Origin of the sequence: Cellulosilyticum sp. ST5 (assembly GCF_046529625.1) — a bacterium.
In the GTDB taxonomy this organism is placed as follows: Bacteria; Bacillota; Clostridia; order Lachnospirales; family Cellulosilyticaceae; genus Cellulosilyticum; species Cellulosilyticum lentocellum.
In genome coordinates, this window is record NZ_CP132338.1 from 1499460 (window position 1) to 1557130 (window position 57671).

Here is a 57671-nt window from a genome sequence, read left to right on the forward strand (position 1 = left end):
TGTCATATGGTCATATCCTAAAAGATGAAACATACTATGAGCTACCAAAAAACAGACTTCTCTCGTCAAAGAGTGCCCATAATTTTTTGCCTGTTCTTTAGCTTTATCCGCACATAAAATAATATCTCCTAGGATCACTTCTTCTGTGTCATAATTGACACAACTAGCAGTATCAAGGGTATCCCAATTAATATGCCCAATATATTCTGGATCTATTTGTGGAAAGGAAAGTACATCCGTTGGACGATCTATCTCCCTATGTTCTTTATTAATTTCATGAATGGCATCTAAGTCAACTACCGTCAAACTTACTTCTACCTCATAAGGAACATCTTCCTCATCCAAGCATTGATTAATAACAGCTTTTACTTGTTCTAATAATTCATGTTGTTCTTTAAAAAAATCAACTTCATCTTCTAAATAGAGTGTCACTTTACTTTTCATTCCTTTCTGGATAAGCAATACGTTGATGATACATACCTGTTAGCATTTTTGTAAAGGAATCTATAATTTTATCGATATCAGATATGTATAATTCACATTCATCTAACTGTCCCTCATCTAATTTTTGCTTCACCATTTTTCTAACCACCGATTCAATGGTTAATTCTTTACCTAATTTATCCTGCATTGATCTTATAGTTGCTTCTACTACATCAGCTAACATAACAAGGGCAGCTTCTTTCGTTTTGGGTTTTGGACCATGATACTGAAAAGCCTTTTCTGACACTTCACCATCACTTTCTTGTTGGGCTTTGATATAAAAATACTGCATAGTGCTTGTCCCATGATGCTGACAAATCATATCTTTAATATACTGAGGTAAATGGTATTCCTCTGCTAACTTTAGACCTTCAGTGACATGAGAAAGAATAATGTTGTAACTCTCCTCTGGCGTCATGTAGTCATGAGGATTATTCGCGCCTTGATTTTCTTTAAAATACTTACTACAAGTAAGTTTACCAATATCGTGATAATAGCCTCCTACTCTTGCCATAAGTGGATTAGCATTAATGGTTGCTGCCGCACTCTCAGCTAGGTTAGCAACCAATAAGCTATGATAATAAGTTCCTGTAGCTTCTAATAAGAGACGCTTTAAAATGGGTTGATTAGGATTTGTCATTTCTAAAAGCTGCATCGGTGTTGTAAATCCAAATAAAGATTCAAAAGCAGGAAGAGCACCTACTACTGTCACTACAGAAATCATTCCCATAATAAAAGCAACCAATCCTTGTGAGATAACTGATATATTTAACTCTGAACCAACGAAAAGCTTAAGGCCTAAAAAAGTAAAGCATTGGATAATTCCTACATATAAGCCACTCATGACAGTCTTAGTCCGCTCTTCCATACGCGTTACAATTAAAATGCTAGCAATTCCGGAAATGATAAAATATAAAACAAATAAAATATCACCTTTGAAGATAGTGGTTGAAAAAATAATAATCAGTATTTGCACAAAAGCAGCAGCAATAGGTCCCACAGCAAACGCAATAATCATACAAGGTACACTTAAAGGAAGATAGACAAAGGATAGACCCACCATCCCACGTGTTACTAAAATGGCTAAAGTATATAAAATGAGTACTAGGCTTAACTGTCTTTGGTCTTTCACTTTAAGGTTATATCCCGTTTTCATAAATTTAAAACTTAAATAACTCATCAAAAGCATTAAAATCAAAATGCCGCTATATTGCTTATATTTAGTTGTTTTATCTGTATCTAAATAACCTACTTTTTCTAATAGCTGATAGATTTCTTCTGTTACCTTTGAGCCTTTCTCAACAATCTTTTCTTGAGCTAATACATAAACAGGATCTACCTTATCACTTTTTATCTTTTTCTGCTCATTAGTAGCCACTTCATCTTCTACAACATTAGGAGCTAAAACATCATTAATAATGTCCTGTGCAATTTTTTTCATAGTCACACTTAAATCTGTGTTATCTATGGCACTTCGTACCTCGACTGTTTTATTGCTCTCTTCGCTAGAAATGCCTGTTGCAAAAATATCACTTGCAATACTAATACAGGCATCTTTCACATAAGTTAGTTCATCTGTAGACGCACTGAGTAGGGTTTCATATTGTTCATTATATAGACCAATAGGTGAACGTCCACTTAGGACTTCTACCTCTGTTTTTCCTAAAGTAGTTGCCACATCCGAAGTTTGAATAGCTGTTACAGCCTCAAATAATTTTTCAATATTACCAATGGCTTTTTCTTGTACAGTACTATCTTTTTTATAAACAGGTTCCACTCCTGCAGCTGCTAGGGTACGCAGACGATTAGTGGCCACTTCATTTTCCACTTGAAAAGGTGCATAGACTGTTTCCTTTGCAATCTCCCCAATCTGTAAGGATACTTTCTTCGTAAAGAAATTACCTGAAATAACTGAAAAGAATGTAATGATTAAAGCTAGTGCTAAAAAAATTGCCCATCCATATCTCCTTTTTTTCATCTTTTGTCCCCCTTTGACTCTTACACTTCTCTTTAGCTATTCTTTTTCTACTTTATTTTCAAAGGCATCATAAGCTTCCACTATGCGTTGTACAATCGGATGTCTTACCACATCATTTTTGCTAAGATAAGAAAAACCTATCCCTTCTACGCCCTCTAAAATCTTTATTGCTACCTTTAATCCACTCATTTTTTCGCTAGGTAAATCTACTTGAGTTAAATCACCCGTGACAACTACTTTCGAATTAAATCCTATACGGGTTAAAAACATCTTCATTTGAGGCGAGGTCGTATTTTGTGCTTCATCTAATACAATAAAGGCATTATTAAGTGTACGCCCTCTCATATACGCTAAAGGTGCTACCTCTATTAATCCCTTTTCCATATTTTTTTCGAAATTCTCGGGTCCCATAATTTCAAATAAAGCATCATATAAAGGACGAAGGTAAGGGTCTACCTTGCTTTGCAAATCACCAGGTAAAAATCCCAGCTTTTCACCGGCTTCAATAGCTGGCCTTGTTAAAATAATCTTGCTCACTTCATTTTTACGGAAAGCATTAACTGCCATAGCCATTGCTAAGTAAGTTTTACCGGTTCCTGCCGGTCCAATACCAAATACAACTGTATTCTTTTTAATCTTTTTAATATACTCACTTTGACCTACTGTTTTACATTTAATAGGTTTTCCTAAATGCGTTAAAATAACAGCTTCTTGACTCAGTTCATTTAATTGCTCCTCTTGATACTTATCTAACGAATCTAATATATATTTAACGCGTTGGGCATCAATTTCTTCATTCTTCTTTGCTACTTGAAAAAGTTGATTAAGTACCGTTATAGCTGTATCTACCTGCTTAGGCGTTCCTCCTACTTTAATCTTGTCATTTCTCAAGATAATACTAACACGTAAAGTTTTTTCAATAAGTATAAGGTTTTCATCAAATTGACCAAATACAGCACCTATATCATAAGCTGGTACTTCAAGTTCTTTTTCAATTTTGCTCATAATCTGTTTTCTCCTTTATTTGCTGACTTGCTCCTTGGTCTAAATCCAAGCGATAACCGATATCTTCTTCTGCTATCACATGAAGCGTTCCAGTAATAGCATCTCCAGTTTTCTTAAAAAATGCTTCTCTTTTAAGAATTTGTGCTTCAACTCCTAAACTACCTTCTATTTGCTCCCATAGTTCACAAAGTAACCGGTCTTTAGCATCTTCTTCACTTAAAGTATATATCATAGGCTTATAAGCCACTCTATTTTCGACCTCTATAGCAAAGGGTAGTGGAAACATTTTTGTTATTCTTAATTGGTGCAGGGTGATTTGTTTATCAAAATTACCTTGAGGTGGTTTTGAAGCATAGAGCTGAAAGGCTTTGTTAAAAAGTTTAAGTGTCCACTTTTTACTACTTTCATTAAGATATTGTTTCTTTTCTTGTTGGAACTGAATTGTACCGCTAGCTGTATACGTGGTTTTTCCTTTAATATGTGCTTTAGCAGCTGTATAGTAAAGCGAATCATCTTCTTCTCCTCTAGGCATCTCTCCTGTAACCAAGAGTTCTCCTTTTTTTACTATGTCTCCAGCTTTTATAAGAGGCTTTCCTTTTTCTACTGCTATATATGTAACAAGTGCATCTCTTTTTGCAATAAGCATCTTAGGTTTTTCATTCATCTCACTCATTTCTGGCTTAGGAACACTTTCAGCCACACGTACCATCATCCTAGTACCTTCATAAGTGATGCCTGTCCAAACAATATCAGGGTATTGTTGTAATAAATAGGTTTCTGCCTCTCGTAAATTCATTTTACTTTTCAGCTTGCCTGTTTCATACCCTTTCTTTTCTAAAGATTTAATAATATCTAGACTATTAATACGTTCTGTTCCCTCTACTTCTACTAACCAAACAAAAGAAGACAGTAACCATAACATGGCTATAAAAACAACAATACCTGCCACAAAAAAACGGCGCTTTTTATAACGATGTGCTATAAAAGGAAAACCCTTCTTACCCACTATTTTAGCTCTGCAGTGGGCCTTTTTAAGATCAGGCTTCATGCATTTAAAAGCTTCAATAGGGGTCTTAAAGCAAACCTTATTTTCCTTTTGCACCACATCCCACATAGGAATATGATGATGAAGTGCAAGATTAAGAAATTTTTCTATCATATAGCCACTTACTTCTACTATAACATACCCTTTTAAATAATGCCATAATGATACAAACAAAGTCTTTCACCTCCTTTATATTGCAAAAGCTACTTGTAAAATAGTCCCTTTAATCAGCATACGTTCTGCCGTCATGCTTTTCGCTTCAAGTGCTACACCATCTATAATGAGTAAACCACATCTCGTATTTAATCGTACTTTTTGAGGTGTATATTCTACAAGACTTATAAAGTTCTCTATACTTATTTCCTTATTACCACTTAGTTTAATCACTGGTACATTGCTCATGACCTCTGTTGGAATATCCAATCCTTTGGCTACTTGCTCCCGCAGATTGATTTTTGCTAACTTATTTTTCTTGTTTGGTTTTATCATCGCACTGCCCCCCTATACATTATATGTATGCATAAAATGGGACAAATAGAATGCTTTTAATTATTTACGCAAAAAAATAGGACCCTAGGGCCCTATTTTTTGTGGACTTATCAACTATTTTGCAGCGTTAAATGCATCCATTTGTTTTTGCATTTCAGCTAAGATATCTTGCATACCAGCAGCATTGAATGCTTCAACAGCTTTTGGTAATGCTTCGTCTGGATTTGAAGAACCTACTTGAAGACCAGGTACAAATTCATTCCATACGTTTGTACATTGAGCAATTTGTGTTGTTACAGGAGCTGGATCAAATACGAATCCAAGAGATTGTGTTTTTACACCTGCAGCATTAAATGCTTCAAATTGATCCCATTTGTCTGTAGGATCTAACTCTGTTAAGTAGTTAATTAATTGGTTACCAAATGCCCAACCTAGACCTGGATTGTATTTAGCTTGGTTTTCAGTACCTTTAATTTGGTTATCACTAATTTTTGTATAGTGAGTACCTTCGATACCAAAGTTAATTAAGTTGTTAACTACTGGATCTGTGTTGAATAATTCTAAGAACATCATAGCTCTTTCTGGATTTTTAGATGTTGCAGAAATAGCTTGCATTGAACCTGTTGTTTCACGGTTAGAAATAATAGGTGATGTTAATTCAATTTGCATATATGATTGTTGTTGAGAATTTGATTCTTCCTCAGCTTTTGTTGGTTTTAAAGAACGAACAGCACAGAAGATTTTACCAGCTTTTTGGTCTGCATTGTAGTCTGTTACAGATGCAGCATCTTCACGGATGTAACCTTTTTGCATAAAGCTATTCATTAATTTGAAGTGTTCAAGTGTTTCTGGTTGCTCTAATTGGTCAAATACTTTGCTATTATCATCATTGTATACAGCACCTGGTGTTGTATCATTATTAACGATATCAAAGTCTAATATTCTCATTGCAGATTCATTTGGTGTACCTTCTAAAGCATACATATTTGGTTCTTTTTCTTTAATGATTTGGAAAAATGGTTCCATATCAGCAAGCGTTTTAACTCCTGATAAATCCATATTGTATTTTTCAACAATATCTTTACGAACTAAAAGACCCCAAGAGTGAGCTTTTTCTTTGTTAGCAGGAATAGCATAGTTCACGCCATTGATACGAGAACCACTTAAGAAGTCCTCACCTAAAATTTCTTTTGTTTTTGGAGCATATTTATCCATTAAATCATTAAGTGGTACAAATGCACCTTTAGCAGATTGTGTATAGTAGTTATTTGACCAGTTTGCTGTAAAGCAAATATCAAATGTTTCACCAGCAGCAATCATTTGTGTGATTCTGTCGTTATATGTTCCCCAATCGTAGCATTGAAGTTTAATTGTACAGTTAAGTTTTGTATTCTCAGCAATGTACTTATTAACTTCTGCTTCAACAAGTGCTGTGTCTTCTTGTTGTTGGTTACCTACGAAGTACCATGTAAGTTCAACTGGTGCTAAAGCTTCTTCTGTTGTAGCTGGCGTATCACTAGCTTCTGTTGATGTGCTTGCAGATGGTGATGGTGATGCAGGATCTGTTGATGCTGGTTTATTACAACCAGTTAATGCCATACTAAGTACACATGCTGTTCCTACAAATACTGTAAGAGTTTTCTTTAATAATTTCATTTAATCTCCTCCTAAAATTGTTTTTAAACTAAATGATATTTATATCAAACCTACTACTCTTTAGTTGCTCCCAAAGTAATACCTTTTTCAAAGTAACGTTGGAAGAATGGATAAGCAAGAACAATAGGTCCAATAGCAACAATAGCCATAGCCATACGTGCCGTTTCAGATGGTACATTTTTAACAAGCTCTGGATTACCAGCCATTTTAGCTAAGTTAGCAATCTTAGACTCGAGTTGGTAAATTAAGTATTGTAAGTTATATAGTTTTTCACTATCAATGTAGAGTAATGGGCCATACCAGTCATTCCAATAAACCAACATGACCATCATAAGCATGGTTGCAATAACTGGTTTTGACAGTGGCATAACAATTTTAAAATAGGTCTTAAATTCACCAGCTCCATCAATTTGAGCTGCTTCAATCAACGATTTAGAAATACTTGTACGATAATACGTACGAATAATCATAACGTTAAAAGCACTAAATAGATTCATTAAGACTAAAGCCCCTATTGTATCTTTTAAGTGAAGAACTTTTACAAACACCATATAAGTAGGAACAAGTCCACCAGAGAATAACATCGTAATAACTGCAATCAAGTTGAATATACGACGGTATTTAAAATCATCTCTTGCAAGTGGATAAGCATAAAGCGCCATAATGGCTACGCCTAAGAGACCTCCAAATACAGTACAAAAGATTGAAACACCATAAGCATTTAAGATTGCTTTACCATTGGTAAAAATATAGTTAACCGCTGCCATACTATATTTACTTGGTAAAAGCTTATATCCTTCTAAAGCAATAGTTGTTTCATCTGTAATGGTAACCATGAAAACAAGTAGCATTGGATAAATACAGATAATGGACAGAATAACAAAGACGATATGCCAAATTACATTACTTGTTTTTGTTATCTGAATACTTGAATCTTCATTAACATGTAAATTATTTTTCTTCATCTTTTCCCCCCCCTATATAATGCCGGCATTCTTATCATATTTTCTAGCAAGTGCATTAAATGAGAGAACAATGATGAGCCCAAGTACAGCTTGGTAGAAACCTGCTGCAGATGCAAGCCCTAAATCACCTGTTTGCCTAAATGCACGGAAAACATAGGTATCAATGGTATTCGTTACATTTTGCAACGCACCTGTGTTCTTTGGTATTGTGTAGAAAAGACCCATATCAGTATAGAACATTCTACCTAAACGGATAAGAACTAAGGTAATCATAAGAGGTATCAAACTTGGAATCGTAATATGCCAAATTTGCTGGAAACGAGAAGCACCATCAACTGCTGCTGCTTCATAAAGTTCTTTATTTATACCAACAATTGTTGCTAGATACATGATGCTGTCATAACCAGTCCATTTCCATGTATTAACAATTACTAAAATGTAAGGCCAATACTGTGGTGACTCATACCAGTTCACACGATCTAAGCCCATAGATGTAAGTAATTGGTTAACAACTCCTAACTTACCACTAAGTAAACCAAATACTAAGTATTGGATAACTACCCATGATAAGAAATAAGGTAAGAAGAAAATACTTTGATAAACCTTAGCTGCACGTTTCTGTCTTAACTCATTCAAACCAATTGCAAGTAAGATAGGTAATGTTATACCGATAATGATAAATATAACGTTATAGCCTATCGTGTTTCTTGTCACTTCCCAAGCCTTACTTGTGCCAAATAAGTACTCGAAGTTTTTGAAACCGTTCCAGCCTGACCCAAAAAGCTTAGTATAGGTATCCATCTTTCTGAAAGCGAATACTAGACCAAACATAGGAAGATAATTGTTAAATAGCATAACAATTAATCCAGGCAGCAACATAATGAATAGTGCAATATTCTTTTTAAACTCTTCCAAAACAGTTGAATTTTGTTTTGTTTTTGCTTTATTACTCATTCGCTTCACTCTCCTTACACACATACTATAACTTTTTACCATTTTTATTAATAGAATATGTTGCATTTTTGTTTATTTTTGATTAATACAACATTTATAAAATATTACAACAATTATTTGCTAGTTTAATTTTTCTTATCCCTAGTTATTGTCTATATTTTCTTTCTATCAATTAATTAAAGAAGTAAGTGTGTATTTTTAGCAAAAAAATGACCCCTAAATTTAGGGGTCATTTTTAAGAGAGATCAAAGTTGACTATCTTTATATTCTGTAGGTGTCATATTTACATATTTCTTAAAAATCTTAGAGAAGTAATGGGGATCTTGAATACCTACTAACTCAGCAACTTCATAGGTTTTATACTTATTATCCTTTAGCAATTCTTTAGCTCTATCAATACGTACTTCATTTAAATATTCTACAAAATTCTTACCTAATTCTTTTTTAAACATACGGCTTAAATAATAAGTGCTCACATAAGTATGTTCAGCTAATTCATTAAGAGTAATCGACATGGTATAATTTTCGCAAATATAGTCCATTGCCTTTTGCAAAATTTGATTAATATTCTTTTTATTATAACGATTAATACGATGCACAACACTCATGGCTACATCTTCTAAAAGGTCTTGTAACTCTTTTACCTGTGTTGCATTATCAATAAGCTTGTACAAACTTGAAATGTCATGGCTTAAATCTTTATCCTGTACTTCTAAGTTTTTAATCGAAATGCGAATCATATTAATCTCATAAATGAGATTCCAATAAAAGGTTTTGATATATTCCGGATCTAGATTGGTTTGTATCACTTTATCATTAATTTGTCCTAATATATGTACTACATCTTCTTCATTTCCGGTTTTAATGGTATTACATAAGACTTTATCAATGCCATCAAAAGCAAGATTATCTTGTCCTTTATAAAATCCAGAAAGGTCACGATATAAAATAATGGAGCTATTTCCCATATAAAAGCGATAAGCTAAGGCATTTTTACACTCCATCATCTTATCATGAAGCTCGTCTACATCCTTTCCTTTGGTACTAATAGCAATGCTTACGGTGAAATCAAAACAACTTTCTACAAGCTGCTGTATACTATGTACTTTTTTATAAACATCTTCTTCTAAAAGTTCTACTGTTTCATGTGTTCCTATTATAAAAGCTATCTGTTTATTATTAAGTACAATTTTTTCCACTTTAAATTCTTCTGCAAACATTTCCTCTACTGTATTGACAATGCCAAACTGGTAAAGCTGTCTTTGATAAGGCTCCTTCTTTTTAGAATCACCATCAATTTCAATCATAATCATTACAAATTCATTGATTTCAATGCCGTATAGTTCAAACCCTTCTTTAATTTCTTCTTCATTAATATTAATTTGAAAAATAATATCGTAAAGAAGTTTCTCCTTTAAAATAGGAATACTTTCTTCAAAACATTTTCTTAGTTTTTTGGCTTCTATCTGATCATCTCGCTGATACTTAAGCTCTATGACAGCACGTTTAACCACTTCACAAATATCTTCAATACTAGAAGGTTTTAAAATATAGTCAAAAGCACCAATTTTAATAGCTTCTTGCATATAACTAAACTCTCTATAACCAGACAAAATGATAAATTTACTGTGGGGAACGATTTGTTTAGCGGATTTAATCATCTCCAAGCCATTAATCTCTGGCATATTAATATCTGCAAAAACTAAGTCTGGCTTGTATGCCTCTATTTTCTCTAACCCTTCAACACCATCACTAGCTTCTCCACAAATTTCACATTGAAACTTCTTCCAGTTAATGATATTAATAAGTCCTTTACGAATGGTTGGTTCATCATCAATAATAAGCACCTTAAACATTATGTTTCCTCCCTTAGTCTCTAATCGGTAAATATAGTTTCATTTTAGTATAAGTTTCATATTCACTTTCTATTTGCAAGCCGTAATCTTTACCAAAGAACAACTTTACTCTTCCGTTGACATTAGCTAACCCAATACTCTTTCGATTATCTCCTAGTATATAATCGTCTCGGTCCTCTTTAAACTTTTGATTTAAGTCCTCCACTTCCTCAGGAAGCATACCTTTTCCGTTATCCATAATTTCTATGTAAATTGTTTCATCTTCTCTACGAATAGTTAACTTAATAGTTCCTTTCTTTCTCATTTTATCTATGCCATGATAAATTGCATTTTCTATAAGTGGTTGCAAAATCAACTTTGGGACCTCTTGTCCCAATAAACTTGTATCAATATCACTTTCATAGCTTAAGCGTTCACCATAGCGATTTTTCATAATCAATAAATAACTGTCAATATACTTTAGTTCTTTACTTAAAGGTACCATAGGACTTCCCTTACCGATACTTGCTTCAATCAGTGCTCCTAGAGAGGTAACCATATCTCTAATTTCTGGTACATTATTGAGCTGAGCCATCCAGTTAATCGATTCTAGTGTATTAAATAAAAAGTGTGGATTAATTTGCGCTTGAAGTGCTTTGAGTTCTGCTTCTCGTCTTGTAAGTTCTTCTTTATAGACACGATTTAATAGATTATCTATCTCTTTAGACATCTTGTTAAAGCACTTACTTAAATAACCTAGCTCATCTTCTCTATCGACAATAACTTCTTGATGAACATTTTCCTCTTCTACCTTTTTAATGCTATGTACTAACCGATTGATTGGACTTAAAATATCCATGGCCATTAAAATGCTAAAAATAGAGAGTAATAAAATGGTAAAGGTCATAACAATAATAAACAAAAATCTAAAGTGTCCCATTTCCTCATTAACTAATTGGTTCAAAGATCCTTCCGCAACAATCTTCCACTCTGTCCCTTCGATATTCATAAAAGCCAGTAGACGTTGTTCTTTTTTATCAATTCGATAACCCCAGTTATCTGCTTGATTAGAAATCCACTCATTTTCTTTTTCATTATACCAGTCTTCTTCTGTTCCTATTATCCATTTATTATCCTTAGACAGAATATTGATACTTTGCATAAATTCCGTAGATAAGTCATTATAAACATCCTTGAGCCTTTGCCTATTAATTTGCAAAATAATAAGTCCTCGTTCACTAAAGTCATCACTATCATAAATCATTCGAATAAGATATAAATTGCGTACCTTGTTTTCCTCATCTACCTCTGTATACCAAGTAGGCTTGTGCTGGGCTAGCCTGGCTTTTTCTAACATTGCTTTAAAAGATGCACTACTTTCAATGCTTACACCACCAGCATTTAAGTCATAGCTATATTCATATTCATTTAAAGAAGCTAATGTTATGGACTGGATCTCCTTATTACTTAAACAAATACGCCTAAGCAAATTATAACAATAGTCTCTTAAATCTTCTGTTGCTACTTCTGACTTCTTTTCATCTAAGATAGCATACATCTTGGCATCATATAAAATATCATCTGTAATACTCACTAAATTACTAGAAAAATCATTCATACGTAATTCAATCATTTTCAGCAAATCTGCTGAATAACTCACTGATTTATTTTGAATAATACTTTCTGTATTCTTATAAAACATCATACCCATAAATGCCATGGGGATAATAATCTGTACTGAGAACAGTAAAAGTAATTTCTGTTTAATAGACATCTTTTTGTAAAACCTTTTAATATAATTAAACACACTACTCCCCCTACTTGGCTTACTTCATAGCTGCATATACTTCATCAAAAACCGCTTCAGGTGTCATTGTTCCTTTTAATACATTAGGAAAGCGCTTAATGATGATATTTTCCCATATTCCCCTATTAATAAAGCTATCTACAGGCCCAACTAACTCCTTGGCATTTTCTACTAATTCTTCACCCTTTGTACTTAATACAGTTGCCGGTGGTGCATAGTCTCCCAATTCAATATTGCTTATAAAGCCTGAACCACCTGCAAGAATCCCTACGTTCTCAGGCGATGTAAGTTCCTTTAAAAGCAAGCTGCAGCTTTGCCTAAGTTTTGGGTCTTCCCAAGCCTTTTGACTAATATGAAAGATGCCATTACCACATCCATAAATAATAGCTGTTGTATCTGCTTTTCCCCCTGGCATATCAGGAAAAGGAATCACATCCACTGTTGTATCGTCTCCGGACAATGTATTATAGCCTATGAGCCATGAGCCTTGTACAATCATTGCTGCTTCTTTATTAACAAATAATTCATTCCTCTTCTTATCGTCAATATACAACAAACGGTCTGGAAAAGCGCCTGCTTCATAGAGTTGCTTCATATAATACATCCCTTCAATAAAACAAGGTTTGATTTGTCCCTCTTCATCAAATGGATTTTCTATATCTTCTTTTCCACCTAATTTCATTACCATATTTTGATAAATATAACTTCCTTCTGGCGTTTCACTATAAGCAATAGGTATAATCCCTACTTCTTTAAATGCCTTAACAGCATTTAATAGTTCCTCAAAATTAGTTGGCACCTTCACATCGTATTTTTCAAATAAATCTTTATTAATGAAAAGGCCCTCGTAAATAATTTCAATAGGTAAACCATAGATTCGGTCATTAACTGTTACATAATCCCACGTTGCTTCTTTAAATTGATTATACCAAGCTTCATCCGATTTGACTAAATCTGTTAAATCTGCTACTTTATTTTGTTCTACCAACAGATTAAAATCAGAACCTGGCCATAGCCCAAATAAATCAGGTTCATTACCACTAGCAAAATCTGTTTTCAAGATAAACAGAAAATCTTCTCCAGCCATAGAAGAATCTTCAATTTCCAGATAAGGATACTTATCATATAGTTTTTTTAGAATAGATTTTAAACGTTGTGATTTACTATCATAGGCTCCCCAGCTACTAATGAAGCTTATTTTTTCTTTTTGGTTAAAAGCTTCAATTGGTGAAACCGTTACACGTTGCCGATTACTAGATAAATAGACGGCAAATAAAAAAATCAAGCATAATGTAATACTTGTCAAAGCAATAACATATTTCTTCTGCATATTATCTCTATCTGATCCCTAAGATCAGATACCCCCTCTCATTATGACAATACCGAAAAACTATAAATTTTTTTATTTTACCAATAATACATAAATATATTAACATATTTTTATGATTTTTCATATAAATACATAAAAAATAATCGATATTTTTGTTATTTTTATTGAAGTAAGTGCAAGATAATTAAAATATTATTTTAAATAAGCTCCTCTTCAGTTATTACTTTTATTCCTTTGTTCATTAAGGCTTGAGCTGTTACGCCATTCCCCTCAATTAAGCACCCTTTAAAGTGTCCATCATAAATTCTTCCCTTACCACAAGAAGGAGACTTTGCTTTTAAAATTGCTTTTTCGATAGGATAATGCTCTAGTAAACTCACTACCCTTTCTGCTCCTTTTAAAAAAGCTGCTGTTACATCCATTCCTGTTTTAGTATAAATTTTTGCATTACCTTTTAAAACATCCTGCGCACTGCCACCTATAATTTCAGCAGGTACTCTAGGAGTAGATAGCCCTCCTAATACTTCTGGGCACACCTTTATATGAGGTTCTCTTTCACATAAAGTCATTACTGCTTCATTCTTATTATCTCCACCATTATATTTACATTTTTCTCCGCATAAACAGCTACTAACTAAAATCATCATGTATCCTCCTCTTTCTTTTATCTTTTTTTATCATAACAAATTCTCCTTTCATTTGTTAGTCTTTAGTAAGGTCTTCTTTGATTAACTAAAAAGGCATGTCTTTTTAGTGAGACATGCCTTTTTATTACTTTTCTATTCTTACTTTTAATTGCTCATCTTCATAATCTACAACAAATGTAGAAAATGGTTCTACCTCTTCGGCAATTAAAGTTCTTGCAATTAGGGTTTCTACTTTACGTTGTAAGAAACGTTTCAGTGGTCTTGCACCAAATACAGGGTCAAACCCTTGCTCAGCAATATAAGCTTTTGAGGCTTCTGTTAATCTAACATGTAGTTGTTGATCCTCTAGACGTTTATTAAGATCTTTTTCTAACAAGCCAACAATGTGTACAATTTCATGTTGTTGTAGTGGTTTATAAAGTACAATTTCATCTAAACGGTTTAAAAATTCTGGTCTGAAATGCGTCTTCAAAAGATGATTAACCGTTTCTTCTGCTTCTTCTGAAATTTCACCTTGACTATTAATCCCTTCTAATATAGCTTGAGAACCTAGATTAGATGTTAAAATAATAATGGTATTTTTAAAGTCTACTGTACGACCCTTAGAATCTGTTATACGACCATCATCTAAAACTTGTAAAAGAACATTAAACACATCTGGGTGTGCTTTTTCAACCTCATCAAATAAAATAACCGCATAAGGCTTACGTCTTACTGCTTCTGTAAGCTGACCACCTTCTTCATAACCTACATATCCCGGAGGTGCCCCTATTAATCTTGCCACAGCATGCTTCTCCATATATTCACTCATATCAATACGAATCATGCTGTGCTCATCATCGAATAACGCCTCCGCTAAAGCTTTAGCAAGCTCAGTTTTACCAACACCGGTAGGTCCTAAGAAAAGAAAAGAGCCAATAGGTCTTCGTGGATCTTTAATCCCTGCTCTTGAACGTAAGATAGCATCAGTCACTTTATCTACGGCTTCATTTTGACCAATCACACGTTTGTGTAAAATTTCTTCTAAACGAAGCAATTTATGCCTTTCACCTTCCATTAATTTTGTAATAGGAATTTGAGTCCAACGCGCAATAATTTTTGCTATTTCTTCTTCATTAACCTTGTCTCGCAATAAACTACCCTCACTACCTTTGTAGGCCATAGCTTCCGCTTCTTCTAATTGCTTCTTAAGTCCTGGAATAATACCATATTTTAATTCAGCTGCTTTATTGTAATCATATTCTCTTTCAGCTTTTTGCATATTAGCTGTAGCTGTTTCAATTTCTTCTTTAATGCCACGTACTTTAGTGATAACATCTTTTTCATTTTCCCATTGAGTACGCATAGCCTTAAACTTATCACGTAATTCAGCAAGTTCTTTTTGCGTATCTGCCAAGTTTTGTTTAGAAATAGGGTCATCTTCTTTCTTTAAGGCTGTTTCTGCAATCTCTAACTGAAGTACCTTTCTAGCAATCTCATCTAGTTCTGTAGGCATTGAATCAATTTCGGTACGCAGCATTGCACAAGCTTCATCTACTAAGTCGATGGCTTTATCAGGAAGGAATCTATCTGAAATATAACGATCTGATAAAGTTGCAGCTGCAATTAATGCATTATCTTGTATTTGAACCCCATGATAAATTTCATAGCGTTCTTTAATACCACGCAAAATAGCAATGGTATCTTCTACTGTAGGCTCTTCTACCATAACTGGTTGAAAACGTCTTGCAAGGGCGGCATCTTTTTCAATATATTGACGATACTCATTTAAAGTTGTAGCACCAATACAGTGAAGTTCACCACGGGCAAGCATTGGTTTCAATAAGTTTCCTGCATCCATAGATCCTTCTGTTTTACCAGCACCTACAATCGTATGAAGCTCATCAATAAATAGGATAATTTTACCTTCACTTTTCTTAATTTCTTGAAGTACAGCCTTTAGACGTTCCTCAAATTCTCCTCGATATTTAGCTCCTGCAATAAGTGAACCCATATCTAATGCAAAAATACGACGATCTCTTAAAGTCTCGGGTACATCGCCTCTTACAATACGTTGTGCTAGGCCTTCAGCAATAGCTGTCTTTCCTACACCAGGTTCACCAATTAATACAGGATTATTTTTAGTTTTTCGTGATAAGATACGAATCACATTACGAATCTCGCTATCACGTCCTATAACTGGGTCAATTTTTTGTTCTTTAGCTCTTTCTACAAGATCATAACCATATTTATTAAGAACATCATAAGTACCCTCTGGTTCTTCACTTGTCACATGTGTATTTCCTCTAATTTCAGTTAATACCGCCATAAATGACTTTTTGGCTATACCATAAGCCTTGAGTAGTTTTTCGCAATACCCACTACTTACTTCTATTAAAGCAAGCATGATATGTTCTACAGAAATATACTCATCAGACATGCTTTTAGCAATTTTTTCACTTTCACTTAATACTTTATCAACTTCACTAGACACGTACACTTTATCAAGTTCTCTACCAGGTCCACTGACACGCGGCAATTTAGCAATATCCTCACTAACTGATTGCGTCATACTACTAACACTCACATTCATCTTGGTTAAAAGATGAGGAATGAGGCCTTGTTCTTGAGTTAATAAAGCATAGAGTAAATGTAAGCTTTCTATTTGATTATTTTGATTTGAAATAGCGCTTTGCTGAGCGCTTTGAATTGCTTCAATTGATTTCTTTGTAAAATTTTGTGCATTCATTAGGCATCCTCCTTGCTTAAATTATTTTAAATAATTGCTTCATTATTTTTTAAATAAAGCTCATAATGCTTCATTAAAGTTAAGGTTTGATCTTTCTGTGTATCCAGTTGCCCAAAATACAATTTAAGCCCTCCATCTAGCACACTAATATATTCTGAGAGGGCTTCTGCTAGGGCTTCATAAGCAGTGGCATTTTGAAAATCTTTTAATTTAAGGACTCTAAGCCATTTAACCCCTTCTTCTCTTTGCCAATAAGTAGGCCCCACTCGATTTTCTATTGTAGCCCAAATTTGAAAGAACTGCTCTAAATAATGATGAAGTACTTCACTTTGTGTACGAGAGATCACTCGCAGTTCTCCTTTAACCTCTTCTCCTTGTTGATTAAGGTATAAACAATAGCGAATTGTAGGGTTATATTTATAGCGTAAAGCACTCTTGATACTATACATGTGGTCTGCAGCTTGATTTTGGATTTGAAAATGTTGATAGGGCCTTAGGTAATCTGACAGATGAGTAAAAATCGTTTGTAAACGTTGCTCAGGGGTCACAAGCGCCACCTTTTCAGCTAGGATTTGATTAATAAGATTAGATCGACTGGTCTGAAGTGAATAAGCCAGTTCATCAATGGCGGCTACGATATCATCCATCAGCACAAGACTGTAAACGCTTTTTTTCATTGCACCACCTCTTTCTTATAATATTGTATATCCAACTATATAATTTGTCAACATCATTATATAATATCAACAACAAATTATATATTCCTTCTTTGCCTAGTATGAGCTATCAACCTATTTCCTATACCTTACTTATAATTTTTCATTTATTGGTTAGACTACAACTAATCTAATCAATTAAAGGAGTTTTTTATGAAAAAGAAATGTATTACTCTCATATTGAGTCTAGGATTGATTTTAGGAAGTTTTGCTTTTTCTCGGCTAAAAGCAGCAAATGCACCCTTACTTTTACCTGTTACTCCTCCTACATCTTCTTATAAAGGATTAGTGAACGTTAATGCTTTACAAACAACTAATGCCATTTCTACTAAAGTGCTGGATCAAACCAAAATTGATTGGTGGTTAGTCCGCCCCAAAAATCACGTGGCTCCTGGCTTTAATGATAAACTAAAATTTAAGCTAAGTGATTATAGCGCCCTTTGTTTAGGAGACACCTCTAGAAAAGTGGTTTATCTAACCTTTGATGAAGGCTATGAAAATGGCTATACCCCTCAAATATTAGATGTCTTAAAGTCTAATAACGTAAAGGCTATGTTTTTCGTCACTTTACCTTATATGAAGCAAAATGAAGCCTTAATTAAACGTATGGAAGAAGAAGGACACTTAGTATGTAATCATAGTAATCACCATCTTTCTATGCCTACTTTAGTAGCAGATGAAACCAAATTTAACAAGGAACTAACAGATGTTTCAGCAGCTTATAATCAAATAACAGGTAAAACAATGCCTCCTTTTTTCAGACCCCCTATGGGACATTACTCTGAAAAAAGTCTAGCTCTTACTAAAGCCATGGGTTATCAAACTGTTTTTTGGAGCTTTGCTTACTGTGATTGGAAACCCGAAGCACAACCAGAACCTACAGGTGCAAAAAAACTTATGTTAGATGGTCTTCATAATGGAGCAGTTTATTTACTTCATGCTGTCTCTAAAACAAATGCTAACATTTTAGGGGACTTCATCAAAGAAGCTCAACATATGGGCTATACTTTTGAACTTCTACCTTACTAAACCTAAGTCACTTTTTTTATTATTTTATTCTTCTATCACAATAGCAAAAAGGGTTGTTGCCAATTGGCAACAACCCTTTTTACATTATTTATTTTCATTAAACATCCTATTTTCTTTTTCAAAATTAATCTTTTCTTTAATTAAATAAAGTGGTCTATTTTTGCTTTCATCATAAATACGTGCAATATATTCGCCTAAAAGTCCTATAGAAAATAGCTGTACACCACTAAAGAAAGTGATGGTCACCATCAATGAGGTCCATCCTGATACAACTGTTTGAAGGATATATTTTGAAACAAGTGAATATCCCAGAATCAAAATGGCTAATACAATCGTCATAAAGCCTAAACTTTGCACAAGCTTAAGCGGCTTTGTAGAAAAAGCAATAATACCATCTGTTGCAAAACGAATCATTTTTTTCAAAGGGTATTTGGTTTCGCCAGCTAGTCTTTCATCTCGTTCATATTCAATATAGGTTTGGTCAAAGCCTACCCAACTAATCATTCCTCTTACAAAGCGATTCCGTTCGGGCATTTGTTTAAACGCTTCTACTACACATCTGTCAATAAGTCTAAAATCACCTGTATCCATAGGAATCTCTATCTCTGCCATCATGTGCAAGAAGCGGTAAAAACACTTAGCAGTAACTAATTTAAACCAACTTTCGCCTTTACGCTTCTTACGCTTGGCATAAACCACATCATAGCCTTCTTGCCACTTTTCTACCATTTGCACAATAACTTCTGGTGGATCCTGCAAGTCTGCATCAATAACCACTGTAGCATCACCACTACTATGATAAATCCCTGCTGTTACTGCCACTTGATGACCAAAATTACGCGCAAAATCAATCACTTTAACACACCTATCTTTTTCAGCTATCTGTTTAAGCAATGGTAAGGTCTGATCTTTGCTTCCATCATTTACAAAAATGAATTCATACTTCCATTTGTTTTCATCCATCACTATTTTAAGTGCATCATAACAGGCTTCTATCACTGCTTCTTCAAAATAAGCAGGTATAATGACTGTTAGTAAAAATTCTGATTTCACAATTAACACATCCTTAGTATGGCTTTTTTGCTTATTATAGCACAATACCTTTGTTATTCATAGAAGAAACCAATGTCCCAAGCTTCTATATAAGGTATAGCTCTACCTTTAGTTTCGCCATATTCGTTCAAATCTTCTATCAAATCATCTAAAGTCGCTAATAACGGGTCCAAGTCCTCATATACCTGTTTCATAATCAAATCTTCAAATGCCTTTTCTAAAATAATAGCAAAGGTCTCTTCTATTTCTTCTAAAACCACTTCCACTTCTCTTGCTTCCTTCTCTAGCGATGATACTTTGATCTCTGTACCTACCATTTCTCCTATTACCTTTGTCACCATTATCAAATTCTCACTTAAAGCAAGAAGCATACTGTAAAAAGGGGAGTTTCCCTTCTTTCTTAAAACTTCATTATGCTCTTCCATCCTTTGAGTAAACGTAGTATATTTCATCAGTTCATCCTCCTGTTATTTTTTAAGTAACTAATCCTGATATTATTATACTCATCCTCTTCTTTTTAGCAAAGGCTTAATACCCTATTTCTTCTAATAACCGACTCACTTCTAATACTAATTTCATGTCGCCATCACTTAAAATCATACAATCACCGTTTTTTTCTTATACCATAAGTTTCTAGAAATTTCGATATAGCCTTTAACAGTATGCTATCCTAGTATAAAAGAGAATGATTACTTCCAAAAGGACGATATAAAAAATAGGCTGCTGGCTAGCAACCCATTTAGAATTTACTCAAAAGTTCTTTCAAATAAACTTTGTTCTTCTGTTAAGTCTTTTAAATCTTTCATACCTACTTTTTCAAGTAAGCCTAATAACACTTCACTGTGTACTGGAATTTTAATAGCTGAATCATAAGCTGTTTTTTCTACTGCTCTTTTACCTTCTTCTGCTTTTATAATAGCTTTAGGCCCACCAACGCAGCCTCCTTTGCAACCCATTCCTTCTATAAAACTAGCACTAATCTTACCCTCTGTTAGCTCTTCTAGTAGAGCTTTACAATCCTTCATGCCATCTACTTGTGTAGCACTAAACAAGTGACGCTTTTCAGGAAAAAGCTGATCCACAATGTCCCATACAGCTTCTGAAACGCCACCGGTTCTTGCATATAAACGACCACCTTTAGAAGCATAGTCAATAGAAGGTATGCCATCCAAATCTTGCGGCTGAATATTAAATGTATCAAAAATCACTTGTAACTCCTCAAAGGTTAATACAGCATCTACATCTCCTATTAGGTCCTTTTCCTTAGCTTCTGCTTTTTTCGCTATACAAGGCCCCACAAAAACAACTTTAACCTCAGGATCTAATAGTTTAAGTATACGTGCCATAGCAATCATAGGAGAGACCGAAGGAGAAACATTAGAAATAACTTGGTTATAAACCTTACGAAGCGCTGCCACCCACATTGGACAACAACAGGAAGTAATCATAAAATCTCCTTCTTGTTTAATATGGTGATTAAATTCTAGGGCCTCTTTTAAGCTTAGGATGTCTGCTGCTACCGCTACTTCCATCATATCAGTAAATCCAAGTTTAATAAAAGCTTCTCTTAATTGATCAAGGTTTACATTTTCACCAAATTGGCCCGAAATAGCAGGTGCTACTATAGCAAATACTTTTTTCTTTTCTTGTAATAAAGAGGCAATAGGCAAAAACTGAAGAGTTTCCATATAATTTCCTGCATCACATGCACTCACACATCTGCCACAACTTATACATAATTTTTCATCAATCCACTTATCTTTCCCCTTCCTAACGATGGCATCAAAAGGACAAACACTTTGACACTTACTCTTACCTTCCTTATTTTCACAGTCTTTAGGACATACGCTTACCTTCTGAACAATTTTTTCTCTTACACGTTGTTTAGTCATAGCATCAATCAGTGTTTGAACAAACATGTAATCATCTTCACATTCACCTATCTCTACACCACATAAAGCTCCTAAAATTTCTCTTGCTTCATGAGTATCTGTAAAATCCTCTTCTAGCATTTTTTCAAAAGTCTTTTCAAACTCCTGGTTGTAATAAGCTCTTACTAATTTCCCATACAAAGTTCGATATCTTTCGTTCATTTTAGTCTCCTTTAAAACCTTGTGCTTTAGGGTTATTGTAAATAAATCGTCCTATTTTTATACAAAAAACTTAAACATAATATCCCGTCACAGACATTCTAGCTACCTTGGTCCCCCATTCATCTTCTATATCCACTTGGTAAAAACAAATTTTATAGGTTGAAGAAATCACAGAAGCAGTAGCAATCAGTTTATCCCCTTGTACCTTTCGCATAAAAGCAATTTGATTATCTAAAGAAACTGCTTTTTTTTCGCCACTATTAGCGGCTACAGCAAAAGCAAAGTCTCCTAATGTAAAAATAGCACCTCCTTGTACCTGTCCTCCAGCATTTCTATGTTTTGCAGTAAGCTCCATACTACAAATAGCTTGATTTTCTTCTATATGATCAATTCGGATGCCACAATGTTTGGCAAATAAATCCTGTTCAAAAAATGCGCGTACTTCCTCTTCAGACATCTTCATTTCTCCCTTCTTAAGAGCCTTTCATCACCTTTTATTGTTTATTGATAATAAATATCTTATGTATTTATAATTAGTAATTTATATTTTTATAATTTACATATTCCTTTTATTTAAAAAATATAAGTTTGATTTTTCTCTTTAAGGATATCTATTTAGAACTTTTATACTTTCTTCCTTTTAACCCACAGTAACCCGCACACCCTATGTCTGTTATCTGTTAATCTTTAATTTTTGCATAAACTATTTTCAATAAACTGTTGTGAGGATTTTCAACAGTATTTAATTCTATCAAATTAATTTTTTCTAGTAGAGCTGATAACTTTCGACACTTATAATTTCTTGGATCAAACCCTGGCACTCTTTTGCTAAGGTTTACTCCAAGTTCAGCTATATTGATCCATCCATTTTCTTCTGCATTTGTCGAGATAATAGAAATAACTTCTTTCTCAATATCACTAAGTGTTGGAATACTAACTATTTCTTCAGCAGCTTCTTCAATATCTTGTGCAACCTCATGTTTCTTTTCTTGCGTTGTTACCCTTTTTGTTGCTTTATCTTTTTCTGCTATTTTATCTTCTACAACTGCTTCAGCTTCTGCTTCTGCCAGTGCTTCTTCTCTATACAGTATATCTAGATATTTAAATGTTTCACAAGCGGAAACAAGTGATTTAGGTGTTTTCCCTTCTCCCATTCCGATTACATTCATTCCTGCCTCTTTCAATCTCATAGCAAGTTTTGTAAAATCACTATCAGATGAGACTAAGCAAAAAGCACTTACTTTTCCAGAGTAAAGAATATCCATCGCATCAATAATTAAAGCCGAATCTGATGCACTTTTCCCCGAAGTATAATTACATTGCAATGCTGGTGTAAGTGCATATTCTTGTAAGTTTTTCATCCACGCCATGACGCTTGGATTTGAATAATCTCCATATACCCTTTTATATGTAGCAATACCATAGTTATTAACTTCATCCATAATTAATTTTATATACTTATTTGACACATTTTCTGCATCAATTAATACAGCTATTTTATCTTGTTTACTCATAAAAAATCCTCCTTTTTATTTTCATTATCCAGCCAACTATAGTACATTGTCAACGTCTTAATTTTTAGCAATTAATCTCTATTCTCAAAAATAAAATCAATTTACAAGTTATTATACGCTGCCTTATTGTAAGCACAAAATACCCCCGTACTGCCCTATCAACCCGTACTCAGGACTTTCACCTATTAGATTGCTCCATGCTGAGCACACACGCAAAAATAGCCAAGCGACATATATCACTTGGCTATTTTTGCTTACCAGCTCTTCATTATTCACTTTTAAAAACTTACGCTACCATCTCAAAGGGCATGACTGTAGCTCCTCAGTGCAGTATGCACTTCAAGGATAAATAAGCACAAGTTATAAAAGTTTAAACGAAGAGTGAGGAGCTCCTTAAAAGTCTTAGCCGGTGCACCCTTGTGATGAGGAAGCTAAGGCTTTAAGACTCTGGTTTTAAACTTTATTTTTGGTACTACTTCGTGTGTAAAGCCTAATTAAACAACTTATCATTTAAGCGTCTCCCTTTACAGCGCATCAGTGAACATTTTCCTTAAGTCCAGAGGTACCTATAACAATAGATTGAGACTTGGCTGACCCGGTCAGTTCCTCAGATTAAAGCTGTGGTGATTCTGCTTTGGAAAGTTATTTGTTTTATCTTTACACTATTGTATATGTGATCAAAAAGATGATTCCCTAATAAAGTTTTAAAGAATAAAGCTACTGAGTTTCATTCACTATTCTACTGTAACCGATTTTGCAAGATTACGTGGTTTATCAACATCATTGCCTCTAGCAATAGATACATAATAAGAAATAAGCTGAGTAGGAATAACAGATAATACTGGCATTAATAAATCATCAGCTCCTGGGATATAAATGACATCATCAGCCACTTTAGCTACTTCTGTATTTCCTTTTCTAGTAATGGCAATAACAAAAGCCCCTCTTGCTTTAACTTCTTTGATATTAGAAATCATTTTTTCTTCCAACGCTTCTTGTGTCACAATACAAAGTACTGGTGTACCTTGATCAATTAACGCAATAGGACCATGTTTCAATTCTCCAGCTGCAAAAGCTTCTGTGTAAATATAAGAAATCTCTTTTAATTTAAGAGCTGCTTCTCTAGCTGTTGTATAATCAACTCCTCTACCAAGGTAAAAGGCATTTTGTGCATCTTTCATGTCCATAGCTATTTTTTCAATTTCATCTTTGTCTGCTAAAATCTCTTGAACAAGCGGTGCTAAAGCTTCAATCTTTTTAATCGTTTCATGATAAGCCTCTAAAGTAATCGTTCCTTTTTTATAAGCAAAATCTAAAGCAATCATATAAAAAGCAATCATCTGTGCTGTATACGCTTTAGTAGATGCTACAGCAATTTCTGGACCTGCCCATGTATAAAATACATCATGAGCCTCTCTAGCTACTGATGAGCCAACCACGTTAGTAATTGCAAGTACTCTTGCACCCTTTGCTTTAGCAAGTTTCATAGCTGCTAATGTATCTGCTGTTTCGCCTGATTGAGAAACAACAATAAGCATTGTGTGTTCATCAATAAATGGATCGCTATATCTGAATTCTGAAGCAATGTCTACTTCAACAGGTACTTTAGCTAATTTTTCAATTGCATATTTCCCTACAAGGCCTGCATGATAAGCTGTACCACATGCCACAATATACATTTTAGTAATACCATCTAAATCTTCTTTTGTAAGTTTGATATCATCTAAATGAATCATACCATTTTCATCAAGTCTTCTCATTAGTGTATCATGAATAGCTTGTGGTTGGTCATAAATTTCTTTCATCATAAAATGGTCAAAACCACCTTTAGAAGCTGCTTCAATATCCCATTCTACAACTTTAAGTTCTTTATCAACAACCTTTTGCTCCCCATCTAAAATAGTTAACTTGCCATCCTTAACATAAACCACTTCATCGTTTTCTAAATAATAAACATTTCTAGTATATTTTAAGATAGCTGGTACATCAGAGGCAATAAAATATTCACCTTCACCCACGCCAACAATTAATGGACTTTCTTTTCTTACGGCTACTAATTCACCTGGGTGATTGGCTGATACAACCCCAAGAGCATAAGCACCTCTAAATTGCTCTACTGCTTTATAAACAGCTGTTAATAAATCTCCTTCATAGAATTTATCAATTAAGTGAACTGCTACTTCTGTATCTGTTTCTGATTTGAAAACATATCCTTCTGCTATAAGCATCTCACGAAGTTCCATATAATTTTCAATGATTCCATTATGAACAACAGCAATAGTCTCTGCTGCATTTAAATGAGGATGAGAATTTAAGTCTGATGGTGCCCCGTGTGTAGCCCATCTTGTATGGCCTATTCCTACAGTTCCCTCTACTGGCTTCTTAGCAAGAATGGCTTCTAACCCACTTAATCTTCCTTGTTTTTTAGCCCAACTAATTTTGTCATCACCATTTACAACTGCAACTCCTGCTGAATCATAACCTCTGTATTCTAGTTTTTCTAATCCGTCAATAATAACGTCTGATGCTTGTTTTGAACCGATATAACCTACAATTCCGCACATAACAAATAAACCTCCTTGATATTTAAAATAAAATCAGGGAAATTCACGATAAACCCTTTGTCCTAAAAATCACTTTTTAGTTTTGTTGGCTTATTTAGGGTGTGAACCCTCTAGAGCATCCGCCGAATTTTCGATCACTCTAGTCCTCGTCAACTTAACATTTTTCACGTAACTGTCAAGTTCTGGCGCTTTTTATTTTCTATTTCCCTTCGCCTATTATACCATAATATTATATGAATGCTAGCCTAAATTATAAAGTTGTCTTTTTATATAATATTTTTATTATTTTATTCATTCAATAAAACTGTTGATTAACATCTAATCAACAGTTTTATTGAGCACTATGAATTGATTATTTACTTTTTGGAAGCCAATTTTTAATAGTTTGTTTAATAGCCGCTTTAAGTTGTTTTGCTTGTTCACAAGTAAGTTGTTTGTTTTTAACAGCTTGATCTACTACTCTATTATATTCTTTAATCACACATTTTTTGAATTTGCGTGTAGAAATCTTCTCAGCTTTTAAAACATCCTCTAACTTCTTACCTTCCTTAATATATGAAGTAAGTTTAGCTTCATCTACACCAAGCCCAGCTAAAGTATTTGCAATTACTTTAAAATTATCTAACATAAAAGGTTTAGCTTTTTGATCTGGTGTTGGTTTAGTACATGGTGCTGGTTTTGTACATGGTCCTGGTTTTGTAGAAGGTACCATCGTTGGTGCTGGTTTTGTAGTCGGTGCCATCGTTGGTGCTGGTTTTGTAGTTGGTGCCATCGTTGGTGCTGGTTTTGTAGTTGGTGCTACTGTTGGCACTGGTTTTGCACTTGGTGATGCTATTGGTGATGCTATTGGTGATGGACTAGGAGCTGGTACATTTCTATTTACTGAACCGAAAGTTGTACTTGCTAACACACTTATCATTAAGGCAATGGTAAGTCCTTGCCATTTTTGTTTATTCATCATGAACCTCCTAATTTTAAAATGTTAGTAATAGCATATGGAAATTCACATTTTCTATACTGTCAATATAAGGTAGTTATCTTTTATTTATGCATATTTCTAGAAAAATTGGACATAGTAATTTTAATCTTAAAATCACTTAAAAGAGGTGAATGCTATGATTAAACATTTATTATGTACGAATTGTGGTTATGATATGGTAGGTGCTGAGTACCTTTCTAATACAGTAGATTCTTCCTTATGCAATGATGGTCCTATGTATAGTAATAGCACCCTACTTGACCTCAATGTAAAGCCTTATCATCAAATTGTTTGCCCTTACTGTCATACTACTGGTCAGTGGAGTAATTAAAAAAACATCCCATTATGGGATGTTTTTTTAATTACTCTTCTTTTAAATAATAAATCATTACACAATCATACTTTTCTTCACTATAACAACTATAACTTTCATCTAATACTTCATATAGCTGCTCAGCTACTTCTTCCTCATCCCAATGCCACTGACTTTGTTTTTGCAAAATAAGTGTACCATTTCCTTTTTGCTGACTTTTAACCTTTTCAATGCCAGCTTCTAGTTCATTCGGTGATGCTACTTTTGTTACCTGACTCACACTAACAGGACTATTAGGAAATGTATAGGTTAGCGTAACAGCTTTGGGATACTGACTTTTATCCCAAACGTGATCTTGTGCCATATAAGTATCTTGTTCATTAATATAGTCATATAAGCCCAATGTTTCAAAATGTTGATCTGCCCAAGTACTATCTACATGATAATAGGCCCCTTGGATTTTAATTAAATTCCACGCATGCCCTACACTTTCTCCTAAACTATCTGTAGAAGTTCCTGTTATTAATTGTGCAGGTACCCCAACCATATTCATCAAATGCATAAACGTTTTGGCATAGCCATCACATACAATCCTTTTCTCTCCTATAAAAGCACCTTGTAAGGTATGTGTCATAGATGTCGCATTAATACTAGCATCTTCATGAAGTGAATAAGTTACTTGATTCATTAGCCCCATAAGCAAAGCCTGCTCTATTTCGTAATCCTTCATATAAGGCTTAACTAATGTATTCACCATATTAGCCATACCACTTAATGCTTGTGTGTCATATTTCTTCAAGGTATTGGTAACTTGAAGAGGATATTTAAAGTTGACCTGTGCACTCAGATTTCCTTTACTATCTTGAGAAAGCTTACCATAATAATTTTGTATCATGAGCATGGGGTAGGTATCCGTTACCTTTTGAATATGCTTGGACAAAATAGCTTCTACTTGGTCCATACTCGTTTGGTATTTAAAGTTAATAGTTACTGATTTTTGATAGTTTTCTAAACAGCTTTTGATGGCCTCATTTAAATCACTTTCTTTTGTAATAGTCCAGTTACTTTTCGTCTGGCTTTTTATTTTAAAAGTTTCTACTCTAAGTCCTGTAGCTTCGTATACACTTAAATAATAAGTTCCTGGTTTAGTGATTTTAGTTCCTGAAACAACAGGCACAGCTAGGCTACCATCTCTGCTTAATAACGCTTTATCTCCCGAAAATTGAATGGTATAGCTTTTACCATCGCAGGGTACAGACGTCATTAGATTGGTTTGTGCATATAGACCTGTACATAGCCATAAACTTACTAGTAAACTAAGCAATACCCCTTTTACATATTGTTTTTTCCCCATATCTCCCCTCTTTTCCTTAATAAAACTGAATGATATCTAACTTGCAAGCTGTTCTTTTTCAATAGCCATAATACTTTGTTCTACACTCCAGAAGAAATTTTCTTCCCCAACAGTTTCCATTAATCCACTTCGTTCCATTAAATGTTTTACCTTAGGTTGTAAGCCTGAAAATAATATGGTTGTCCCTTGCGCTTTGAAGCTTTCATTTAACTCACTAAAAAGTTGTGTACCAGTAGCATCTAAAAGAGGAACTCCCCTCATAGAAAAAATAATATATTCTAAATCAGTTAATTGACTGATTTCTGCTTTAATTTTTTCTGTGGTTGTAAAGAAGACCGGCCCTGTTAAATAAACGACCTTTGTTTTTTCGTGATCATGTTCAATATGTAAGCCATTAGATGCAAGTCTTGCAGGGTCAATATCACTTAAATTAATTTCAATGCCCGAAATATTTACTACAAAGAATAAAATAGAGAATATAACACCTAATAAAATGGCTAAGGTTAAATCAAAAATAACAGTTGCTAACATAGTAATACAAAACTGTGCAATAGCTGTTTTTAGTTTTTTACTAAAGATAAAGCGAATACTCTCCCATTCATTCATTCGCCACGCCGTCACCATCAACACCCCAGCCAAAGCTGATAAAGGAATCTGTGACATAACACCTCCTAATAAAAACATAGATGCTAATAAACCTACTGCATGGAAAATCCCTGTTAATCTTGTTTGTGCACCTGACTTAATAGCAACACTGGTACGTGCAATAGCTGCTGTCGAAGGTACTCCCCCGAAAAAAGGAATAATCATATTACCTATGCCTTGTGCCACTAATTCACGATCTGCATTAAGTTTTTCATCTTTCATTCGTCCTGCAGATGCCCCACATAATAAACTTTCAATCATTCCTAGTGCTGCAATACTAATAGATGAACTAAAAAGTAAATTGATTTTCTCCATGGATAAATCAGACAAACTTAAACGTGTTGCTGGTAGCAAGGTTTTAGGAATATCTCCTACCATAGCAACATCCTTCTTTAAAATCATACTAATTACTAAAGCTATAATGATACCTACTAATGAAGAAGGTACCTTCGCATTCCATTTTTTAGGCCAAACCAGCATAATAACTATAACAAGCGTTCCTAAGGCTACTGCATACCAATTAGGCTGAAAACCTAATGTACCATAAGAAAGGAGCTTTTCAATATTAGTACTTCCTTGAGAAGTCACACCAAAAAAGTTATCAATCTGTCCAAGAGCAATAATAATAGCAATTCCTGAAGTAAATCCTGTGATAACTGGACTTGGAATAAGTGAAACTAGTTTACCAATCTTTAACAGACCTGCAATAAGTAAAATAATACCTGCTAATAAAGTAGCAATAAATACCCCTTCCATCTGATATTTAGCTACAAGCCCTATTAAGATAGCAGTCATAGCCCCTGTAGGCCCTGATATTTGATAGGAAGCTCCTGATAAAGCACTCATTAAAAATCCTGATAAAATAGCTGTAATAAGCCCTGCTGCCGCATCTGCGCCACTACTCACCCCAAAAGCTAACGCTAACGGCAAGGCAACGGCTGTTACTGTTAGACCAGCCAAAGCATCTTGTGATAATTTTTTGCCGTTATAATCTTTAAATTCTTTTTTGAGGTCAACGATATACTGCTTAAACATTTTTTTCCCACCTTATTTCCCATTCTATTATATTTTAATAAACGTTTTTAGTATACCTTGTTAAATTCATATTTTCTACATTTTTATATATTTGTATTAAAAATTCATTACATTTATCTAATAAAATATCATTTATCTTTAGAATTATGTTTAAAAAGACTATAGTAAAGATTGAATGAATTGCTTAGCAACTCGCCCTGAGCGCCCACCATGAGCTAATTCCCATTGAATAGCTTTTTCTCTAAGCCTATTAGCATCTATGTCTACTCCATATTGCGCAGCTAAAGCTGTTACAATTTCCAAATAAGCATTCTGAGCAGGTGAGGTAAAAGTTAGACTTAATCCAAAGCGATCGGATAAGGATAGTTTCTCTTGTCTCGTATCTGTAATATGAATATCTTGGCCTTGTCGCTCCTCCCAAGTTTCTCTAATCAAATGTCTTCTATTAGAAGTAGCATAAATAAGCACATTATTAGGCTTAACTTCCACACCTCCTTCTATAAGAGCCTTCATATATTTATATTCGGTTTCAAACTCTTCAAAAGATAAATCATCCAAAAAAATAATATAGTGAAGCCCTCTATTTCTTAGAAGTGGCAAAATACGATTAAAATACATAAAATCTGCTTTTGAAAGATCAATGATTCTAAGCCCTTGATCATAATAAGCATTCAGCAAAGCTTTTACCATAGATGATTTACCTGTGCCACTATCTCCAAATAAAAGTGCATTATTAGCAGGTTTTCCTTGTAAGAAGTTTTCTGTATTTTTAATAAGTGCTTCTTTTTGATAGTTACATCCAATTAATTCTTTCAGCGTAATAGGATCACACTCACTAATCCCAATAAGGCCTTTATCTTGTTGCCACTTAAAGGCCTTGTAGCGGTTCATATTACCACATCCATATTGTTTATAATACGCTATAAGGGTATGTAAAAATGACTCAGGGCTTGGCTCTTTTTCCAAAGCTTCGTAAAGTTTATAGTAGGACTCAGTCTTCTCTTGTTTTTTTACACTTAATGTTATGACTTGGCTATGAAAAAGCTGAATAAGAGTTGTTAAGTCTTTAAGAACTAATGCTTTAAGATTATCATCCATCCCTTCTCCCTCTTTTTCCGCTGTTAGTGAAAATGCATTTTCATCATTCGCCACTAAAAAACAGAGATACATTTTAAAAAGATCTTGGCCTAGCTTTAAATGGTAGCTTTGCTCTAAAAGCTCTCCTAAAATCTTTTGATAAAGTACCTCATCTTTTTCTTCTTGCAAGGTTTGAGCTCCTTTTAAGATAGCTACTTCATTAAGTCGTCTATAAAATATGAACTGCATGCTGCTTGCCTCCTAAGTAAGATTATTTTATTACAAGCTATTATAGTACAAAATTTATACATTGACTATTTTTAAATTTCATAATTATAATAAATGATGTATACAATATCATTTATTTTCAACTTAAAGGAGGCTTACCCATGATTGCAGACAAAATGCAGCAGCTTTCCTCCGCTATTTTTTCGGAGCTTAATGAACAAAAAAAAGCCCTTATGAAGGCAGGGCGTTCAATGATTGATTTTAGTATCGGTACACCTGATTCACCTCCCTCAGATCGTGTCATGAAACTTCTTTCTGAGGCGACTGGAGATCCTCTTAACTACCGTTATGCTATTTCTGATACTCAAGAGCTTATTGATGCCGTGTGTCATTGGTATCATCAGCGCTATCAAGTTACTTTGGAAACAGATGAAGTCATTTCTTTATTAGGTTCTCAAAGCGGCTTTACTGAACTAGCCCTTTGTTTAATTAATCCTGGTGACATCGTCCTCGTGCCTAGTCCAAGTTATCCGATTTTTACAATTGGCCCTCATTTAGCAGGTGCGCTCTTACATAAAATGCCACTTTTAAAAGAAAACGATTACCTTATTGACTTCGAAGCTATTCCAAAGGATGTAGCCATAGCTGCTAAACTGATGATTGTTTCATATCCTAATAACCCTACAGCAGCTACAGCTAACCCTGAATTTTATAAAGCATTAGTTGCTTTTGCTAAACGCTATAACATTATGGTTCTTCATGATAATGCCTATAGTGAACTTTTATTTGATGGTCAAAGAGGTGAAAGCTTTCTTAGTATCCCTGGTGCTAAAGAGGTGGGTATCGAATTTAATTCGCTTTCTAAAACCTATAGTATTCCAGGCTGTCGCACAGCTTTTGCTGTAGGTAACAAAGAAATGGTCAATGCTTTAAAAACACTTAAATCACATGTTGACTACGGCATGTTTTTACCTTTCCAAAAAGTTGCTGTCTCTCTTTTAACAGGACCTCAAGATGAAGTCAAATTCATTCATGATTTATATGAAACAAGAGGCCAGTTTTTAATCCAAGGTTTAAAAGAAATCGGTTGGAATATCCCTTTACCTAAAGGTAGTATGTTTGTATGGGCCCCCATTCCTAGCCATTATACTTCTTCTATGAACTTTACACAGGATTTAATGCATCAAGCCGGTGTAGTTGTTGTCCCTGGCATTAGCTTCGGCGAAGAAGGTGAAGGCTATGTGCGCATTGCCTTAGTTCAAAATGAAGAAGCTATGGCCAAAGCTATTAAGCAAATACAAGCAAGCGGTATTTTAAATACCTAGGCAACCCTTGTAAAAATTAAAACGGCTATAAAGTATCAATTGACTATTTACGAACAAAACCATGCATTCCTAGACACTGATTCTAGCGGTATGCATGGTTTTTCTTAATACAGATCTTTGGTGATCACTGATGTCTTAAATTCTTCTTCAGATTACATGAATTGACTAGCGAATCCATACGGTACTCCCTACCGGAATATGCTGATAAAGCCATGCACTATCTTCTTCTGATAAACGAATACAACCATGAGAAGCCTTCTGGCCTAACTCATATTGTCCACTTTTAATATATTTCCCAGTTTTATCAAACAAAATTGAGTGAAACATATAATCTCTATAAAAAACCAAAGCATTTTTACAACGGTAGCCTTTATCCATTCCAATAAAGGGAATTGTATATTGTACTTCATAAAGGCCCTGTGGCGTTGGATTAATATTTTTACCGGTAGAGCAAACAAAAGTTTTCTCTAAATGCCATATTCCTTCTTGCTTCTTTAAGACATGCGTACGCTGACGATAGATATCCGTCCATAATAAATAAGATGTCTTGCTTTCTAACTGATTTAATGTTACAAAATCTTCTATATCAGCCGCACTTGGCTTAGAGCTTAAAGTTCCCCAGTCTCCATCAATATGAATACTATTATAAGGTACTTGAAACTTCTTACCTTTTTTATCCTTGACCACAAAATAGCTTCTTTTTTCTGCTCGCCATAATTCTATATGAGACTTTGCTTCTAAACTACCTATTGTGTATTTCATCATTGCTCTGATGGTATACCGAGGAAAAAGTTGATTTAAAGCTTCGCTTCTAACAACTGCTGTATAATGCATAAAAAAAGAAGTATCCTTTTGACCAAAAGTATCTGCTATATCTAATAGCTCTTCATTAACACAGGTCAATAAAGTCGTCACATAAGTAAGCCCTTTTCCATTTGGTTCTTCTAATAATCTACTTTCTCCAGGTTCAAAGAGCACTTCCCTTTTTGGTAGTTCTATAAAAGCCTTACCATTCCAAAATAAACTCACCCAAGAAATACGCATGACATGATTACTGCTATTTTTAATAGTTGTTTCTGTCATTTCAATAAGGTTATCATCACTTAAATTGATTTTTTCTCTTGCTTCATAAGCACCTTCATGAGGCTTAATCATCCAAAGTCCTTTTAAAGCTGCTACTGGAATAAGTAGTTCTTCTCTTGTTTTAAGGGCATAGCTCCTTATATTGCCACAGTAAACTGGAGTGTCATTCATATAAGCTAGAGCATCTTTTAAATTTACGGCAAGCTTATATGTCCCTCTTTCTTTAGTTTCTTGTAAGTAAGTAATACCTTCTATTTCCTTAATGCTTATACCGGCCTGCTGTAGGTAGCTTAATGGAATATAGTCATCGTGACGTACCTTAACAATAGGATAAAGGTGCTGTTCTATAATAAGATAACGTTCTGCTTCTTCTACAACCCCTATTAAAACGGTTTCGTAATGCCTCTGACAACTTATAGGTTTACTCCCTAATAAAAAAACACTGCTTAAAATGAAGATTACTGTTAAACTGATTGATTTTACTCTTTTCATAGTATCCTCCTCAGCTTTAGCATATCCCTAAATCGTAAAATGTATAACCTCAAATATATTTTTACATTTGGTGATTGTTTCTTTGTTACCTATTACACAATAATGATTGTGACTACTCATAGCTTTAAATAATTGACTTGCTTTTTGTAAACTTTCAGGTGTTGTATTTAATATTTCATCATAAATTTGCTGACGCTCTTTCGGGCCCGTATGAGTTATAAGATAGTGGCAAAGCCTCTCGCTTCTTCTCTCCATACTAATAGGTGCTAACATTGTTCCTAGAGTGCTCACTATATAACGTTCTAGCAAATCTGGTTCTATTTCAAGCTGTTCTAAATACATTCCAATACCTTCATAAACCTCTAAGGTCTTTTTTAAATGGGGGTCACAGTATGAAGAAATTGCTAGATAACCCTCCTCACTTAAAAATATTTCACAGCCGTATGCACCGCCTTGTAAACGTACCCGATCCCATAAATACGTATTCTCTAAAATATTGGAAATCACCTCTAAACTGCCATCATACCTATAACCTTGCTTCTTAAAGTCAAACCCCGCCGCAATAGCTTGTACTTCTTGTCCTACACAAAATGCTTCTTTAGTCTCCTGCACCTTAAATGTATACGTATAGTCTACTCCCTTTTCTCCAGGCAAATGGGTTATAAGTGATCTTATAGTATAAAGAACCTTTTGCTTTTGATGCTTCCCTATTGTCATAGCAAGGCGCACATTAGATTTTCTAATAACCTTTTCAAGTACTGATTTTAAAGCTTTACTCAGTTGTTCAAACTGTTCTTCAAAATGCTCGTAAAGTGGCTTGATAAAATGATAAAAAGCCAAACCAGATACCTGGTCTTCATAGCTTCCTTCTTCTGAAAAATACGTATAAAGCCTCTGCATACTACGGTATTCTGGTGCTCCTATATAGCTTCTTTCCATTTCATACACCATATGACCTAATGCTTCTTTTATTTTAGCCTTTTCTTTAAAGTTGGTATTCAAAAACAAATCTGTCATTAAGGCTTCAAATGCACCTAGTGCTTCTGTTAATACCTTGCAGCTTACTTTAAAAATAGGACTATAGCCATCTTCATTGAATAAATGATACGCATGAATAGCACTATGTATGCCCCCAGTATGAGTATTGATCGTATTTTCAATTGCCACATAATCCTTTGTTTCGGTTCCCACATAAGTAAATAAGTGAGCTAAAATACCTAAATAAGGTAAATCTTCCTGCGGAACACCTCTAGCATTAAAAAGAAAATGAATATATGCAATATCCTTGGTGTCTGCTTCTTCTATTAACACCTCGCAACCTTCTAGAGTTAATTGCTCTAGTTTGGGTACTTTTAAAAGCTTTGGCATCTGTCTTTTTGTCAAATGAGGTAAAAGACCTAAGCCCTCCTTAGTATTTTCTATTAACTGCTCATTTTTAAGACGTTTGTTATCTTGAATAAGTTTTTGAAACTGTGCCTTTGTCATAGCTGACTTTGCTACTTCAAGTATTTTTATCTTTTGTTCTTCATTAGCTCTCCCTAAGGCTTCACTAGGAATCAATGTCATACAAAGACTATGAGGATTATTTAAGAGATACTTTTCAATCAAAGTTTCAAAATAGCCCTCATGCCTCAACTCGTTGAGTTTTTCAAAAGCTTTTTCATAATATAAAGGTTCAAAAGTCCCTTGTCCATAAAAGCAACTGCTTAATACCATTTCACTATATTGAATTCCTATAGGTTCATAGCTAGCATCTACTTCTTTTAACTCAAAAGCTAATGTTTGTAAACTTGCTTCTATTAAATCTTTAGGAATGCCTTCTTTGACTAATGTGCGAAGCACTCGAAATACACTGCTTTCAAACTGCATTCCTGCTTCTTCTTCACAGCCCTTTAATGTAATCGTAAAGACAGGTTGCTTTCTAGAAGTATCATAACCACCGTCACTTAAACTAACACCCAACTCTTCCTCTATCACTAAGGTTTTTAAAAGAGGAGAAGCTGCACTTCTAAGTAACATATGTTCTAAAACTTCAAAGCTTAAACGAAGATCCTGATCACTAGAATCTCCTATAACAAAACTCAAACAGATTAAAGTCTCTGCTTCTTCCTCTACTTCAACTGGATAATAAGCAGTACGTCGTTGTAAAGCTTTAAAAGGCTCCTGACAAGGTAGTATGGCTTTATAATCTCCTTTGGGTACTTGTTGTAAACCATTTTCATTTAAATAGTGAAGTTGATCCTTGAGATTACCATCTCCATAGAGGATAATGATACAATTACTTCCCTGATAATATTTTTGATGAAAAGCTAAAAAAGCTTCTTCTGTTAAATTGGGAATAGCTTCTGGTAATCCTCCTGAATCATATCGATATGGTGTATCTGGAAATAAAGCCTTTTGTTTTTGGTTCTCTAAATGGGTAATAGCCTCAGCATATTCTCCTTCCATTTCATGGTAAACTACACCGCTATAGCTTAAATTGCCATCTTCTTCTACATGATAATGCCAGCCTTCTTGCTTAAAGTATTCACTTTTCTCATAAATAAGCGGATGAAATACTAAATCTAGATAGACTTTAGCAACTCCCATTAAATCTTCTTCATGAGGACTTGCTGCATAATAAATGGTCATATCAGGATACGTACACGCATTCATAGTTGTGCAAATAGAGCCTTGTCCTAAAGCTACAAAAGTTTCTTTTAACGGGTAATGTTTTGAAGCACAACAGACAGCATGTTCTACAATATGTGCGGCTCCCGTCTCATCCATCGGTAAAGTTTGAAAACCCATTGCAAATACTTGATGAGGGTCTTCGTTCTTTAAGCTAACAACACGAACCCCACTTTTTTCATGCTCAAATACCCTACCTATTCCTCCTATTTCTGAAATTGTTTGTTCTTCTATTAAACGAAAGCCACTCATGCTTTCTCCTATTTTTAATTGCATACACATCCCTTTCCTAATCACTTTACCCAAAACCCTAAAAGTGCCGGTGCTGCAGAACCATTAGGTAACATATAGTCTAACTGTTTTGTTTCTCCCTTCTTCAGTTTACCAATTTCAATACACTCTTTTTTTCTCTTAAATGAGTGAGAACGCTCTACTAAATGTAAACTTCCATCGTCCCATCTCACTACACCTTGAAAAATGCCACCTCTCGGACATAAAATAACCGTTGTATCAGCCTTGGCTGTTATTCGAATATGCTCCATTATACCATAATTTCCTTCATTAAGTGCATTTTCTCCTGTAAGTTCATCTATACCTTTAACCCAATCTTTAGGAGTTCCTAATAAGTGGTAATAATATCCTATTTCTGCTGGAACATCCATGGTATAAGTACGTTCTAATATATTAAAACTCCCTCTGGGTGCCAAATCTTTTTCTAAAATCTTCAAGTTAGTTGCTTCTTTCTCTGACTCGTTTGATATAGCTTTATAAGTAACAGTCATAAGTCCTGTTGCTTCTACATCCATCATTCCCGAAAGCAAACTCCCTTTTGTCCATAGCTTTCCTTCTGAATCATAAAGTATCCATTTTCCCTCTGGTTGAAGATAATAAAGCTCATCACTTACTGAATTAAAGTAATCTCTAAGTAATGTTTGTCCTGTTTTGAGAAACCGATAAGATGGTCCATCTACAACAGCTTTCCTAATACGTAATAACTGGGGAGTCTTTTCTTGATTTACAATTTCTATGACTAATCGCAAATTCTTTTCTTCGCTTTCATTGACATGATGATAAAGCAATCTGCCTTTACCCCAGAGTTCACCTTGATATAAAACACCAACTTCTTTAACATCTTCTGGGGAATTGCTCATCAAAAGAACACCACTTTCTTCCTCAAGCCTTTGCTTTTCTAAAAGTATATAATGTGCATAGGTTTTAAGAGGTTGTGCCAAATAGGGTTTAATGAGTAGAAACATAGCCACACATAAAATAAAACCTTTTTTTAAATGCTGCATATCTGCCTCCTTTCAGTTTTAGGATATGCTACCCTTTATGGTTTTACTCTTATAGCTTTTTCCAGTCTCTTATCTTCTAAAAAATAGTACCCTTATTATATTTTCAACAAAGAATATCTTATGAACTATTAACAAAAAAGGGGATTGCACAACATTTCTTGTTATACAATCCCCTCTTTCTTGGTTATGCTTTAACCATGTGTCTCATTTTTTCAATAGTTAAGGCTGGTTGATGACTATGAAGGATATGATGACAATTATGACAAATAGGCACTAAATCCTCTATTGGATGTGTATTGGGTAAGATCTCTTCATGTGACTCATCTTTAATATTGTGTACTTCTATAGCTATTTCATAAGCTTCTCCATAAGTATATCCATAGTCAAAACCACAAATATCACAAATAGCTCCATAATAACTAATGCATTCTGCTTTGATTTGTTCTTTTGTAAGCTGTTTTGTTTTATCCTCTTCCATTTCTTTTTCATCTTCTTTTATGATGGCTATTGGTGTAGTAGCTTGTGGTAATTCTTCTTTTGGTGTATTCATTTTACTTTTCTGTGTTAAGTTTTCTTGGGTTACCGGCGGTTCACTTTTTGCTTTAGGCATCATAATGGCTTCAAATAAGCGGTCAAAATCTGATAAATCATTATCTTCTTCTAGTTTCTCTGGCACTTTCAATGCTTTTTCTTTTATATCTAGTAAACTTTTATGTGTATGAACGGTTAGCTGCTCTACTTGAAATTTACCTTCTTCTATCATTTGTTTGATCGCCATTCTTAAATCACTTCTTAAACTCCATTCAAAGCAACTATTATCCTTTACACCACCTACAAATAAAATATGCCACCATAAAGGTTTGCCCTCTATACTTATTGGTGCTTCTATTTTTAAATAAGCTTTAATCCGCTTAGCCATAGCAGCTACTACCTCATTATAAGGATATGTTGCTAAATAGCCTTCTTCTTTTGAAAGTTCTTCCGGTGTCACAGCATCTCCCATCAAATAGATTCTAAGCAATAAATCTAGATTTTTTTGAGAAATCAACTGAGTATTTTGTAGTACCTCTTCCCACATGGCTTGTGTAATAGCTATGCCTTCTGAATAAAGCATATAAGGCGACTCTATGGTTTCTCCAGGATTTTCCTCCTTATTTTCCTCTGCTAGAGTGGTCAATATCCCGTTCTTAGTGAATAATGGCTCTTCTTCATAAAATGTTATCGGTTCTTCTTTTACTTCTTCTTCAATCTTATTAGGTGCATAGCTATATTCCTCTAATTTTCTATCGCAATATTTAACAATCTCCTCCATAAACAGCTGACGATAGCGATTATTGGTAATAAGTGCTTCTACACTTAAGTCTAACCTTTCATTCTCCCAAAGTACCGCAAAATCCTGTACATTATTTTCAGTCGTAATATATTTGACTGCTGCTTCATAACCACCATATTTATTAATAAGGTCCATCAAACGAGGTGACTTATATCTCAGTTCTTTTGTCATACGCTTATAAAGTGCAATCATTTCTTGATGAAATGCTTTTTTAAGTTGTTCACTGTCTAATTGTGCCATGTCATTACCTCTACTTTTAGTTGTCTATTTATAAGATAAAGTGGGACATTAAAATGACACTGTAAAGTGCCAGTGTCATTTTAATAGAATATCCTATTTTTATAAAAATATAAGCCTTTCTTATCATCCGTTATACATCTACTTTTTACGAGTAGTAGTTCTTTATCTCTTCCCATTTGTTCAGTAAATTGATTATATCACACTTTACAACACAACTCTAGTTCTAACCATATGTTTAAATTCAATTGCTTTTCTATGTTCAATATTGGATTCAATAATTAAATAAAAAATTATATATTATTTATAATACTATATATCACATTTGCCCCATCAAGAATTGCTCAGAGAAAGAAACTTTTATCTGCACTAAAAATAGCTTATTTACTCAAGATTATCTTAGCCTATTTGATTTTTTTAAAACTCATAGAAATAACTAAAAAACAAAAGGTGTTAATAGCATCATGCTACTAACACCTTTTGTTTTCTCATTATTAAAATTCTTGCGCTGCAAGACGTTTGTAACTTGCTAAACGGTCTTTTGCTTGTTTTTCTGCCATTTCGAATAGTTCTTCTGCTTGTTCTGGGTATTGTTTCTTAATTGCTGAATAACGTACTTGTCCCATAATAAAATCTCTGAAGCTTTCTGTTGGTTCTTTTGAATCCAAGGTAAATGGATTTTTACCCTGTTCCTCAAGAAGTGGATTATAGCGATATAAATGCCAGTAACCTGATTTAACAGCATCTCCCATGTGTGAAATAGATTTACCCATACCAGCTTTTAAACCATGGCTAATACATGTTGCATAAGCAATGATAATAGATGGTCCTTCATAAGCTTCAGCTTCAAGCATAGCTTTAACTAATTGATTTTTATCTGCACCCATTGCTACTTGTGCTACATATACATTACCATAAGCCATCATCATACGGCCAAGATCTTTTTTACGTGTGCGTTTACCAGCTGCTGCAAATTTCGCCATTGCTGCCATTGGCGTAGATTTAGAAGATTGACCACCTGTATTTGAGTAAATTTCTGTATCAAATACCAAGACATTAATATTCTCACCTGATGCAAGAACATGATCTAACCCACCATAACCAATGTCATAAGCCCATCCATCACCACCAATGATCCATTGTGAGCGTTTTACAAGATAATCTCTTCTTTCTTCCACTTGTTTAAGTGCTTCTTTTGCATCTTCTAAAGTAATCACATCATTATCAAGAATAGCTTCGATTTCACGGCTATATACCTTTGAAAGTTCACCATTTTCTTTGTTTTCAAGCCAGTTGTTAATACTTTCTTTTGCTTTTTCATCGATTGGAAGTGCTATAATTTCTCTTAAGCGCTCTGCAATACGATCTCTCATTTGGTTAACTGCAAGCATCATACCAAGTCCATATTCAGCATTATCTTCAAAAAGTGAATTTGCCCAAGCTGGACCTTTACCTTCATGATTTGTTGTATAAGGTGTGCTAGGTGCAGACCCACCCCAAATGGATGAACATCCTGTTGCATTTGCAATCATCATGCGATCTCCGAAAAGTTGTGTTAAAAGTTTCATATAAGGTGTTTCACCACAACCTGCACATGCACCTGAAAATTCCATAAGTGGTGTTTTAAATTGGCTGTCTTTTACTGTTGTTCCTTTTACAAGGTCTCCCTTATAAGCCACTTTATCTGAAACAGCAAATTCCCAATTTGGAATTTCTTTTTCTACTTGTGTAGCAAGTGGTTTCATAACGAGAGATTTAACTTTTGTAGGGCAAATATCTACACAGTTACCGCATCCTGTACAGTCCATAGTACTTACTTGCATTCTAAATACAAGTCCTTCAAGACCTTTACCTACTGCTTTTTTAGCTTCAAATCCTTCTGGTGCATCTTTCATTTCGTCTTCTGATACAAGTACTGGACGAATACATGCATGTGGACACACAAAACTACATTGATTACATTGAATACATGTATCAATATTCCATTCTGGTACATCAATTCCTACACCACGTTTTTCATAAGCAGCAGTACCTGCTGGGAAAGTACCATCTTCATAGCCATTAAAAGCACTTACTGGAAGATGATCTCCCTCTTGACGATTAATAGGTTCTACAATGTTTTTAATGAAATCTGGCTTATTATTTTCTACCACTTCTTCATCTACAACATTTTCCCATTCTGCTGGTACATCAATTTTAACAAGTGATGTGAAACCTGCTTCTACTGCCTTATAATTCATTTCTACAACATCTTGTCCTTTTTTACCATATGTTTTCTCTATAGATTGTTTAAGGTAAGAAATAGCATCTTCTTCTGAAATGATATGAGCAAGTTTGAAGAATGCGGCTTGCATAATCATGTTAACACGTTTACCAAGGCCAATGCTTGCTGCAATACCTACAGCATCAATTGTATAGAAATTAATTTTATTTTTTGCAATATAACGTTTCATTTTAGCTGGTAATTTTGTTTCAAGTTCTTCTGCTGACCATAAGCAGTTAAGTACAAAGTTACCACCTTTTTTAAGACCTTTTAGAAGATCATATTCATTTACATAAGCTTGTTGTGAACAAGCAATGTAATCTGCTTCATCAATTAAATAGGTTGAACGAATAGGCTCATTTCCAAATCGTAAGTGTGACATAGTAATTCCACCAGATTTTTTAGAGTCATATGCAAAATACGCTTGTACGTATTTGTTAGTATGTTCACCAATAATCTTTACAGCTTGCTTATTAGCACCTACAGTACCATCTGAACCAAGTCCCCAGAACTTACATCTTACTGTACCTTCTGTTGAAATTCTAAGTTCATCATTTATTGGAATAGAAGTAAATGTAACATCGTCATTAATACCTACTGTAAATTGGCTCTTTGTATCAGCAACTTTTAAATGCTCAAATACTGCTTTAATATCAGTTGGCGTAACGTCTTTTGAACCTAGTCCATAACGTCCACCAATAATTTCTGGTGCATTATCTACATCATAAAAAGCAGAACGTACATCTAAGTAAAGTGGCTCACCAATTGAACCTGGTTCCTTTGTACGATCAAGAACAGCTATCTTTTTCACTGTTTTTGGCATTGCTGCTAAGAAATGTTTTTCTGAGAATGGACGGAATAAATGTACCTTGATTAATCCATATTTTTCTCCTTGTGCATTAAGAGCATCAATTGTTTCTTCAATTGTTTCTGTCACAGAACCAATTGCAACTACTACATACGCTGCGTCTTCTGCACCATAATAATTAAATAATCCATAATTTCTTCCTGTAAGACTATTCATTTTTTGCATATATTCTTCTACAATTGGAATAATATTATTATAAAATTTATTTGAAGCTTCTCTTGTTTGGAAATAGATATCTGAATTTTGAGCTGTTCCTCTTGTTACCGGATGATTAGGTGAAAGTGCTCTTGATCTAAACTCAGCTAATGCTTCTTGATCTAGTAATGCTGCATAGTCACTATATTCCAATACTTCTACTTTTTGAATTTCATGAGATGTTCTAAAACCATCAAAGAAATGAACAAAAGGAAGTCTACCTTTAATAGCAGCAAGATGTGCCACTGGTGCAAGGTCTGCTACTTCTTGTACAGAACCAGAAGCAAGCATTACGCAACCACTTTGTCTGGCTGCCATAACATCTTGATGGTCACCAAAAATAGATAAAGCTTGTGCTGCAAGTGCACGCGCGCTTACATGAAATACTCCTGGTAAAAGTTCACCTGCTACTTTATACATATTTGGAATCATTAGAAGAAGTCCTTGTGAAGCTGTAAAAGTAGTTGTTAAAGCTCCTGCTTGCAGTGAACCATGGAAAGTTCCTGCTGCACCTGCTTCTGATTGCATTTCTACAACCTTAACTTTTTGTCCAAAAATATTTTTTCTATTTTGTGCCGCCCAATCATCTACTACTTCTGCCATAGTAGATGAAGGTGTAATTGGATAAATAGCTGCTACATCTGTAAAAGCATAAGCAACATGAGCTGCTGCAGTATTACCATCTATTGTCATTAATTGTTTTGCCATAAGATGACCTTCTTTCTTTAATAATATAATGTATACTTATAAAATAAATTAATATTTTTATCTTAAAGCGATTAAAGATTTTTTGCTTCTTTATCCTTCGCCTTATCCAAGTAATAATAATTATTATCTGAAATATATTATATACTTTTTTCTCAGATTTTCCAGTATTTTTTTTAGTACAATCCATTTTCTGTGATTTTCTTGACAACCCATGCATTTATTCTATAATAATTATTATCAAATGAAATTATTTTAAATTAATACACAATGTATATTATTTGTAGAGGAGTTGTTTACATGTCCGATATATTAAATGTAACACCAGATTTTTATTGGGTAGGGGCTCTTGATCCAACCCTTCGTACTTTCGATATTGTAATGGAAACTGAATTTGGTACTACCTATAATGCTTATCTTTTAAAAGGTAGTGAAGGTATTGCCCTCTTTGAAACTGTTAAAGACAAGTGTTTTGATAAGTACCTTGAAAAACTAAAAAAAATAGTGGCTCTTGAGGATATTAAGTATATAATTGTAGATCACACAGAACCTGATCATGCTGGGAGTGTAGCTAAATTACTTCCTTATACACCAAATGCTACTGTTGTAGGTAGTGCTTTAGCTATTAGGTTTATGAGCCAAATCATCAATGCTCCTTTTAAAAGCCTTGTTGTTAAAGATGGAGAAACTCTTTCTTTAGGAAATAAAACTATTCGCTTTTTAAGTGTTCCTCAACTTCATTGGCCTGATACGATGTACTCTTATATAGAAGAAGATGGCCTTTTAATTACCTGTGACTCTTTTGGAGCCCATTACTCTGATGAACGTATTTTTAAAAATGCTTTAGAGACTGATCGTGAAGCTGACTATGAGTCTGCTTATAAATATTATTTTGATATGATTATGGGACCTTTTAAACCCTTTGTTTTAAAGGCCTTAGATAAAATTAAAGATTTGTCTATCAAATTTATTTGCCCTGGTCATGGTATGATTCTAGATGAAACTAATATGCAAAAATACTTAGATTTCTATAAAACTTGGAGTACACCAAAAGCACTTTCACCTAAGATTGTTGTAGCTTATGTATCTGCCTACGGTTATACAAAAGAAATGGCTGAAACCATTTGCAAAGGTATTGATGCTAGTGATTATACAGGAGAAGTTGTTCTTCTCAACTTAGAAACAGATAGCCTTGCTGATGCGATGGCACATATTGAGACCGCTGAAGGACTTCTTTTAGGTTCTCCTACTATTTTAGCAGATGCACTTCCTCCTATTTGGAATGTACTTACTTCTCTTAACCCAGTAGTTCATAGACACTTAACTGTTGGAACATTTGGTTCTTATGGCTGGAGTGGTGAAGCACTTCCTCATATACAAGAACGCTTTAAACAGCTAAAATGTCGTATACCTCTTCAACCGTTAGCTTGCGTTTTTAAACTAGGTGAGACTAATTTACAAGAGGCTTTTAATTTTGGTAAAGATTTTGCTACAACGCTTGTTAAATAACTTTATAATGATTAGGACAAATAAAAGGGTAACCCATATGGATTACCCTTTTATTTGTCCTAATCATCTACTTATATTTCTATCTTAACTTGATGTCTTAACTCAAATACAATCTCAGTACCTTTTCGTAAAATTATTTATTTTCCCTTTGCCCTTATGCTATACTTAAAGTATACATAAAATATATTTTCCAGGAGGTGCTGTATGTTTGATTTTAACTTTAACTGGGATGGCCGTCTGGCACTGGGAATTGAACAAATAGATAGTCAACATCAAGTTTTTTTTCAAATAGGTCGACATATAGAGCAATTATTACTTATTCAATGTATAGGTGTTACCGAGCAAGAATTAATGAATATTTTATATGATCTCAGAGAATATGTTACTTATCATTTTTATGATGAGGAGACTTTTATGAAAACAATTCATTATCCTCATATCATGCAACATATAGCTGAACATGAATCCTTTAAAAACTATATTAATAGTATCGATTATACTGCCTTTTGTGCTTCTCCTTATAAAGAATTAACACATCTTAGAAATGCTATTGTTGAATGGGTTTTTGAACATATAGTTAAGCAAGATAAAGATATAGAAGCCTATTATCAGCAACTATCAAGTTAATATTAAAAGGAGGGATTAATTTCTATTAATCCCTCCTTTTAATATTACATTTTCTTTTTAGGTGAATCATATGATTCTTTCAACACTCGTTTTGAATTAACTTCTACTATTTGATTACTTTGTAATTCATAAGCTGCATTAATCAACTCTGTTTTATGGGGTCTATTAAATAAATTTAATTGGGGATGATTGGGAAAATATTTTTCTAATAATTCTTCCTCTAAATCACCTTGCGTTTGTAAGTGACCATCATGTAAAATGTGGTACATCTTATAGCCTCTAAAGGCTAGAGCTCTTCCTACTAAGGTACTTCTATGGCAATCACTAGGTGCTTTTTCCGCACACATAAAAGCAATCTGATAGCCAGCCTCAATCCCTCTTATAATGGTTTCTATTCCTTCTTGAAAGCTAGGAAGTTCTGCTATCTTCACGAAATCCAGATAACCTGCTTGATTTAAAAGTCGGCTACTAGGTCTAATAATGCCAAAGGCTTCTTGCATTTGACGATACAAAATATTTTCTGTATTAAGAAAATGCTTAATTGGTTCTTTATTAAATTGTGGGTGAAAATTAGAATAAGCCATTGTTCTTACGTCAATGACGCAATTGATGTGATACTTTTTAATTAAAGCTAAAAAGCTTTCTTGAGTATGATGCGCATAACCTATAGTATAAGCACATTTTTCCATCTGTTGTCTCCTTTATCTAGCTCACGTTCTAGCCATTACTACCCATTATGCAGATAAATAATCCTTTTTTAAAGATGTTGCTGGTTTTAAAATCTGTGGGTTATAGTTTTGAATAATACTTCCTCTTAGTTGATTCTTGTCATATAACATGGTTACATAAATACTTCTTTCTCCACCTCGTGCACGATAGTAGCACATTGTTTCTCCTGCCTTCATATATTCTCCTCCACTTCGTATATCTCATTTGATTTATCCTTATTATACACAATATCGAACATATGTTCTAGTCTTTTTTTGTACTACTATTCAACAAAAATTTCTTTTTGTTGGCTATCTTTTTTGTTAATTATTAACTAGTTTATTGAGCTTAGTTTTAATGATGAGTTACCATCAGAATATACCTTTCTTCTTTAATAAATAAGTCTTGTATTTGTACTGTAGAAACATGCATACACTCTCCTACTACAGTATTGCCTTCAGCTAATGGAGTAGCTTGCCTTTTAGGTTTTATAACTGTATGTTCCCAGTTAAAAATAGGTTTATTCATTAAAGTACTACCTATTCTTATCAATTGCACAGCATTATTTAGTAGCTGCTTCTTTTGTTTCAACTCACTTAGTGATTCTTGAAGTTGTTTGATTTGTTTAGCTGTGGGCTTTAAATGATCTAAGTGGTAATCCTCTATGATTTCATCCTCTAATTTCTTTTTTGGAAACTTTTCAATTTTCCACTCCACTACTTCGGCTTTATAATAAGAAACTGGTAAGCTGTAATCTAGTCCTTGTTGCTTTGTTTCGAATAAGCCTTTTTCATTAATATGAAAACGCTCGTAAAGCTTAAGTTGCTTTTTGGTAAGTGGCTGCATAGGTTGAAAAATATTTTTTAAATATTTCCTGATGTAACTCTCCCTAAGCTTTAATATCTCTAATTCATAAAGATACCCGGCTACTTGTTCTGCTGTTATTTGCTCTATGATCCTAGCATTTACTACTTTCAGCTTCTCTAATTGAAGTTTGTGGAATACTTTCTTATCTTGCTTAAATGCCACCTTAATAACACCTTGTTTTCTTAACTGAGCTCTCACTTTTCTAGATAACTCAGTGATGAGATATTTAGTATTCAGATTACCATTCACTATAATATTATATTCCCTGTAAACAGCAGCATCTAACTTTAAGTGGGTTTTAAGTTCCTCTACTTGCCCATTTATCTTCACTTGTACCCCTATGTTAAGTTTTTTGCTTCCAATATAGACTTTTTCTATTTCTCCATACCCCAAAGTAGGCTTTATAAAAGCATATGCTAGTTCTTCCTTCCTATAAGCCGGCCCAATCCTTTCGTAAGGATAACTATAATCCCAAAATAGCTTAGATTCTGCATCATTTAAAATGATAGAAAGTATCTCTAGTAAACACAATGGTTCTTCTCTCTTTAAAGTTTGCCTATCTATGATTTGTTTACCTTCTTTATAACGCTTTTGTGGTTTCTCTGCTAGCTGAATCAATTCTTTGAAGAAGCTCCCTTTTTCTCTAGTGCTATATATACTACATACTTTTTTATAAGTAGCTATATCTCCTGTTTCAGCAATAACTTCCTCTGCTGTTTCAATATCGCCTTCTTTTACTAGATATGCCCCAAATTGATACAGGTAATACGGTATAACTTGACTCAAAGTTTCTTGCTTTTTAACTTTTACTTTTGTATCAAGTAACTGTAAAGGTTCATCGTAGGTAACTAAAAGATTGATTCCCTTTTCACTTAAGCCTTGGATACTTCCTGCAGTTGTATAGTAATGACGTGTCTCACATAAAAAAGAAGTTTTATTTTGAACATTTATTTTGTCTTTAGAAATAGCCTCTACTCTTGCAATTAATAAAGCCATGGCGCCTTCATAATCTGCTATTTGCTCCACATGCAGCAATTCGCTACTACTACTATCTTGAATCAGTGATTTTAAGAACTGGCTATCATAATACGTACCTAATGCAATTAGATTTACAGAAATTTCATCTTCGTAACAACGCCTACATAATTGCATGCAGGTCTCTACTTCTCCTGCTTCCCCTATAGGCGAAGAAGAAAAACCATCCGTAAATAAAGTGATATGCTGTGCATCACAATGCTCTTTTAACCTCTTAGTCAATTCTAGGGCTACTTCTAATGATTGAGAAAGTGGCCCTTGACAAGTCAACTGAGTTGCTTCTTCGATTAGTTGATCTATTTCTGCCATTTTATAAGATGCATGATCACATCTTATACTACTTAAAACACGCACTAGTCCTTCATGTTTTTTATAAGCCAGTAGTGAAACATAATGCTTTCCTCTTTTGCACAGCACATCTAAAGTCTTTATTAAACATTTTTTTAGTTGCTCTTTTTCCTCTTCTTGATTGCCTTGAAAATCTATTATAAGAATATGATGATGAATAGCTGCTGACAATGGCCTTTTACTGGCAACTTCATAAAAAAAACACTCTTTCTGGGTTTCATTGGTAAAAGGAAGTACTGCTTTTCCTTTGTAGGTTATTTGAAATGGAAATGATTTCATAGCCCTACCTCCCCTCCTTTATCCCAGTCTTCTACTTCATAAAGTAAAGAGGTGTTAGCCATTAATTTTCTATTATATGATGTTGATTGAATAAACACTTTATATCTGTCTAAATGTACAGCTTTTAAAGTTTCATTATGTCCCTTTTCTTTAATCTGACTACTTAATCCTAAAATATCTCTCACTTGTGAGCCATTAAAAATTTTTCCTGTTTCTCTTTCTACTAATAGGATTTCTTTTTGCCTGCCTACTTTTTCACTTTTTGTTAATTCATAAAATCCTCTTCCCACTCTAAAACTAGCACCTTGTTCTAAAATAAACGCTTTAATACTCATTTCTTCATCTACAAAAAGCTCTTGAAAACGTCCTTCTGGAACAGGAATAAGAGCATCATTGCTTTGATATTCAGTTAATGTTTCGTTTTGCAGTTTAGCAATACAATTTTTCAGATTATAGTTCAGCTTACCTTTTTCTTTAAGTTGTTCTTCAAAAAGCTTCAACTGTGCTTCTCCTTCTTGCTGATAACAAATCGCCATAAGAAGTGATGTCACATTAGCAAACTGATCTAAAGTCAAATAAAAGCCCCCTGTTTGATATGCTATTTCCTCATAAAAGGCTCTTGAATGCTTACGAATTCCTGGCATTGCATGAACACCATAAACATGAATACCTGCTTCTAGAAGAAGTCCCAATTCATTTCTCCAATTAATCTTTTGCTTATTTTGTTTTTCATTTGGACCATGCGGTACATCATCGCCAATAATAATAAGTGCTTTCCCGCGGCCGGACTCCCAACTTAATGATGTACGTGCCTCACGTAGTACAAGCTCATAGCATTCTGGTGCATCTCCTCCGTAAGTAGGTGCTACTTGAGTTACAAAGTTTTTTATCTTCTCTTCATCCTTAGAAAAATCTAGCATTTGAACCGTATAAGGATTACCTTCGTCACAATAATCCCCATGGGCAATGATAGCTATTCTTAGATCTGGAATATCTTTAAAAAGTTGCCCCACCATCTCTCCTATGTAACGTCTTACCTGCGTTAAGCAAGGATACATAGAACCTGTTGTATCAAAGCTTATACATACATCAATACTATCACTCATATTAAGCCTCCTCTAAAAACTTACGCTTAATATGTTTATATTCACTTTCTAGACTTTATAGAACAAGTTATCCATTTGTCAGACAAGCTCCTTAATAATAACCAAAAAAAGAAGACCTTTTTCAGGTCTTCTTTTCTTCAATAGATTTATAAATGTAACACACGACTTTTAATTTCTTGTGTTTTTCCCTTATTCCAGAAATTATCTCCTAGATAACCACAGGTACGTCTAATGACATTCATACGATTTTGATCCTTATTATGGCAATTAGGACATTCCCATTCTAAATCATCATTAATGGTAATTTCACCTTCATAGCCACATATATGACAGTAATCGGATTTCGTATTAAACTCTGCATATTGAATATTGTCGTAAATAAAAGGAATCATCTGTCTTAAGGCTTCTAAATTATGACTCATATTGGGAATTTCAATATAAGAAATACATCCTCCACTAGAAATAGGTTGGAACTTGCTCTCAAATTTAAGCTTACTAAAAGCATCTATCTCTTCTCGCACATCTACATGATAGCTATTAGTATAATAGCCTTTATCGGTTATATCTTCTATTTCACCAAATTTAGCTCGGTCTATTTTAGCAAAACGATAACATAAGGATTCAGCAGGACTACCATACAAACCAAAACCAAGCCCTGTTTCAGCTTTCCATCTATCTGTAGCTGATCTTAACTTATGCATGACCTCTAGAGCAAAAGCTTCACCTTCTGGCTGTGTATGCGAAACACCTGTCATTAATTTGGTTACTTCATAAAGTCCTATATAGCCCAAAGATATGGTTGAATAGCCATTCATAAGTAGTGGATCGATTACCTCACCTTGCCCTAATCTTGCAATAGCGCCATGTTGCCAGTGCACAGGAGATTCATCTGACAATGTTCCTTTTAAAGCTTCATGACGACACATTAATGCTTCAAAGCATAAGTTTAAACGATTGTCTAATAACTCCCAAAAACGTTCTTTATCTTTTTCTGCTACTATTCCAATTTGAGGAAGATTTAAGCTGACAACCCCTTGATTAAAACGTCCTTCAAACTTATATTCTCCATTTTCATCTTTCCAAGGTGATAAAAATGAACGACAACCCATACATGAAAATACATTACCTTCATAGATCTTTTTCATTTCTTTAGCAGATATGTAATCTGGATAAAGACGCTTAGCACTACATTTAACAGCTAATTCAGTTACTTCATCGTATGGTCCTCCAGCTAAGTGGTTATGCTCATGAAGAACATAAATAAGCTTTGGAAAAGCAGGTGTCGTAAAGACTCCTTTTTCATTTTTAATACCTTGTAAACGTTGTTTAAGAATTTCTTTGACAATCTCAGCTACTTCTTCTACATACTCATCATCTTCTTCTATATTTAAAAACAAGGTTACAAATGGGCTTTGACCATTTGTTGTCATTAACGTATTAATTTGATATTGAATGGTTTGCACCCCTGCTTCTAATTCTTTTTGAAGAAGAACTTTTGCAAGCTCCTCTCGTGTTTTTTCATCCTCTACACTATTAGCCACTAACTTGATGTACTTCTCTTTACTTTTTCTTAAATACTTACCTAAATGTCTAATATCTACAGATTGTCCGCCATACTGATTACTAGCTACTTGTGCAATAATTTGAGTCATAACCGTACAAGCTACTTGAAAACTTTTTGGCGACTCAATCATACGCTTATTTATGACTGTTCCATGATCTAACATATCCCCTATATTAATTAAACAACAGTTAAAAATAGATTGCATAAAATAATCCATATCATGAAAATGCAGAATTCCTTCGTCATGAGCTTGCACAATACGTGCTGGAAGTTTCTTTCTTCTTGAAATATCCTTAGATACTTCTCCTGCAATTAAGTCTCTTTGCGTTGAAGCCATCATGGCGTTTTTATTAGAATTTTCTCTCATAACCTCTTCGTTGCTTAACTCTATAAGACTTAAAATACTGTGATCTGTCGTATTAGTTTCTCGTTTAAAGGCTTGTATAGCACGGTATCCTTCATACGCTTTCGCTGTTAACTCGTGTCCATTTTCAATTAGCTTTAAATAAACATAAGTTTCTATTTGAAAAATGGTAGGTTTACTATTAGACTTTTCAAAAATCCCTTTAATTTCGTTGGCAATCTTCTCCGCAATACCTTCATCTACAATCCCACTACCATATTTCATAGCTTTAATAATGGCTTCGTAGATCTTTCTTTCGTTAAATGCAACACTCATCCCATCTCTCTTTACTACTTCCATGCCTATGCCTCCCCATCTTCTCTATATATATTCATTTTACTTATACTTAAGCTTTATTTTCCAGAAGAACCCAAGCGACCTGTGCCTCTTTCAGATTCAAATTTTAATAATTCTTCATAGCTAATTTCTGTAATAGAAAGCTGAGGTACACGTACCATAATACATTGACTAAGCGCTTTCTCATAAGGATAAATAATAGCATCTTTAAAAGCTGCTTGGTCATTATAACCTTCTTTCATAATAACAAGTGGCTTACTATTATGATTCGTAATAGGAATAAACCATTCACCACGATATCCTGAATCAACTACACCTGCTCTTTGCCCCATTCCTTTTGTTCCTGTTGAACCTCGTTCTTTTAAAATAGCTACGTAATCAGTGGAAAATGCAGATGCAAGCCCTGTAGGAACAAGCAATGTTTCATGAGGCTCAATCACTTTATAGTCTTCTTCAAAACATGCATAAATATCAAATGCCCCATCTTCTACTCTTTTTGAAGGAATAATAGCATTCTCCTTCACTTTTGCAAAATAAATTTGTTGTTCATTCATTTTTCTGCTCCTTTAACTTCATCTTATTTTCATTTTTATTTATTTTTTATACAAGGCTTTTAGATTTTTATGACTACTTTTAGGATAGTTCATATAATACTACTTTTTCTAAGGCAAGTGAGGCTTTTACATCTATAATACGTTGATTGCTACTTCCTCTAAATCTAAGTGTTAAATCTTTAAGAGACTCTACATAAGGGCCATCTACAAGTACATCGCACCATTTCAAAAGCTCTAAGCGCTTAGAATGCGTTATAATTGCCTCATAAGTATAACCAGAATAAATCCAAATCGAATGATTCGTTTCTCGCTTAATACGTTTAAGTAGGTTTAAGAAGTCCTCATCCTCTATTTGTTCCATAGGTTCTCCTCCAAGGAAAGTAACACCATGTACATTAGGATCGTTTAAATAGTTCATAAAAGTAGCTTCTGCTTTTTCATCCCATGCATGTCCATAATGAAAATCTTGATAGGCCTCATTAAAACATCCTTTACACTGATGACGACATCCAGATACAAAAAGTGTCGACCTGATACCAATGCCGTTGGCTACATCAAATTTTCTCATTTGTGCATAGTACATATTTATTACGCCTTCTTTCTTAATCTATAAATGTAAGACACGATTTTTAATTTCTTGCGTCTTTCCTTTATTCCAATAATTTCCTCCTAAGTAACCACAAGTACGCCTTATAACATTCATCTTACTCTGGTCTTTATTATGACATTGTGGACACTCCCATTCTAATGCATCGTTCACAATCATTTCCCCTTCATATAGGCATTCGTGACAACAATCTGACTTGGTATTAAACTCTGCATATTGAATGTTATGGTAAATATAATGAATAATTTGTTTAATAGCTTCCAAATTATGTCCCATCGGTGGCATTTCAATATAAGAAATACATCCTCCAGTAGATATCGGTTGAAATTGACTTTCAAATTTAAGCTTGCTGAATGCATCTATTTCTTCTCTGACATCTACATGATAACTATTGGTGTAATAACCTTTATCTGTGACATCTTTAATAGCACCAAATTTTTGATAATCTATTTTTGCAAAACGATAACATAAAGATTCTGCCGGACTACCATATAAGCCAAAGCCAAGTCCTGTTTCTGCTTTCCATCTGTCTGTAGCTTCTCTTAGCTTGTGCATCACTTTTAAAGCAAAAGCTTCGCCCTCTGGCTGTGTATGTGAAACGCCTGTCATTAATAGCGTTGCTTCATAAAGCCCAATGTAGCCTAATGAAATAGTGGAATAGCCATCCATTAAGAGTGGGTCAATGACTTGGCCTTTTTGTAGTCTTGCAATAGCGCCATGTTGCCAGTGAATAGGTGATTCATCCGATAAAGTACCTTTCAAAGCTTCGTGACGGCACATTAACGCTTCAAAACAAAGATTTAAGCGATTATCAAGGAGCTTCCAAAAAATATTTTCATCACCAGCTGCAACAATCCCTATTTGAGGTAAATTCAAACTGACAACTCCCTGATTGAAACGTCCTTCAAATTGATAGTGCCCCTCTTCATCTTTCCAAGGTGATAAGAAGGATCGACAACCCATACATGAGAATACATTGCCCTCATAAATCTTCTTCATTTCTTTGGCCGAAATATAGTCGGGATATAAACGTTTAGCACTACATGCTGCTGCTAAATTTGTCACATAATCATATTTGCCACCTTCTAGACAATTATGTTCATGAAGCACATAAATCAGTTTAGGGAAAGTGGGCGTTGTATAAATACCTTTTTCATTTTTAATGCCTTCTAAACGCTGCTTGAGGATTTCTTCTACAATCATTGCCACCTCTTTGGCATACTCATCATCTTCTTCTATATTTAAAAACAAGGTTACAAATGGGCTTTGTCCATTAGTAGTCATTAACGTATTAATTTGGTATTGAATCGTTTGCACACCTGATTCTAATTCCTTACGTAAAAGTTTATTAACTGCTATCTGACGCTCATGATTATCTGACACAACCTCTTGCAACATGCTCTCATATTTTTCATAGCTTCTTCTTAAATAGCGTCCTAAGTGCCTAATATCTACAGACTGTCCACCATATTGGCTACTTGCCACTTGAGCAATAATTTGAGTCATTACTGTACAAGCCACTTGAAAACTTTTAGGCGATTCAATCATACGCCCATTAATAACTGTCCCATGATCTAACATATCTTTTATATTAATCAAACAACAGTTAAAGATGGATTGCATAAAATAATCCATATCATGAAAGTGGAGTACCCCTTCATCATGAGCTTGTACAATACGTGCAGGAAGTTTTTTACGCCTAGCAATATCTTTTGATACTTCCCCTGCAATCAGATCTCTTTGTGTAGCTGCCATCATCGCATTTTTATTAGAGTTCTCATTCATAACCTCTTCATTTGTCATTTCAATGAGACCTAATATACTTTGATCGGTTGTATTAGTTTCTCGTTTAAAAGCTTGAATCGCACGATAGCCCTCATAGGCTTTTGCAGTAAGCTCGTGACCATTCTCTATAAGCTTTAAGTAAACATATGTTTCTATTTGAAATATAGTAGGAGACGCTGGCAATTTCGAAACAAGGCTCTTTATTTCCATTGAGATTTTCCTTGCTATGTCTTGATCTACAATACCACTTCCATAAGTCATGGCCTTTATAATAGCACTATAAATTTTACCTTCATCAAAAGCTACCGCTTCCCCATCTCTTTTTATTACTTTCATTTTCTAACCCTACCTTATGCTGTAATTTTCTAGTAAAAGCTTGTTACGACCTATCGCATAAGTCTATCTAACTTTAAAAAATATATCATCTTTAATAGTCTTTGTCTATTGTATACCCTGTCCTAAAATCGTGTACAAATTTTGGGTATTGACAAGATTAATGCCGAGTTTATGAGCCTTGATTCGATTTCTTTTTTCAAAATAAAGCTGAGAAATTTTTTATTATTTATTTCTCATTTTTCTCTTGACACTTCTAACTTTTTGACTTGTGTTAAAACTTCTAGCTTTTACAAAAATATAGTCAACTTTAGGAGAACTTCTATTAAACAAACTCTTATACCAAATGCCTCTAAAAGTTAACTAACAAACAAGGAGTAGCTATCATAGTCATCTCTGACTATTGTAGCTACTCCTTGTTTATAATTTACTTTCAACTTTTACACTAGATACTTCATAGCATTCAAAACGATAAGTTTGTCCTGTAGGATTAATGCGGTCTTTAGGAACTTCTTCACAAAACATACAATAAGGTCTTACAAATAAACCACACTCACCATATAACGCCTTATAAAGCACTAGTATTTCTCCTGTTTCTGAGTGCTTAACTAAATCTACAAATAAATATAAGTCACCTTTAAAATGTCTAAAGATTTTTCCTTTTTGATTTGTTATGTCTCTCATCTGTCATACCTTTCTCACCATATATCTCAGTTTATTTGATAGTATTAGTAAGTACCCCTATTTTTTCAATTTCACAGCTTACGATATCTCCTGGTTTTAAAAAACGTGGCGGTTCAAATCCCATACCCACACCCGCTGGAGTTCCCATGGCAATGATGGTTCCTGCTTTTAAAGTCATCCCTTGAGATAACTCTGCAATAACATGTGCAATATCAAAAATAAGTAATTCTGTGTTAGCATCTTGTCTTAACTCTCCATTAACTCTAGAACAAATCTTAAGTTTAGGTGGCATAGGTATTTCATCTGCTGTCACAATCCAAGGTCCCATGGGTAAAAAGCCATCTAAACTTTTTCCAAAATACCACTGCTTATGTCTTGTTTGCAGGCTTCTAGCACTTACATCATTAATGATAGTATAACCTAAAACATAGTCATAGGCCTGTTCTTTTTGCACATTCTTAGCATCCTTTTTAATAATGACTGCTAATTCCACTTCATAATCTAAGCTGTCTACGATGTCACTATGACTTAAAATATCATTGCCATCTGCTACTGCTTCATTTACTCTCTTAGAGAAATAAACGGCATGATTTCTTTCTCCTCCAAAGGCCTCCTTCTTATAGCGTGCTGACTCTTCTGCATGTGCCATATAGTTAATCCCTAAACAAATCAAATCTTGTTTAGGCTGCGGAATAGGAGGTCTTTTTTCAATTTCACTTAAACGGATTTTTCCTATTTTTTGATTTGTCTTTTCTTTTAGTAACACCCACTCTGTCTCTGTAGCATGGGTAATGAAATCATTCATCGTTTCATAGTTTAATCCTAAATCACTTAAAGCATGAATACTCATACCATCGTATGCCAAAACACCTATTTGTTCTTTTCCCTCATATTTAAAAGTTAAAAGTTTCATTTGCTTCTCCTCTATGTAAAACTTGTCATTATTTTTAATTATTTTATAAATTAACTGAATATAA

Annotated in this window: 44 protein-coding genes (1 of these 44 only partly in view); 5 read left to right on the top strand and 39 right to left on the bottom strand. The window is 34.2% G+C overall.

The genetic code is table 11. The annotated features are described in order from the left end of the window. The 14 genes from ybeY to QTL86_RS07485 form a co-directional block, all read right to left on the bottom strand. Positions 1-444 carry the 5' portion of an rRNA maturation RNase YbeY gene (ybeY, locus tag QTL86_RS07420; protein WP_410496886.1) on the bottom strand. Its footprint begins 69 nt before the window's first position, so only the first 444 of its 513 coding nucleotides appear in the window; its start codon is at positions 442-444; the stop codon falls past the left edge of the window. Then, on the bottom strand, positions 434-2461 hold the full coding sequence (locus QTL86_RS07425) for an HD family phosphohydrolase (RefSeq protein WP_410496887.1): 2028 nt from the start codon (positions 2459-2461) through the stop codon (positions 434-436). Before QTL86_RS07425 ends, ybeY begins: the two co-directional genes overlap by 11 nt. Positions 2462-2497: 36 nt before the next feature. After that, positions 2498-3466, bottom strand: coding sequence for a PhoH family protein (locus tag QTL86_RS07430; RefSeq protein WP_410496888.1), 969 nt, complete (start codon positions 3464-3466; stop codon positions 2498-2500). After that, positions 3453-4685, bottom strand: a complete 1233-nt coding sequence (gene yqfD, locus QTL86_RS07435) for a sporulation protein YqfD (protein ID WP_410496889.1) — start codon at positions 4683-4685, stop codon at positions 3453-3455. Before yqfD ends, QTL86_RS07430 begins: the two co-directional genes overlap by 14 nt. A gap of 15 nt (positions 4686-4700) precedes the next feature. After that, positions 4701-5000 carry a YabP/YqfC family sporulation protein gene (locus tag QTL86_RS07440; RefSeq protein ID WP_127066559.1) on the bottom strand — a complete coding sequence of 100 codons (300 nt, stop codon included), beginning with the start codon at positions 4998-5000 and terminating at the stop codon, positions 4701-4703. 114 nt (positions 5001-5114) lie between these two features. After that, positions 5115-6656 (bottom strand): ABC transporter substrate-binding protein, encoded by a 1542-nt coding sequence (locus QTL86_RS07445; RefSeq protein ID WP_410496890.1) that lies wholly within the window; start codon positions 6654-6656, stop codon positions 5115-5117. 53 nt (positions 6657-6709) lie between these two features. Beyond that, the gene (locus QTL86_RS07450; RefSeq protein WP_013657060.1) at positions 6710-7621 is read right to left on the bottom strand and encodes a carbohydrate ABC transporter permease; all 912 of its coding nucleotides are present in this window, start codon (positions 7619-7621) and stop codon (positions 6710-6712) included. Positions 7622-7633: 12 nt separating this feature from the next. Beyond that, entirely contained in the window at positions 7634-8575 is a 942-nt protein-coding gene (locus QTL86_RS07455; protein ID WP_013657059.1) for an ABC transporter permease, read from the bottom strand. A 245-nt stretch (positions 8576-8820) separates the two neighbouring features. Beyond that, positions 8821-10431: a response regulator gene (locus tag QTL86_RS07460; RefSeq protein WP_410496891.1), complete on the bottom strand. Its 1611-nt coding sequence runs from the start codon at positions 10429-10431 to the stop codon at positions 8821-8823. A gap of 13 nt (positions 10432-10444) precedes the next feature. Then, positions 10445-12217 (bottom strand): sensor histidine kinase, encoded by a 1773-nt coding sequence (locus QTL86_RS07465; RefSeq protein ID WP_410496892.1) that lies wholly within the window; start codon positions 12215-12217, stop codon positions 10445-10447. Positions 12218-12236: 19 nt separating this feature from the next. After that, entirely contained in the window at positions 12237-13547 is a 1311-nt protein-coding gene (locus tag QTL86_RS07470) for an ABC transporter substrate-binding protein (RefSeq protein WP_127066553.1), read from the bottom strand. A gap of 197 nt (positions 13548-13744) precedes the next feature. Next, complete coding sequence (locus tag QTL86_RS07475) at positions 13745-14191, bottom strand: DUF523 domain-containing protein (protein WP_410496893.1); 447 nt, start codon at positions 14189-14191, stop codon at positions 13745-13747. Between the two features lie 127 nt (positions 14192-14318). After that, positions 14319-16922 (bottom strand): ATP-dependent chaperone ClpB, encoded by a 2604-nt coding sequence (gene clpB / locus QTL86_RS07480; RefSeq protein ID WP_410496894.1) that lies wholly within the window; start codon positions 16920-16922, stop codon positions 14319-14321. Positions 16923-16948: 26 nt separating this feature from the next. Then, entirely contained in the window at positions 16949-17599 is a 651-nt protein-coding gene (locus QTL86_RS07485) for a hypothetical protein (RefSeq protein WP_410496895.1), read from the bottom strand. 192 nt (positions 17600-17791) lie between these two features. On the opposite strand from QTL86_RS07485, the gene pdaA reads away from it, so the two are divergent. Then, the gene (gene pdaA, locus QTL86_RS07490) at positions 17792-18667 is read left to right on the top strand and encodes a delta-lactam-biosynthetic de-N-acetylase (RefSeq protein WP_127066549.1); all 876 of its coding nucleotides are present in this window, start codon (positions 17792-17794) and stop codon (positions 18665-18667) included. Between the two features lie 84 nt (positions 18668-18751). Here the strand turns inward: pdaA and QTL86_RS07495 are convergent, their stop codons facing one another. From QTL86_RS07495 to QTL86_RS07525, 7 genes are all read right to left on the bottom strand, one after another. Further along, a complete protein-coding gene (locus tag QTL86_RS07495; RefSeq protein WP_013657051.1) occupies positions 18752-19720 on the bottom strand; it encodes a glycosyltransferase family 2 protein in 969 nt (322 codons plus the stop codon). A gap of 53 nt (positions 19721-19773) precedes the next feature. Next, complete coding sequence (locus tag QTL86_RS07500) at positions 19774-20172, bottom strand: hypothetical protein (protein WP_013657050.1); 399 nt, start codon at positions 20170-20172, stop codon at positions 19774-19776. Between the two features lie 294 nt (positions 20173-20466). Continuing rightward, positions 20467-21813: a [Fe-Fe] hydrogenase large subunit C-terminal domain-containing protein gene (locus QTL86_RS07505; RefSeq protein ID WP_410496896.1), complete on the bottom strand. Its 1347-nt coding sequence runs from the start codon at positions 21811-21813 to the stop codon at positions 20467-20469. 70 nt (positions 21814-21883) lie between these two features. Continuing rightward, the gene (locus QTL86_RS07510; protein WP_050794681.1) at positions 21884-22270 is read right to left on the bottom strand and encodes a PaaI family thioesterase; all 387 of its coding nucleotides are present in this window, start codon (positions 22268-22270) and stop codon (positions 21884-21886) included. Positions 22271-22493: 223 nt separating this feature from the next. Then, positions 22494-23327 carry an NYN domain-containing protein gene (locus QTL86_RS07515; RefSeq protein ID WP_410496897.1) on the bottom strand — a complete coding sequence of 278 codons (834 nt, stop codon included), beginning with the start codon at positions 23325-23327 and terminating at the stop codon, positions 22494-22496. Between the two features lie 734 nt (positions 23328-24061). Further along, positions 24062-25891, bottom strand: a complete 1830-nt coding sequence (gene glmS, locus QTL86_RS07520; RefSeq protein WP_410496898.1) for a glutamine--fructose-6-phosphate transaminase (isomerizing) — start codon at positions 25889-25891, stop codon at positions 24062-24064. Positions 25892-26243: 352 nt separating this feature from the next. Further along, positions 26244-26849, bottom strand: a complete 606-nt coding sequence (locus QTL86_RS07525; RefSeq protein WP_410496899.1) for a hypothetical protein — start codon at positions 26847-26849, stop codon at positions 26244-26246. A 157-nt stretch (positions 26850-27006) separates the two neighbouring features. Here QTL86_RS07525 and QTL86_RS07530 point away from each other — a divergent pair, with 157 nt between their 5' ends. Then, positions 27007-27201 (top strand): hypothetical protein, encoded by a 195-nt coding sequence (locus tag QTL86_RS07530; protein WP_127066532.1) that lies wholly within the window; start codon positions 27007-27009, stop codon positions 27199-27201. Positions 27202-27232: 31 nt separating this feature from the next. Here the strand turns inward: QTL86_RS07530 and QTL86_RS07535 are convergent, their stop codons facing one another. The 3 genes from QTL86_RS07535 to QTL86_RS07545 form a co-directional block, all read right to left on the bottom strand. Next, on the bottom strand, positions 27233-28537 hold the full coding sequence (locus QTL86_RS07535) for a transglutaminase domain-containing protein (protein ID WP_410496900.1): 1305 nt from the start codon (positions 28535-28537) through the stop codon (positions 27233-27235). 36 nt (positions 28538-28573) lie between these two features. Continuing rightward, positions 28574-30217 carry a SulP family inorganic anion transporter gene (locus tag QTL86_RS07540; protein WP_410496901.1) on the bottom strand — a complete coding sequence of 548 codons (1644 nt, stop codon included), beginning with the start codon at positions 30215-30217 and terminating at the stop codon, positions 28574-28576. Between the two features lie 159 nt (positions 30218-30376). Beyond that, positions 30377-31543: an ATP-binding protein gene (locus tag QTL86_RS07545; protein ID WP_410496902.1), complete on the bottom strand. Its 1167-nt coding sequence runs from the start codon at positions 31541-31543 to the stop codon at positions 30377-30379. A gap of 140 nt (positions 31544-31683) precedes the next feature. Here QTL86_RS07545 and QTL86_RS07550 point away from each other — a divergent pair, with 140 nt between their 5' ends. Further along, positions 31684-32847, top strand: a complete 1164-nt coding sequence (locus QTL86_RS07550) for an aminotransferase class I/II-fold pyridoxal phosphate-dependent enzyme (protein ID WP_410496903.1) — start codon at positions 31684-31686, stop codon at positions 32845-32847. Positions 32848-33012: 165 nt separating this feature from the next. Here QTL86_RS07550 and QTL86_RS07555 read toward each other — a convergent pair whose 3' ends face one another. The 5 genes from QTL86_RS07555 to nifJ form a co-directional block, all read right to left on the bottom strand. After that, complete coding sequence (locus tag QTL86_RS07555; protein ID WP_410496904.1) at positions 33013-34422, bottom strand: L,D-transpeptidase; 1410 nt, start codon at positions 34420-34422, stop codon at positions 33013-33015. Between the two features lie 27 nt (positions 34423-34449). Next, complete coding sequence (locus tag QTL86_RS07560) at positions 34450-37368, bottom strand: insulinase family protein (protein ID WP_410496905.1); 2919 nt, start codon at positions 37366-37368, stop codon at positions 34450-34452. A gap of 17 nt (positions 37369-37385) precedes the next feature. After that, positions 37386-38387 (bottom strand): hypothetical protein, encoded by a 1002-nt coding sequence (locus QTL86_RS07565; protein ID WP_410496906.1) that lies wholly within the window; start codon positions 38385-38387, stop codon positions 37386-37388. 184 nt (positions 38388-38571) lie between these two features. After that, complete coding sequence (locus tag QTL86_RS07570; protein WP_410496907.1) at positions 38572-39960, bottom strand: hypothetical protein; 1389 nt, start codon at positions 39958-39960, stop codon at positions 38572-38574. A 491-nt stretch (positions 39961-40451) separates the two neighbouring features. Then, positions 40452-43991, bottom strand: a complete 3540-nt coding sequence (nifJ, locus tag QTL86_RS07575) for a pyruvate:ferredoxin (flavodoxin) oxidoreductase (protein WP_410496908.1) — start codon at positions 43989-43991, stop codon at positions 40452-40454. A 297-nt stretch (positions 43992-44288) separates the two neighbouring features. On the opposite strand from nifJ, the gene QTL86_RS07580 reads away from it, so the two are divergent. Both QTL86_RS07580 and QTL86_RS07585 read left to right on the top strand, forming a co-directional pair. After that, positions 44289-45497 (top strand): FprA family A-type flavoprotein, encoded by a 1209-nt coding sequence (locus QTL86_RS07580; RefSeq protein ID WP_410496909.1) that lies wholly within the window; start codon positions 44289-44291, stop codon positions 45495-45497. Positions 45498-45701: 204 nt separating this feature from the next. Next, positions 45702-46124 (top strand): bacteriohemerythrin, encoded by a 423-nt coding sequence (locus QTL86_RS07585; RefSeq protein ID WP_127066521.1) that lies wholly within the window; start codon positions 45702-45704, stop codon positions 46122-46124. A 44-nt stretch (positions 46125-46168) separates the two neighbouring features. Here QTL86_RS07585 and QTL86_RS07590 read toward each other — a convergent pair whose 3' ends face one another. The 10 genes from QTL86_RS07590 to QTL86_RS07635 all read right to left on the bottom strand — a co-directional run bounded on the left by QTL86_RS07590 (position 46169) and on the right by QTL86_RS07635 (position 57607). After that, complete coding sequence (locus QTL86_RS07590; protein WP_127066520.1) at positions 46169-46813, bottom strand: DUF488 family protein; 645 nt, start codon at positions 46811-46813, stop codon at positions 46169-46171. Between the two features lie 45 nt (positions 46814-46858). Beyond that, positions 46859-47029 (bottom strand): hypothetical protein, encoded by a 171-nt coding sequence (locus QTL86_RS07595; protein ID WP_190283317.1) that lies wholly within the window; start codon positions 47027-47029, stop codon positions 46859-46861. Positions 47030-47186: 157 nt separating this feature from the next. After that, complete coding sequence (locus tag QTL86_RS07600; protein WP_410496910.1) at positions 47187-49361, bottom strand: hypothetical protein; 2175 nt, start codon at positions 49359-49361, stop codon at positions 47187-47189. Beyond that, a complete protein-coding gene (locus QTL86_RS07605; RefSeq protein WP_410496911.1) occupies positions 49358-50467 on the bottom strand; it encodes a vWA domain-containing protein in 1110 nt (369 codons plus the stop codon). Before QTL86_RS07605 ends, QTL86_RS07600 begins: the two co-directional genes overlap by 4 nt. 146 nt (positions 50468-50613) lie before the next feature. Beyond that, positions 50614-52734, bottom strand: coding sequence for an anaerobic ribonucleoside-triphosphate reductase (gene nrdD / locus QTL86_RS07610; protein ID WP_127066517.1), 2121 nt, complete (start codon positions 52732-52734; stop codon positions 50614-50616). Positions 52735-52787: 53 nt separating this feature from the next. Next, positions 52788-53285, bottom strand: a complete 498-nt coding sequence (locus QTL86_RS07615; protein WP_410496912.1) for a dCTP deaminase domain-containing protein — start codon at positions 53283-53285, stop codon at positions 52788-52790. A gap of 79 nt (positions 53286-53364) precedes the next feature. Beyond that, complete coding sequence (gene nrdG / locus QTL86_RS07620; protein ID WP_127066515.1) at positions 53365-53868, bottom strand: anaerobic ribonucleoside-triphosphate reductase activating protein; 504 nt, start codon at positions 53866-53868, stop codon at positions 53365-53367. A gap of 24 nt (positions 53869-53892) precedes the next feature. Then, a complete protein-coding gene (nrdD, locus tag QTL86_RS07625; RefSeq protein WP_127066514.1) occupies positions 53893-56013 on the bottom strand; it encodes an anaerobic ribonucleoside-triphosphate reductase in 2121 nt (706 codons plus the stop codon). A gap of 417 nt (positions 56014-56430) precedes the next feature. Further along, the gene (locus QTL86_RS07630; RefSeq protein ID WP_013657024.1) at positions 56431-56694 is read right to left on the bottom strand and encodes a DUF1653 domain-containing protein; all 264 of its coding nucleotides are present in this window, start codon (positions 56692-56694) and stop codon (positions 56431-56433) included. Between the two features lie 31 nt (positions 56695-56725). Then, a complete protein-coding gene (locus tag QTL86_RS07635) occupies positions 56726-57607 on the bottom strand; it encodes a fumarylacetoacetate hydrolase family protein (protein WP_127066513.1) in 882 nt (293 codons plus the stop codon). Between the last annotated feature and the right edge of the window lie 64 nt (positions 57608-57671).

Coding starts and splice junctions, on each gene's coding strand:
- QTL86_RS07425 (WP_410496887.1), bottom strand. CDS start 2,461: ATGAAAAAAAGGAGATATGGATGGGCAATTTTTTTAGCACTAGCTTTA.
- QTL86_RS07430 (WP_410496888.1), bottom strand. CDS start 3,466: ATGAGCAAAATTGAAAAAGAACTTGAAGTACCAGCTTATGATATAGGT.
- QTL86_RS07440 (WP_127066559.1), bottom strand. CDS start 5,000: ATGATAAAACCAAACAAGAAAAATAAGTTAGCAAAAATCAATCTGCGG.
- QTL86_RS07445 (WP_410496890.1), bottom strand. CDS start 6,656: ATGAAATTATTAAAGAAAACTCTTACAGTATTTGTAGGAACAGCATGT.
- QTL86_RS07450 (WP_013657060.1), bottom strand. CDS start 7,621: ATGAAGAAAAATAATTTACATGTTAATGAAGATTCAAGTATTCAGATA.
- QTL86_RS07455 (WP_013657059.1), bottom strand. CDS start 8,575: ATGAGTAATAAAGCAAAAACAAAACAAAATTCAACTGTTTTGGAAGAG.
- QTL86_RS07460 (WP_410496891.1), bottom strand. CDS start 10,431: ATGTTTAAGGTGCTTATTATTGATGATGAACCAACCATTCGTAAAGGA.
- QTL86_RS07470 (WP_127066553.1), bottom strand. CDS start 13,547: ATGCAGAAGAAATATGTTATTGCTTTGACAAGTATTACATTATGCTTG.
- QTL86_RS07475 (WP_410496893.1), bottom strand. CDS start 14,191: ATGATTTTAGTTAGTAGCTGTTTATGCGGAGAAAAATGTAAATATAAT.
- clpB (WP_410496894.1), bottom strand. CDS start 16,922: ATGAATGCACAAAATTTTACAAAGAAATCAATTGAAGCAATTCAAAGC.
- QTL86_RS07485 (WP_410496895.1), bottom strand. CDS start 17,599: ATGAAAAAAAGCGTTTACAGTCTTGTGCTGATGGATGATATCGTAGCC.
- pdaA (WP_127066549.1), top strand. CDS start 17,792: ATGAAAAAGAAATGTATTACTCTCATATTGAGTCTAGGATTGATTTTA.
- QTL86_RS07500 (WP_013657050.1), bottom strand. CDS start 20,172: ATGAAATATACTACGTTTACTCAAAGGATGGAAGAGCATAATGAAGTT.
- QTL86_RS07505 (WP_410496896.1), bottom strand. CDS start 21,813: ATGAACGAAAGATATCGAACTTTGTATGGGAAATTAGTAAGAGCTTAT.
- QTL86_RS07510 (WP_050794681.1), bottom strand. CDS start 22,270: ATGTCTGAAGAGGAAGTACGCGCATTTTTTGAACAGGATTTATTTGCC.
- QTL86_RS07515 (WP_410496897.1), bottom strand. CDS start 23,327: ATGAGTAAACAAGATAAAATAGCTGTATTAATTGATGCAGAAAATGTG.
- glmS (WP_410496898.1), bottom strand. CDS start 25,891: ATGTGCGGAATTGTAGGTTATATCGGTTCAAAACAAGCATCAGACGTT.
- QTL86_RS07525 (WP_410496899.1), bottom strand. CDS start 26,849: ATGAATAAACAAAAATGGCAAGGACTTACCATTGCCTTAATGATAAGT.
- QTL86_RS07530 (WP_127066532.1), top strand. CDS start 27,007: ATGATTAAACATTTATTATGTACGAATTGTGGTTATGATATGGTAGGT.
- QTL86_RS07535 (WP_410496900.1), bottom strand. CDS start 28,537: ATGGGGAAAAAACAATATGTAAAAGGGGTATTGCTTAGTTTACTAGTA.
- QTL86_RS07540 (WP_410496901.1), bottom strand. CDS start 30,217: ATGTTTAAGCAGTATATCGTTGACCTCAAAAAAGAATTTAAAGATTAT.
- QTL86_RS07545 (WP_410496902.1), bottom strand. CDS start 31,543: ATGCAGTTCATATTTTATAGACGACTTAATGAAGTAGCTATCTTAAAA.
- QTL86_RS07550 (WP_410496903.1), top strand. CDS start 31,684: ATGATTGCAGACAAAATGCAGCAGCTTTCCTCCGCTATTTTTTCGGAG.
- QTL86_RS07555 (WP_410496904.1), bottom strand. CDS start 34,422: ATGAAAAGAGTAAAATCAATCAGTTTAACAGTAATCTTCATTTTAAGC.
- QTL86_RS07560 (WP_410496905.1), bottom strand. CDS start 37,368: ATGCAATTAAAAATAGGAGAAAGCATGAGTGGCTTTCGTTTAATAGAA.
- QTL86_RS07565 (WP_410496906.1), bottom strand. CDS start 38,387: ATGCAGCATTTAAAAAAAGGTTTTATTTTATGTGTGGCTATGTTTCTA.
- QTL86_RS07570 (WP_410496907.1), bottom strand. CDS start 39,960: ATGGCACAATTAGACAGTGAACAACTTAAAAAAGCATTTCATCAAGAA.
- nifJ (WP_410496908.1), bottom strand. CDS start 43,991: ATGGCAAAACAATTAATGACAATAGATGGTAATACTGCAGCAGCTCAT.
- QTL86_RS07580 (WP_410496909.1), top strand. CDS start 44,289: ATGTCCGATATATTAAATGTAACACCAGATTTTTATTGGGTAGGGGCT.
- QTL86_RS07585 (WP_127066521.1), top strand. CDS start 45,702: ATGTTTGATTTTAACTTTAACTGGGATGGCCGTCTGGCACTGGGAATT.
- QTL86_RS07590 (WP_127066520.1), bottom strand. CDS start 46,813: ATGGAAAAATGTGCTTATACTATAGGTTATGCGCATCATACTCAAGAA.
- QTL86_RS07595 (WP_190283317.1), bottom strand. CDS start 47,029: ATGAAGGCAGGAGAAACAATGTGCTACTATCGTGCACGAGGTGGAGAA.
- QTL86_RS07600 (WP_410496910.1), bottom strand. CDS start 49,361: ATGAAATCATTTCCATTTCAAATAACCTACAAAGGAAAAGCAGTACTT.
- QTL86_RS07605 (WP_410496911.1), bottom strand. CDS start 50,467: ATGAGTGATAGTATTGATGTATGTATAAGCTTTGATACAACAGGTTCT.
- nrdD (WP_127066517.1), bottom strand. CDS start 52,734: ATGGAAGTAGTAAAGAGAGATGGGATGAGTGTTGCATTTAACGAAAGA.
- QTL86_RS07615 (WP_410496912.1), bottom strand. CDS start 53,285: ATGAATGAACAACAAATTTATTTTGCAAAAGTGAAGGAGAATGCTATT.
- nrdG (WP_127066515.1), bottom strand. CDS start 53,868: ATGTACTATGCACAAATGAGAAAATTTGATGTAGCCAACGGCATTGGT.
- nrdD (WP_127066514.1), bottom strand. CDS start 56,013: ATGAAAGTAATAAAAAGAGATGGGGAAGCGGTAGCTTTTGATGAAGGT.
- QTL86_RS07630 (WP_013657024.1), bottom strand. CDS start 56,694: ATGAGAGACATAACAAATCAAAAAGGAAAAATCTTTAGACATTTTAAA.
- QTL86_RS07635 (WP_127066513.1), bottom strand. CDS start 57,607: ATGAAACTTTTAACTTTTAAATATGAGGGAAAAGAACAAATAGGTGTT.